35 protein-coding genes are annotated in these 47,027 nt (G+C 41.8%); 16 read left to right on the plus strand and 19 right to left on the minus strand.

What is annotated here, in order from left to right; translation table 11 throughout:
- Positions 1–79 precede the first annotated feature (79 nt).
- Positions 80–571, minus strand: coding sequence for an Hsp20/alpha crystallin family protein (locus V7K53_RS01820; protein ID WP_335195968.1), 492 nt, complete (start codon positions 569–571; stop codon positions 80–82).
- A gap of 794 nt (positions 572–1,365) precedes the next feature.
- Here V7K53_RS01820 and V7K53_RS01825 point away from each other — a divergent pair.
- Positions 1,366–7,092, plus strand: a complete 5,727-nt coding sequence (locus V7K53_RS01825) for a PAS domain S-box protein (RefSeq protein ID WP_335195998.1) — start codon at positions 1,366–1,368, stop codon at positions 7,090–7,092.
- A gap of 213 nt (positions 7,093–7,305) precedes the next feature.
- On the opposite strand, the gene V7K53_RS01830 is transcribed toward V7K53_RS01825, so the two are convergent.
- The 3 genes from V7K53_RS01830 to V7K53_RS01840 form a co-directional block, all read right to left on the minus strand.
- Positions 7,306–8,952: an ABC1 kinase family protein gene (locus V7K53_RS01830; RefSeq protein WP_335195969.1), complete on the minus strand. Its 1,647-nt coding sequence runs from the start codon at positions 8,950–8,952 to the stop codon at positions 7,306–7,308.
- Between the two features lie 31 nt (positions 8,953–8,983).
- Positions 8,984–9,280 (minus strand): membrane protein insertion efficiency factor YidD, encoded by a 297-nt coding sequence (gene yidD / locus V7K53_RS01835; RefSeq protein ID WP_335195970.1) that lies wholly within the window; start codon positions 9,278–9,280, stop codon positions 8,984–8,986.
- Positions 9,281–9,358: 78 nt separating this feature from the next.
- Positions 9,359–10,423 (minus strand): mannose-1-phosphate guanylyltransferase, encoded by a 1,065-nt coding sequence (locus V7K53_RS01840; RefSeq protein WP_335195971.1) that lies wholly within the window; start codon positions 10,421–10,423, stop codon positions 9,359–9,361.
- 115 nt (positions 10,424–10,538) lie between these two features.
- On the opposite strand from V7K53_RS01840, the gene V7K53_RS01845 reads away from it, so the two are divergent.
- From V7K53_RS01845 to V7K53_RS01855, 3 genes are all read left to right on the plus strand, one after another.
- The gene (locus V7K53_RS01845; protein ID WP_335195972.1) at positions 10,539–12,059 is read left to right on the plus strand and encodes an LCP family protein; all 1,521 of its coding nucleotides are present in this window, start codon (positions 10,539–10,541) and stop codon (positions 12,057–12,059) included.
- 133 nt (positions 12,060–12,192) lie between these two features.
- On the plus strand, positions 12,193–12,699 hold the full coding sequence (locus V7K53_RS01850; RefSeq protein ID WP_335059848.1) for a pentapeptide repeat-containing protein: 507 nt from the start codon (positions 12,193–12,195) through the stop codon (positions 12,697–12,699).
- 45 nt (positions 12,700–12,744) lie between these two features.
- Entirely contained in the window at positions 12,745–13,668 is a 924-nt protein-coding gene (locus V7K53_RS01855) for a hypothetical protein (RefSeq protein WP_335195973.1), read from the plus strand.
- A 214-nt stretch (positions 13,669–13,882) separates the two neighbouring features.
- Here V7K53_RS01855 and V7K53_RS01860 read toward each other — a convergent pair whose 3' ends face one another.
- The gene (locus V7K53_RS01860) at positions 13,883–16,900 is read right to left on the minus strand and encodes a GAF domain-containing sensor histidine kinase (protein WP_335195974.1); all 3,018 of its coding nucleotides are present in this window, start codon (positions 16,898–16,900) and stop codon (positions 13,883–13,885) included.
- Positions 16,901–17,661: 761 nt separating this feature from the next.
- Between V7K53_RS01860 and murJ the strand changes: the two genes are divergently transcribed.
- The 3 genes from murJ (at position 17,662) to V7K53_RS01875 (ending at position 20,576) form a co-directional block, all read left to right on the plus strand.
- Positions 17,662–19,266 (plus strand): murein biosynthesis integral membrane protein MurJ, encoded by a 1,605-nt coding sequence (gene murJ / locus V7K53_RS01865; protein ID WP_335195975.1) that lies wholly within the window; start codon positions 17,662–17,664, stop codon positions 19,264–19,266.
- Positions 19,267–19,577: 311 nt separating this feature from the next.
- Positions 19,578–20,090 carry an outer membrane beta-barrel protein gene (locus tag V7K53_RS01870; RefSeq protein ID WP_335195976.1) on the plus strand — a complete coding sequence of 171 codons (513 nt, stop codon included), beginning with the start codon at positions 19,578–19,580 and terminating at the stop codon, positions 20,088–20,090.
- Positions 20,091–20,294: 204 nt separating this feature from the next.
- The gene (locus tag V7K53_RS01875; RefSeq protein ID WP_335195977.1) at positions 20,295–20,576 is read left to right on the plus strand and encodes a hypothetical protein; all 282 of its coding nucleotides are present in this window, start codon (positions 20,295–20,297) and stop codon (positions 20,574–20,576) included.
- 8 nt (positions 20,577–20,584) lie between these two features.
- On the opposite strand, the gene V7K53_RS01880 is transcribed toward V7K53_RS01875, so the two are convergent.
- The 3 genes from V7K53_RS01880 to V7K53_RS01890 form a co-directional block, all read right to left on the minus strand.
- Positions 20,585–23,467: a DUF3769 domain-containing protein gene (locus V7K53_RS01880; protein WP_335195978.1), complete on the minus strand. Its 2,883-nt coding sequence runs from the start codon at positions 23,465–23,467 to the stop codon at positions 20,585–20,587.
- Positions 23,468–23,663: 196 nt separating this feature from the next.
- Entirely contained in the window at positions 23,664–23,780 is a 117-nt protein-coding gene (locus tag V7K53_RS01885) for a photosystem II reaction center protein I (RefSeq protein WP_041566417.1), read from the minus strand.
- A 425-nt stretch (positions 23,781–24,205) separates the two neighbouring features.
- On the minus strand, positions 24,206–24,907 hold the full coding sequence (locus V7K53_RS01890) for an acyltransferase (RefSeq protein WP_335195979.1): 702 nt from the start codon (positions 24,905–24,907) through the stop codon (positions 24,206–24,208).
- A gap of 364 nt (positions 24,908–25,271) precedes the next feature.
- Here V7K53_RS01890 and V7K53_RS01895 point away from each other — a divergent pair, with 364 nt between their 5' ends.
- Positions 25,272–25,427 (plus strand): hypothetical protein, encoded by a 156-nt coding sequence (locus V7K53_RS01895; RefSeq protein WP_335195980.1) that lies wholly within the window; start codon positions 25,272–25,274, stop codon positions 25,425–25,427.
- 142 nt (positions 25,428–25,569) lie between these two features.
- Here V7K53_RS01895 and V7K53_RS01900 read toward each other — a convergent pair whose 3' ends face one another.
- A complete protein-coding gene (locus tag V7K53_RS01900; protein ID WP_179063512.1) occupies positions 25,570–25,734 on the minus strand; it encodes a hypothetical protein in 165 nt (54 codons plus the stop codon).
- A gap of 663 nt (positions 25,735–26,397) precedes the next feature.
- Between V7K53_RS01900 and V7K53_RS01905 the strand changes: the two genes are divergently transcribed.
- Both V7K53_RS01905 and glgP read left to right on the plus strand, forming a co-directional pair.
- Positions 26,398–26,721, plus strand: a complete 324-nt coding sequence (locus tag V7K53_RS01905) for a hypothetical protein (protein WP_335195981.1) — start codon at positions 26,398–26,400, stop codon at positions 26,719–26,721.
- 630 nt (positions 26,722–27,351) lie between these two features.
- On the plus strand, positions 27,352–29,916 hold the full coding sequence (gene glgP, locus V7K53_RS01910) for an alpha-glucan family phosphorylase (protein ID WP_335195982.1): 2,565 nt from the start codon (positions 27,352–27,354) through the stop codon (positions 29,914–29,916).
- Between the two features lie 69 nt (positions 29,917–29,985).
- Here glgP and V7K53_RS01915 read toward each other — a convergent pair whose 3' ends face one another.
- On the minus strand, positions 29,986–30,453 hold the full coding sequence (locus V7K53_RS01915) for a DUF29 domain-containing protein (protein WP_335195983.1): 468 nt from the start codon (positions 30,451–30,453) through the stop codon (positions 29,986–29,988).
- 37 nt (positions 30,454–30,490) lie between these two features.
- On the minus strand, positions 30,491–31,231 hold the full coding sequence (locus tag V7K53_RS01920) for a DUF429 domain-containing protein (RefSeq protein ID WP_335195984.1): 741 nt from the start codon (positions 31,229–31,231) through the stop codon (positions 30,491–30,493).
- Between the two features lie 151 nt (positions 31,232–31,382).
- Between V7K53_RS01920 and V7K53_RS01925 the strand changes: the two genes are divergently transcribed.
- Both V7K53_RS01925 and V7K53_RS01930 read left to right on the plus strand, forming a co-directional pair.
- Positions 31,383–32,642, plus strand: coding sequence for a glycosyltransferase family 4 protein (locus V7K53_RS01925; RefSeq protein ID WP_335195985.1), 1,260 nt, complete (start codon positions 31,383–31,385; stop codon positions 32,640–32,642).
- Between the two features lie 85 nt (positions 32,643–32,727).
- Positions 32,728–33,594: a calcium-binding protein gene (locus tag V7K53_RS01930; protein WP_335195986.1), complete on the plus strand. Its 867-nt coding sequence runs from the start codon at positions 32,728–32,730 to the stop codon at positions 33,592–33,594.
- Between the two features lie 136 nt (positions 33,595–33,730).
- On the opposite strand, the gene V7K53_RS01935 is transcribed toward V7K53_RS01930, so the two are convergent.
- The gene (locus V7K53_RS01935; RefSeq protein WP_335195987.1) at positions 33,731–34,633 is read right to left on the minus strand and encodes an XDD3 family exosortase-dependent surface protein; all 903 of its coding nucleotides are present in this window, start codon (positions 34,631–34,633) and stop codon (positions 33,731–33,733) included.
- 542 nt (positions 34,634–35,175) lie between these two features.
- Positions 35,176–36,756, minus strand: coding sequence for a B12-binding domain-containing radical SAM protein (locus tag V7K53_RS01940; RefSeq protein ID WP_335195988.1), 1,581 nt, complete (start codon positions 36,754–36,756; stop codon positions 35,176–35,178).
- A 1,034-nt stretch (positions 36,757–37,790) separates the two neighbouring features.
- Between V7K53_RS01940 and trpS the strand changes: the two genes are divergently transcribed.
- The 3 genes from trpS to V7K53_RS01955 all read left to right on the plus strand — a co-directional run bounded on the left by trpS (position 37,791) and on the right by V7K53_RS01955 (position 40,744).
- On the plus strand, positions 37,791–38,801 hold the full coding sequence (gene trpS / locus V7K53_RS01945; protein ID WP_335195989.1) for a tryptophan--tRNA ligase: 1,011 nt from the start codon (positions 37,791–37,793) through the stop codon (positions 38,799–38,801).
- A gap of 58 nt (positions 38,802–38,859) precedes the next feature.
- The gene (locus tag V7K53_RS01950; protein WP_335195990.1) at positions 38,860–39,789 is read left to right on the plus strand and encodes a methylenetetrahydrofolate reductase; all 930 of its coding nucleotides are present in this window, start codon (positions 38,860–38,862) and stop codon (positions 39,787–39,789) included.
- Between the two features lie 127 nt (positions 39,790–39,916).
- Positions 39,917–40,744 (plus strand): Rpn family recombination-promoting nuclease/putative transposase, encoded by an 828-nt coding sequence (locus V7K53_RS01955; protein WP_335195991.1) that lies wholly within the window; start codon positions 39,917–39,919, stop codon positions 40,742–40,744.
- A 283-nt stretch (positions 40,745–41,027) separates the two neighbouring features.
- Here the strand turns inward: V7K53_RS01955 and V7K53_RS01960 are convergent, their stop codons facing one another.
- The 3 genes from V7K53_RS01960 to V7K53_RS01970 all read right to left on the minus strand — a co-directional run bounded on the left by V7K53_RS01960 (position 41,028) and on the right by V7K53_RS01970 (position 42,997).
- Complete coding sequence (locus tag V7K53_RS01960) at positions 41,028–41,273, minus strand: hypothetical protein (protein ID WP_335195992.1); 246 nt, start codon at positions 41,271–41,273, stop codon at positions 41,028–41,030.
- A gap of 224 nt (positions 41,274–41,497) precedes the next feature.
- Positions 41,498–42,052 carry a phosphate-starvation-inducible PsiE family protein gene (locus tag V7K53_RS01965; protein WP_190240812.1) on the minus strand — a complete coding sequence of 185 codons (555 nt, stop codon included), beginning with the start codon at positions 42,050–42,052 and terminating at the stop codon, positions 41,498–41,500.
- Positions 42,053–42,133: 81 nt separating this feature from the next.
- The gene (locus V7K53_RS01970; RefSeq protein ID WP_442940462.1) at positions 42,134–42,997 is read right to left on the minus strand and encodes a tetratricopeptide repeat protein; all 864 of its coding nucleotides are present in this window, start codon (positions 42,995–42,997) and stop codon (positions 42,134–42,136) included.
- Between the two features lie 327 nt (positions 42,998–43,324).
- Here V7K53_RS01970 and V7K53_RS01975 point away from each other — a divergent pair, with 327 nt between their 5' ends.
- Positions 43,325–45,373, plus strand: a complete 2,049-nt coding sequence (locus V7K53_RS01975; RefSeq protein ID WP_335195994.1) for an elongation factor G — start codon at positions 43,325–43,327, stop codon at positions 45,371–45,373.
- A 53-nt stretch (positions 45,374–45,426) separates the two neighbouring features.
- Here the strand turns inward: V7K53_RS01975 and V7K53_RS01980 are convergent, their stop codons facing one another.
- The 3 genes from V7K53_RS01980 to V7K53_RS01990 all read right to left on the minus strand — a co-directional run bounded on the left by V7K53_RS01980 (position 45,427) and on the right by V7K53_RS01990 (position 46,799).
- The gene (locus V7K53_RS01980; protein WP_335195995.1) at positions 45,427–45,897 is read right to left on the minus strand and encodes a hypothetical protein; all 471 of its coding nucleotides are present in this window, start codon (positions 45,895–45,897) and stop codon (positions 45,427–45,429) included.
- Between the two features lie 229 nt (positions 45,898–46,126).
- Positions 46,127–46,552 (minus strand): PIN domain-containing protein, encoded by a 426-nt coding sequence (locus tag V7K53_RS01985; protein WP_335195996.1) that lies wholly within the window; start codon positions 46,550–46,552, stop codon positions 46,127–46,129.
- Positions 46,542–46,799: a hypothetical protein gene (locus tag V7K53_RS01990; protein ID WP_335195997.1), complete on the minus strand. Its 258-nt coding sequence runs from the start codon at positions 46,797–46,799 to the stop codon at positions 46,542–46,544. The genes V7K53_RS01985 and V7K53_RS01990 overlap by 11 nt, the downstream gene beginning before the upstream one ends.
- Between the last annotated feature and the right edge of the window lie 228 nt (positions 46,800–47,027).

Genomic DNA, 47,027 nt, shown 5'->3' on the forward strand with positions numbered 1-47,027 from the left:
TTTAGCTAATGCGACTGCCAAGGTTAATCTTTGTTTTATTCGGTTGATGGTTAAGAGGCTTGCTGCACCTTCTTAGATGTCAAATGGGTTCTATAGAAGCTGTGGAACTTTGAGATTGGCCTAAATTCACTTTGAATACCTTGCTCTGCTCTTGCTCCAGTTTGGGTAAAGTCAAAATTAAAATCCCATCTTTCAAGTCTGCCTTAACTTGTTGATTCTGAACTTTGGCTGGCAGAGGAATTACTCTAGCGAACTTGCCATACCGGAATTCCGAATGAACTTTATCCTTAGATTGGGAATGTTTTTCGTAACGATGCTCACCAGCAATCGAAACTGCATCTTGAGTAACTTGAACATCGAGGTCTTTAGCTTCCACGCCTGGAATCTCAACTCTTAATAGCAACTCTGAGCCATTATCATGTAATTCAACCGCAGGAACCCACGCTGTTCTCGGTGATGCAGAAATCTCAGAGTTACCGCGCTCGGCTACTGTCAGCTCAGAGAATAGTTGATCCATTTGACGACGCAGAATCTCCATTTCACGGAATGGTTCCCAACGAATCAGTGCCATATTTGAATCTCTCCTTAACTTTCTAATTCAATCTTGGGTAATCAAACAAAGTTTTAGAGGTATTTTTTAGAGAGGAGCTTTATTTGCTTTGTTTCTTCTCTCTAGTAAGTAATTTAATAAAAGAATAATCTAAAAACAGTTGGGTAAACCGTACAAACATAGGTTGGATTTACCGTATCAAACAAAAAAATGATGAAAAGCTTGAGAATAGTGAATGTCAAAGGAAGTAGGCAATCGTAAATTAAACTATATTATGTAATGTAAATTTAATTAAATTCGCTTGTAGCTAGCTAGAAGCTCTAGCCCGATGCTAAGAGTCAGATTGACAAAGACGTTGCGCGTAGCTTGCCTTATGGCGTCTCCCCAATGCGAAGGACTACGGTGTAGACACAATTGAAAAAAAGCTCAATTATCTCCTTCCCATACAGAGCATGGCAATAGCTGATTAGGTACTGCTGCCTCCAGTCAGACATTGAGTCAGAGACTCAATGAATGCATTCCCAGTCTCCGGCTGGGAACGAGTCAAGCCTCATCAAGCTAGGTTTTTAGGACTTGTATGTACACCGTAGCTTTGGCTGTTTGGAATTCTTCGGATTTAATTAAGTAATGAAGCGGACATGATATAAACAGTTATCCTGCTTTATATGCAACTTTTCTATACACCCAGCGCTGAAGTATGGTTGTAAGCGACGATGATTTTATTTACAATCTGGTGAAAGAGTTTTGCTTTCTGATTTCATGTTCAGTTTTATTCAAGAAATTCTTCCTGATTGAAAATTAACTTAGTAACTGATATGGATGCTCAAAAAATAAAAATTTTATTAGTTGATGACAACTTAGAGAATTTACATTTTTTATCAGACATCCTTCAAAACCAAGGTTATCAGGTAGAAAGTGTCATTTCTGGACAATTGGCAATCAATACGGCAATTGCTTCTTCCCCGGATTTGCTTTTGCTAAATGTTCTCATTATAGAGAGGGATGGGTATGAAGTATGTCAATATTTGAAAGCTAACGATCAAACTCAAGAAATTCCGATAATTCTTTTCGGAATTTTCGATGATTTTTTTGAAAAAATAAATGTCTTGAATTTCGGCGATATTGACTATATTACTCAACCATTCCAAACTAAAGAAGTTTTATTACGCGTCCGAAATCAACTCACTCTCCTAAAACTGAAAAAACAGTTAAAAGAAAAAAATGCCCAACTGCAACAGGAGATTAAAGAGCGTCAACGGATTACAGTTGAGTTAAATATTCGCAACAGACAAATAGAAGATATTTTTAAAGAAATTCCCGTTAGCATTAGCAAAGCCTTTTGTAGAGAAGTTTATCAAAGCGAACGCCTTGTAGTCGAAGCCGCCCTCAAGAAGAGTGAAAGTCAGTATCGCCTCCTAGTGGAGACATCCCAGGACACGATCTGGTCGGTAGACATTGATGGACTAATTACCTTTGTCAATCCAGCAGTCAAGCAGATTTATGGCTACGAACCGGAAGAAATGATCGGGCGCGCCTTAATTGATTTCATCTCACCTACACAAGTTGCTCAAGATAAAGTAGCCTTTGAGCGTGTTCTTCAGGGAAAATCTATCTTCCAGCATGAAACTACCTGTGTGGCTAAAGATGGTACCTTACTTTATCTAATGTTGAATGCGATCGCATTACGCAACGAAGAGGGTCAGGTTATAGGCATGACGGGCACTGCTAGTAATATTACGCAGCGTCGAGGAGTAGAAAAATTACTCCAAGAAAGTGCGATTAAGCTCCGCAATCATAATCTCGTGCTAACACAATTGGCACAAAATCAGACGCTTTATCAGGGTGATTTGAAAGCAGCCTTGAGTATAATCACAGAAACAGCTGTCAACAATATTGGCGTAGAACGAGCTAGTGTCTGGCTGTATGACGAAACGGGCATGAAAATCCAGTGTTTCGATCTATTTGAGGGCAGTAGCAATCAACATAGCGAAGGACTTTTCTTCTCAGCGGCAGACTATCCAGTTTATTTTGCAGCTTTGCAGCAAAACCAATCAATCGCCGCAGATGATGCTCATACCGATCCCAGAATTAAAGAATTTTCTGCCTCTTACTCAAGATTAAACATCACTTCTATACTCGATACACCCATTAGGCTGGAGGGAAAGACCGTAGGAGTTTTATGTCTGGAGGCGGTGGGAGTTACTCATCATTGGACGCTAGAAGACCAAAATTTCGCTCGCTCTCTGGGCAATTTAGTATCCTTGGTATTAGAGGCAAAAGAACGCCAACGCGCAGAAGCCGCGCGACGGGCTTCTGAAGAAAAGTTAGCGTCAGCTTTTCGGTCATCTCCTGACCCAATTGCTTTAATTACTGTTCCCAACAAACGCTACATCGAAGTAAACGACAGCTTTTGTCGGTTTTTTGGTTATTCTCGTTCTCAGGTAATCGATCGCACCGATGAAGAATTGCATATTTGGGTGAATCCAGAAGAATATAATTTTCTCATCAACATCCTGCAACAAGCAAAAGCCATCCGCAACTATGAGATTGATGTCTGCACAGCAACAGGAGAAATCAGGACAACACTGTTGAGTGCAGAAATGATCGAGATTGATGGACAATGGTACGTACTGGGAACCGCAAAAGATATTACTGAACGCAAGCAGGCAGAAAATGAAAGCCGTTTGTTACTGTTGACAACCCAAGCTATCACTCGCGCCAGTGATGTCAACAGCGCCTTAGCAGTGGTCTTGCGCTTAATTTGTCACACTATTGGCTGGGATTTTGGTGAAGCCTGGATACCTAATAAACATGGGACTGTTTTAGAACACAGTCTGGGTTGGTACGGAGAGGAAAGCAACTTAGAAGAATTCTGCCAGCAAAGCCAAACGGTGAAATTTGCTCTGGGAGTGGGATTGCCAGGAAGAGTTTGGCAGAACCAAGAACCAGAATGGATAGAAGATGTTTCTAAAGTTACACAACCAGTTTTCTTGCGATCGCCACAAGCCGCAAAGGTAGGATTCAAAGCTGGGTTCGGTGTTCCCATATTGGCTGGGAACCAAGTATTAGCTGTTTTAGTGTTTTTTAAACGTAGCTCAGTATTGGTAGATCGGCGTTTGCTCTTGCTAGTCAGTGCTGTTGCGGCTCAATTGGGTGGGTTGATTGAGCGCAAAACCTTAGAACAAGAATTAGCACTCAGAGAAGCTCGTCTCAATGCCTTTTTTAGCAGTGCTCCCGTCGGCATGAATATTGTAGATAACCAGCTGCGGTTTGTGCAAATTAACCAACTGTTGGCGGAGATTAATGGACTACCCCAGCAAGATCATATTGGCAAGACCATCCATGAAGTCTTACCCGATATCGCCCCTTTAGTAGAACCAATTTATCAACAAGTTCTGATAACTGGTCAACCTATTATTAATCAAGAATTAAGCAGCCCATCAATCAAACAACCAGATATTATTCGCCACTTCTTAGCTTCTTATTTTCCGATTGTTGGTGAAGGCGATCGCCCCTCTGGTGTTGGCACAGTTTTAGTAGAAATTAGTGAACTACATGCAGCGCTACGCGAACGCAAACACGTCGAACAAGAACTACGTTTAGCCAACGAACGCCTACAATATCTGCTCACCTCTAGCCCTGTAGTCATTTATAGCAGCAAAACATCAGAGGATTTTGGCATTACTTTTATCAGTGAAAACGTTAAAGAAATGGTGGGCTACGAAGCGCGGGAATTTATCGATAACTCCAGTTTTTGGCTCGAGCGCGTCCATCCACAAGATATTGAACCGATCTCGGAAAAATTTTCCCACTTTATTAAGCAGGAGTACATTTCTTACGAATACCGTTGGTTGCACGCTGACGGAACTTATCACTGGTTCTACGAAGAGATGAGGTTAATTCGTGACGAAGCGAATTCCCCGATCGAATGGGTTGGTTATTGGGCAGATATTAACGATCGCAAATTGGCAGAACTAGCTTTGCAGTCAGGTCAGCAACGATATCAACTTCTAGCAGAAGCCTCACCAGCTTGTATATTTCATACTGATGTCGATGGCAATGTTTTATATTTTAATCAACGTTGGAGTGAAATTACTGGATGTAGTTTGGAAAATTCTCTGGGAACAGGTTGGGCAAATGCCGTACATCCAGACGACCGCGAGCAGCTATTGTTGGCATGGAATCAAGCAACAGTCGCTAAGTCAACCTATAAGTACGAACATCGTTTCTTGCATGACGATGATAATACAGTCATCTGGGTAATTTGTCATGCTTTGCCAGAATTTAGAGATGATGGAGAAATTAAAGGCTACATCGGTACAATTACAGATATTACCGAGAGAAAATTGGCAGAAGAAGCCTTGCGTGAAAGTGCAGAGCGAGAAAGAGCGATCGCGCAAGTGATTCAAAGAATGCGCCAAACACTAGATTTAGAGACGATATTTGCGGCGACAACCGAAGAATTACGCCAAGTACTCAACTGCGATCGGGTTGTTGTTTATCGTTTCAATCCCGACTGGAATGGGGAATTTGTTTCTGAATCAGTGGGTAACGATTGGATTTCTCTCATAGAAGAACACAACAATGACCCTTATCTCACAGAGGGGGTATTACAAGATGGGCGTTGTCTAGCGAAAATTTTGGATAATGCGGATAACCAGATGGAATATTCTGACCTGCAAGCAACCCCAGGCGCAAGTTTCCTCTGTGTACCAGACATTTACAACACTGAGTTTCATCCTGCTTATATAAATCTCTTAGAGCGCTTTCAGGCTAAAGCCTACATTATTGTTCCGATCTTACATGGTAGTCAGCTTTGGGGATTACTGGCGAGTTATCAAAATTCCGATCCCCGCCAATGGAAATCGGGAGAAATCAACATCGTAGTTCAAATTGGCAATCAGTTGGGCGTTGCTTTACAGCAGGCACAATTGCTAGCACAAACTCAAAGGCAGTCACAAGCATTGCAAGAAGCTGTGATCGTTGCTGATGCTGCTAACCGTGCCAAAAGCGAATTCCTGGCCAACATGAGTCACGAACTGCGTACCCCACTCAACGCCATCCTTGGTTTTACCCAAGTCATGAGCCACGATCGTGATTTATCAACTGAACATCAGCAAAATCTAGCAATTATCAATCGTGCTGGCGAACATCTCCTGAATTTAATCAACGACATTCTGGAAATGTCTAAAATCGAAGCTGGCAGAATAACCTTAAATCTCAACAGTTTTGACTTAATTCGCCTCTTGGAAAACCTCAAAGAGATGTTGCGTTTCCGCGCCACCTCCAAAGGATTGGAATTGGTCTTTGAATATACATCTCACCTTCCCCAATACATCCAAGTTGACGAAAGTAAACTGCGTCAAGTCTTGCTTAACCTCCTGGGAAATGCAATCAAATTTACCGATACTGGCAGGGTGACGCTGCGGGTGGGGATGGGGAGTGGGGACTGGGGAACAGGGGAGCAGGGGAGTAGAGGAGAAGTAGCAGTAAGTCTTTTCCCTCTGCCCCTCTGCCCCTTTGCACCTCTGCCTCTTCCTATGCCCAATGCCCAATCCCTAACCTTTGAGGTACAAGATACTGGCCGCGGTATTGCCCCACAAGAAATTGACTTGCTATTTGAAGCTTTTGGGCAAACTGAAACCGGAAGAAAATCGCAGCAGGGAACAGGACTAGGTTTAGCAATTAGCCGTAAATATGTGCAACTAATGGGAGGAGATATTAGCGTCACCAGTACTATTGGTGAGGGAAGTAAATTTACTTTTGATATTCAAATTGGTCTAGCCACAGTCAGCGAAATCCAGATCCAACAAATTAGACCCCAAGTTATTAGTTTAGCGCCCACTCAAAGCGAATACCGTATTTTAGTAGTTGATGACTCTACAGATAGCCGTTTAGTGTTAATGAAAATTCTCACATCCATCGGTTTTGTAGTCCAGGAAGCAATAAATGGCATTGAAGCGATCGCACTTTGGCAGACATGGCAACCACATCTAATCTTAATGGATATGCGGATGCCAATTATGGACGGTTACGAAGCCACAAAAGTTATTAAAACTAGAGAAGAAACCTCAATCCAAAATACCGAATCCCAAATCCCCAATTGGAAGACCATTATTATTGCCTTAACTGCTAATGCTTTTGAGGAACAACGAGAGGCAATAATCAAAGCGGGTTGCGATGATTATATTAACAAGCCTTTCCGCGAGGAAGAATTACTAGAAAAGTTGAGCGAATATTTGGGAGTTCAATATATTTATCAAGAAGAAAGCTATCAGTTAACAAACCTAAAGCAACAAAGACCAAAATCAATGTTGACACTCACAGATTTAGTAACTCTATTATCTGAAATGTCGCCTGAATGGGTGAAACAGGTGTACACTGCCGCAGCCCAATGTAGTGATGACCTGATTTTAGAATTGATTGAGCAAATCCCTTCAGAAAATGCTGTCCTGCAAAATTTTATTAAGAATTTAGCTCATGATTTTCAGTTTGAAAAAATTATGGAATTGACGAGTATTACAGGAGTCTTATCCAGCTAATAAAAATCGATGGGCAAGCAAGTTCGTAGTGAGTTAGCGCGGTCTTGGGTGTTTTCCCCATGAGCGACTAACGATAGCGCAGCGTTAGCGAGGTACGAGCGTCACCCGAAGAGTAAGGACTTTAGTCCTTAATTTTCTCAGTACTAAAGTGCTTACTACAAACTTTAATTTTAGATTTTTATGTCAATTCAAAGTCCAAAATTCAAAATGATTTTACCGTAAACGTCCCGATCGCAATGTACTAATAATTAACCACAAACCCAATAAACTAGCGACTGCAAAGAGGGTGGTGCTTAAAAAAGATAGCTGAGTTGTCTGCGCTCTGGTGGAAATAATTGCCGCACCCATAATCAGCGAACCCACTAATATACTAAAAGATAGTCGATTAGCTGCATCATCCATAGTCCGCCGCACACCATCTAACCCCCGCAGCGAGAGATTCCACTGTAAGGTTTCTGAGGTAACTCGGTCTAATAATAGTTCAATTTGGCGAGGAGATTGGAGAGACAGACTTTTAATATCTAAGGCTGTCCGTAATAGCGATCGCACTGGATTATCCCCCAGTAATTGCCGACGAAATAAGTCTGTAATTAATGGTTTGACTTCATCAAAAAAATTAAGCTCTGGGTTGAATGTCCGCGCTACCCCTTCTAAATTCGCTAGGGTTTTGGCATACAAACCCATATTACTAGGCAACCTAATTTTATTGTTGCGGGCAACTTGTAAAACTTCATAAATTATCTGACTGAAGTTTATTTGTGTGAGGCTGACATTGTGATACTTTCGCAACATGCGATCGTAATCATTTTCTAACCGCGACAAAATCACTGGTTGAGCAGAATCTGATAGCTGTAAAGTTAACTGAGCGCACCTTTGAGCATCTAAATCAACGATCGCTAACAACATCTCTGTTAATATCTGCTGTGTCCGGGGATCGAGTCTTCCCACCATGCCACAATCTAAGAGAGCGACACGCCCATCTTTGAGATAAAATAAGTTTCCTGGATGGGGATCGGCGTGAAAAAAGCCATCAATATATAATTGCTGGAAAAATACCCGAAATAACAAAGTAGTTATTTCTTTACGCTTTTCGGCAGGGTCTTTAATGTTGGGGTCACTATCCAAATCCGCCGCTAGGAACGGCACTCCATCGAGCCATTCCATTACCAGCAATTTCTCTGTGGTCAACTCCCAATTAATTTCCGCAACCACTATTTGTGTGGGATCGTACCAGCGGCTTTTAGATAAGTTGCGCCGCAGTTGGTCTGTAAAACCAGCTTCGCGTGTAAAATCCAATTCAGCTTCTAAGGCTTTGGTAAATTCTTCGGCGATGGATTTGATTTCGTAGGTTTGCCCAAAATCAGTTCGCGCCACTAAATCGGCAATACCTTGAATTAAAGCAATATCTTGAGCAATAGTCAGATCGATTCCCGGACGTTGCACTTTGAGAGCGACTTCTCGACCGTCTGCTAGTGTAGCTCGATGTGTCTGAGCAATCGATCCGGCTGCTACGGGGATCGGGTTAACTGTGCTGAAGGTTTCTGCTAATGGACGTTTTAATTCTTTGCGGAGGATTATTTCTATCTCTGACCAAGGAACTGGTGGTACTTCATCTTGTAGAGTTGACAATTCCTCAATATAGGAGGCGCTCAGTAAGTCAGGGCGGGTAGACATTAACTGGCCAAGTTTGACGTAAACTGGGCCCAAATCTACCAGAATATTTTTTAAAACCGCAGGTGTCGGCAGCTGGGGTTCATCAGCTTTGCCACCAGTAAGTAACCTTCGCATATAGTCCCAGCCATTGCGAAGGAAGACTTCAAGGATTTCTCGTTGACGGGGAACAGTTTGGGTGAGGAACATTTTTGTAAAAAACTGCAAAGAGGCAGAGGAGTTAAAGAGGTAGGCAGCAGGGGATGACAATACAACGGGAATCGGCTCTAGTTTTGATGCTTGTTAAAGTTTTGCTAGCTGCGGCACAATCTTGAAATCTTTTTATGGATGATTGTACGGCTTCGTGGAGCTTCTGTTCGTTCAGCATCCGTTTGACGTAGCTAGAACAGGAATCCCCACCGTGTAATAAGCGATGGGAACAAGAAAATCCTTTGGACGGAGAAATATATTTTTGATAGGCAGTAATAGAATCGATTGCCATTGTCTTGGCCAGAGGTTCAAAGCTAATAATGTCCATAACTGTCAGATAAAATAACAGACTGTCAAGTTATAATGGAAAAATAGACTTTTTCGCCTCTGCCAAGGGTTCTAACTTTTATAGCAGGTCAGTAAATCGGGAATCACTTTGGAGAATTTTAAGGATCTGCTTGATTTCCTGGGTACGTTCTTTTTTGACAACGAGGGTGACATTGCGATCGCGCACAATCACCACGTCCTCTAAACCAATAGTAACAACTACATCTTCTGGATTTGAGGCGTAAATAATCGCCCCTTGCGTATCTAAACCTACGTGAGTACCGAGTTCCACGTTTGGAGTATCTTCCGTTTTCAGTAAACGTTCGATCGCATTCCAATCTCCTAAATCATCCCAACCAAAATCAACTGGCAAAACGTATGCTAGAGTTGTCTTTTCCATTAACGCATAGTCTATACTCTTCTTAGGCAACTGGGGATAGATATCAGGGCCATGTTGTTCTAAAGGTTCGATAATTTCTGGAGCATGGGTATGTAGTTCCTTGAGAACAACCCCTGCCCGAAAAACGAACATTCCACTATTCCAGCTAAAACGTCCCGTAGATAAAAAAGTCTCTGCCGTTTCTCGGTCGGGCTTTTCAGTAAAGCGGTTCACGTGATAAGCTGGCAACTCATTAAAGCTACCTATTTTTTCACCTTGTTCAATGTAGCCGTAACCGGTTGATGGAAAAGTAGGCTTGATCCCCAGTGTAACGATCGCTGCTGTGCTTGTTGCCAGTTGCGTAGCTGCATTTAATGTGTGTGCAAACGCCTCTTGGTTAGCAATCCAGTGGTCAGCAGGGAAAAAGCCAATCACAGCGTCTTCACCATAGCGCTGTTTGATTTCTAAACTTGTCCAAGCAACGGCTGCGGCAGTGTCTCTGCCTTCCGACTCAATCAGCAAGTTTTCAACTGGTAGATCGGGTAGTTGTTGTCTTACGCCTTCAGCTATCTGACTAGAAGTTATGACCCACAAGGAATCCCACCCGCCACCGAGTTCAATCAATCGATCGGCGGTTGCTTGTAATAGACTTCTAGAGCTACCATCAAGACTTAAAAATTGCTTGGGTCGGTCTTTGCGGCTTAGAGGCCAAAAACGTTCACCTTTACCACCAGCTAGGATTACGGGGAACAATAAAGTATTCATGTTGTCATACACGCCTACCGAAGAACATTACAAGTTTACAGTGAGCTTTTCCACTGGCAATATTTGTAGCTTGGATTAACATACTTTTAGGGAGTGGTTGAGTGGGGAGATAATTGTGATAAAACAAGTCGAATGGTCGGAAAATCCGGTTACGTCTGGGCAAGTAGTAGAGTTTGAAAGTGACGTGCGATCATCGCAACTTCAATGGACAGAAAATCAAGTAACACCAGCACCAGTAGCTGACTTAGAGGAGGAGCAGGTCGAACTAAACCAGCCAGCGAATCCGAATCGTAGCGTCATCGAATCTGTGGGTGCGTTTCCCAATCAGCTTTCTGAGAGACTGGGCTTAACCATGCCTCGATGGCTGTTATGGTTTATGACGGTTGTCATTGGCATCATCTTATCTGGGCTGCTGGTGTCAACGTTAGCGCTGTGGACTCCTTTATGGAGCAATCTAGATCGAACAGACGAAGATTTAGGAACTACTGCTAAAGACGAAGTAAAAATCCCATTACCAGGGGAATTATGGGGCAAACTTTCCCAGTACAAGCTTTCACGTCCGATGAATATTTTAATCATGGGGATTGAACCAGTCAGCGGTACCGTTGATGGCTCACCAGAAAGCTTTGCAGGGAAAAGCGACTCTATGCTACTGGTACGACTGAACCCTAGCGAAAAATCTGTAAGGGTGCTTTCCATTCCCAGAGATACAATGATCGCCATCCCCGAAAAGGGAGAAAAGGGATTAACCAAGGTATCTGATGCCAATGCCAAAGGCGGCCCAGTCTTAGCAGCACGGGTAGTTAGCCGTACCTTAAACAACGCCCCAATCGATCGTTACATCCGTATTTCTACCAGTGGCTTACGGCAGTTAGTCGATCAGTTAGGCGGAGTAGAAGTCTTTGTTCCCCAATCAATGGAATATAAAGACTCTAGCAGTCGGCTGTCGATTAATTTAGTCAGTGGCTGGCAAACCCTCAACGGCGAACAAGCAGAACAGTTTGTTCGATTCCGCGAACCAGGTTTGGGAGATTTGCCGAGAGTGCAGCGTCAGCAAGCACTAACAGCAGCCCTGCTGCAACGTTTAAATAGTCCTACCGTCTTACCCAGGTTGCCTCAATTAACTCGCCTAATGCGAAAATATTTTGATACCAACCTGAAGATGGAAGAAATGATGGCGTTGGTCAATTTCGGACTCAACCTAGATCGGGATAATTTCCAAATGACTGTGTTGCCTGGTACCTTTAGCCGCTTTAGCAAAGACCCTGATAGCTATTGGCTGAATATGACTGGACAACAGAGCCTGTTGAATGATTATGTTGGGGTAAATGTACCTGGTCTAAAACCAGATACGCGTCAGGTTTCTAACCTCAAAATTGCTATTCAAAATGCTTCAAATCAACCTCAGCTAACTGAAAAAGTTATTGCTTATCTTAAACAGAAAGGCTTTAATAATATTTACAAAGTGCCTGATTGGCCAGATACTCAACGTCAAACTCAGGTTATTGTCCAAAAAGGCAACCGACGAGTTGGGGTTGATTTGCAAAAAGTCTTAGGCTTGGGTCAAATCGAGGTGTCTGCCATTGGTGATTTAGAATCCGATCTGACAATCCGCATTGGGAAAGATTGGAAATAGCTAAGAGTCATGAGTCATTAGTCATTAGTCATTGGTTAAATGACAAAGCGCAAAGTCTGAGCGGAGGTTTCCTCCGCTCAAAACTTTGTAAGATAGAACTAATGACAAAGGACTACTGAGAAATAATAAAGTTATGAAAAAGATTTTACTGCGCTTTTTGGGTTTGATTGTAATTTTGCTACTAGCCTTTGGGTGGATAATACTTAATCCCAAACCGGCTTTTGCTCAGATAAACACAATCAATTACAACAATATAAATTTAGAAAATCGTGACTTTTCTCATGCTGATTTGGCAGGGGTAACTTTTGTCGCAGCAGAAATGCGGGGGACAAATTTTCAAGGAGCAAATTTAACCAACGCAATTCTGACTAAAGGAGTTTTATTAAAGGCAAATTTGGAAGATGCGAACTTGAGCGGCGCTTTAGTCGATCGCGCCACTATGGATGGTGCTAACCTGAAAAATGCCATCTTTACTGAAGCAACTTTAACCCGCAGCCGCTTTTTTGATGCTGATGTCACTGGTGCTGATTTTACCGATGCTTTAATTGACCGTTATCAAGTGTCGCTGCTGTGTGAAAGAGCCGATGGCGTAAATCCAGTTACGGGTGTGTCAACGCGAGATAGTTTGGGTTGTAGGTAAAAATCTCGGTTTTGATCTTAAAAACAGAGACATTTTTGCGAAAAAATGGAAAATACAAATTCTTTATTAAACTATGTATTATTCGCTATCGATTTGATTTTAATTTGGGATTTTGTCAGAGATAAAAAGATACAAATTTATGAGCAAAAACAAAATAAGCTTAAGTTTATTGTTCAACCGAAGTTACTTAGATTTATTGGGTTTTTTATTGGACAAATAGGTATAATTTGTTTATATGCTATTTTTATGTTTATACCTGTCACACAACTTGATTGTAACCGAGTTTTACAAAATATAGATACTTCAAATATTGAGCAAAAGTCATCAAAAATTATATGTCAACTGATAGAATTTGATTTTTTTGGTCATCAAAAAAGCCAAAAACCAATTTCTGGATTAATTGGAAGTCGTTTAGAAAAACAAACTAAAACTGATAAAGAGGGAAAAATAATATATAAATATCAAGTTCAGTTATTAACTAAAACAGAAAGTATTCCGTTTAGACGAACTACTTACAGTGATTATTTTTCCGAAGAAGCGGAGTTTATCTTATTAAAAATCAAGAATTTCTTAGTACAACCTTTAGAAAAAAGTTTAGTAGTTAAGCAAGATGATACTTTAGTTGGCTACGCTGTAATTGGCATAACCATATTTTGCCTATTATTAGGTTTATTAATTATAGCGTCAGGTTCATTTATCGACTGTAATTTTGATAAAGCATCAAATAGCTTAAGTATCAGCCACTATAAATGGTTTGGAATATTGGGAAAATTAGTTTTTTTGTACTCGTTAAACGAAATTGTTGATATTAAAGTTAAAAACTTTTATGGCGAAGATGGTACAGCTCATCAAATTACCTTAATTTTAGAATCTGGTGAAAGAGTACCTTTGATTGGTCGCTATAGTTCTGGGTTTGAAGAAAAACAAGAAATAGTTAAGACGATCAAAAGTTTTATCGCTTCAAATTAACACCTCCCTCAATACCATCAGTTAAATCCCACGAAAATCTAACCCCCAACTCATCGCGGGAAGGGGGAAAATTCAAAGTCTCTCTCCTTGTAGAAGAGAGATTTAGAGAGAGGTTTTCTAGATACCGTGAAAAGTCAGGTACGCCACTACCTATATATTTGTACCAGGTATTTTGTGAAATAGTATTATTAAAATTGTCAAAAATCAGTAACCTCTAATTATCAATGGGAATTTCAATTAAAAACTCTGTTCCTTCTCCTGGTTTAGACGAACATTTCATCTGACCATGATGTTTCTCAACTACTATTTGATGGCTAATAGACAATCCTAACCCCGTACCTTTACCTGGTGCTTTGGTAGTGAAGAAGGGATCGAATATATGCGATCGCACCTCTTCTGGAATCCCAAGACCATTATCAGCTATTCTTATTACAACCTGGTTATAAACGACTTGCGTATTAATCCAGATAGTCAAGGGTATTCTCGGACACGTTTGTAATAATTTCAAATACCTTTGCTGTATAGTGTTAAACTTTTCTTCTAATGCATCAATACTGTTACTCAAAAGATTCATAAACACTTGGTTTAATTGTGCGGGATAGCATTCGAGCAAAGGTAAACTATCATATTGTTTAACAATCTCAATTGCTGGGCGATCGTTATTATTTTTGAGGCGATGCCCTAAAATTAACAAAGTACTATCCAACCCTTCATGAATATCTACTGGCTTTAATTCAGCCTCATCTGTACGAGAGAAGTTTCGTAGTGATAGCACAATATCACAAATCCGCTCTGTTCCTACTTTCATTGACTCAAGGGTTTTGGGTAAATCTTCGATAAGAAAGTCCAAATCACTCTTGTCGATTTGCTCTTGGATAGTTGGCAATATTGAGGAGCTTTGACGGTAAAGTTTCACTACTTTTAGTAGTTCTTGAGTATATTCACTTAAATGGATAAGATTGCCAAAAATAAAACTGATGGGATTGTTGATTTCATGGGCAACTCCGGCAAGTAGTTGTCCTAATCCCGCCATTTTTTCACCCTGAATTAACCTAGTCTGAGTTTGTTTTAATTCTTGCAGAGTTTGAGAAAGTTCCAAGGTTTGACGTTTAGTTTGCTCCAGTAATTCTGCTTGCTGAATCGCAATTCCTAATTGCACCCCAACTTGAGCCAGTAAATTAATTTCTTCCTCTTTCCAATAACGCGGTTGCGAATTTTGATAAGCAACTAATAATCCCCATAATTTTTCACCTTCCCGAATCGGTACAAAGGTTTCGTTACGTGGAAGTTCGTTATCGTCGTCTGTATCCTCAAAAGTTTCTATAATCGTTGGTTGGGTTTGTGCAACTGGTTTCCAACCATCTTTGAAGGAATCTGCCACAAATTTACCGCTCCAATCCGGGTTGAAGCGGTAAATTGCAATTCGCTCGACTTCGAGCAACTCTCGTACAGCTTGAGTAGTGGTTCTAAAAATAGTTTTAATATCGAGTGACTGGCGGATTTTATCAATAGTTGCAGCCAGCAGTTCTTGACGTTCCATTGCTTTCTCCCGTTCAGTGGCTTCTGCTAACTGGACAACCTGCATTTGAACTTGCTTTAAATAAGAATCCTGTTTTAATGCAACTCCCAATTGCTCGGCTATTTGACTGGCAAATTCAATCTCAGAAGGTTGCCAGTAGCGAGGAGCAGTGCATTGGTGAATACACAGCAATCCCCAAAGTTCACCTTTTTTTAATAGAGGTGCGACCATATTTGCTCGCACTTGAAATTTTTCTAGGATTTGGACGTAGCAACTGGGGAACTTTCCTTGATAAATGTCAGCGATCGCATTTACTCGACCTTGGGCGTAAAGGGGTGCAAAGTTTTCACCAAAGCAATAGTCATAAACTTTTTCTGCCATTACCGAATTACACTCAGGCACAAAATCCTCAGAAATAAATTCTCCTTCCCAATCTTTTTGCGGGTCAAAACGAAAGACTGCCACTCGGTCTGCTTGCAGCATTTGCCGGGCCTCGGTGACAGTAGTCTGGAAGATTGTATCTAAATCTAGAGACTCCCGAATTCGAGTGATTACACTAGTTAACGTCTTTTGTTGCTCTGCTTGATACTGAGCGTATGCCAGCAACTTATGGTGTCGAACTGCTACACCAATTTGTGTACCAATTTTGATCAGTGATTCGACTTCATAAGATTCCCACTCTCTGGGTGAGGCATTTTGGTAGGCAGCGATGATTCCCCAAAGTTGATCTCCTTGGAGAATAGGGGCAGTTGCAAAGGCTTTTGCCTGAAATTGCTCCAACAGAGTTATATGGCAGTTTGTTAATCCAGCTTGGTAAATATCATTAACTATAAAAGTCTGGTTGTTAACATAACGCCCGCCTTGCGTCTGTTGTAAATAAGTATCAGCGATCGCAGGCTCAACCCCAACTAAGGGAGTCCAGCCTTGCGTAAATGATTCAGCAACAAAGTTACCACTCCAATCGGGATTGAAGCTAAAGATGGCAACTCGGTCAGCTTGCAACAACTTTCGTATTTCTTGAGTTGTGGTTTTAAAGATAGTTTCAATATCAAGGGGCGAGCGAATTTCATCGACAATTTTAGCTATTACTTGGTCTCGCTGAACTGCTTGAGCCAATTTTGTAGCTTGCAATTTGACTTCATGGAGATGCTTTGCTTGTTGAATCGCAACAACAAGATGGTCAGCAATTTGACGAATAAACTCAATTTCTGATTCTTTCCATTCACGAGTCTCACTGCACTGATGAATGCAAAGCAATCCCCACAGTTCTTGCTTCCGCGATAGAGGGACAACAAGGTTGGCCTGTACCTGAAATTTACTCAAAATTGCCACATGGCAATCACTCAGTCCCGCCTTGTAAATATCTGCTACTGCTTGCACTCGACCTTGTTGATAACTGGCAGCAAATTGTTCTCCAAAGCAGTGGTCATAAACTTTTATTGCCATTGCTGAGTCCCAGCCAATTGCAACATCTTCAGAAACAAATTCTCCCTCCCAGTTTTGTTCGCGGTCGAACTGGAAGACTGCTACTCGGTCAGCATTAAGCAACTGACGCACTTGTATAACAGTCGTTTGAAAAATTTTTTCTAAGTCAAGCGATTCCCGAATTCGGACAATTACACTCGCCAGAGCTTTTTGTTGCTCTAGTTGCTCTTGAAGTTGAGCGCTTGACAAAAGAAGTTGATTTTCTGTGAAATTTGAATTGGGTTCCATTGCTCTGGATTATCTCGTTTTTATACAAGGGTTCCTCACGCCAAAGTTCATGGGGTTAAGAAGTGTCACAAATATGACAAACTGCAAAGTTTTACAGTCTTCAACTGGCCGCGTCCAGGATTCACCAATTTCAGATGGATAGCAACTTGTTGAGGTGGGGACGAATGGGCGCTTTGGGACTGAGTACTGGGTACTAGGGAATAAAATATGAGTAAAATTTGTTTGGGATTCAAATCTCGCCCGATATCCAGTCCCTAATCTCCAATCCCCAATCCCTAGTTCAACTATTTCCCAGAAGATGGTTATTGTTATAGTTCCCCTTTCTCGATCTATCCTTGTAATGGATTAAAAAATAATTTTAGCTTGTATACAACAGAGGAGATAACTAAGTACGCAATTGTGTAAATTCGTCGCCAGTTGAGGGTTTAATTTGAAACATAGAGGAGCGCAAAGTTTATTTGAGTATATTCACTACGAATTTAGGCAAGGCTGTCACTAAGTTAGTATTATCGGGGCAAATCAGAAAAGCGGCCCAATGCCTTTGAAATCACAATCTAACTAACTTGTAATTCGGTGTATTATCGCAATCTTAGGAATTTAATTTTGAGCGTAGGCGTAGCCCGCCGTAGGCATCAATCCGCCTTTGCCCTTAGCGTAGGCATTTAAAATTACTAATTTGTCAAAATTTACCTGACAGACTGCGGAATTTCAGGTTAAATGTTTTAAAGTATGCACTCTGCAAGAGTTGTCGGGTATTATTCGTGACACAACAAGATCAAAAACCCTCTCGTTCTTTCGCTGGAATTGCTGGCATTGTTGCCGCAGCCACATTAATTAGTAAAGTCTTCGGTTTAGTGCGGCAGCAAGCGATCGCTGCCGCATTTGGTGTTGGTGCTGCTGCCACTGCCTATAGTTATGCCTATATTATCCCTGGCTTTCTATTGATCTTACTCGGTGGCGTAAATGGGCCATTACACAGTGCGCTCGTCAGCGTTTTAGCCAAGCGTCGCCGAGAAGAAGCAGCTCCCCTAGTGGAAACTGTGACAACGCTGGTAGCTGGATTGCTGTTGCTGGTGACAGTTGCTCAAGTTCTATTTGCGGATACGATCGTTGATTTAGTCGGTCATGGTTTGGAAGAAACAACCAGAGCGATCGCCATTCAACAACTCCGCATTATGGCCCCGATGGCTTTATTTGCCGGTTTAATTGGCATTGGCTTCGGTACTCTCAATACAGCTAATCAATATTGGTTACTCTCCATTAGCCCTTTATTATCCAGTATTACTGTTGTTGGCGGTCTTGCGATCTTGGCGATGCAACTGGGCAAGGACATTATTAAGCCGGAGTACGCTTTAATCGGGGGAATGGTGTTAGCTTGGGGAACCTTGGCAGGAGCAATTCTCCAGTGGGTAGTGCAGCTAATTGTCCAGTGGCGGTTAGGATTGGGCACATTACGCCTGCGGTTTGATTTTAAATCTCCAGGCGTTCAAGAAGTAATTAAAATCATGACTCCGGCAACAGTTTCCTCTGGAATGATGCCAATTAATGTTGCCACTGACCTTTATTTTGCTAGTCCTATCCCTGGTGCGGCGGCAGGATTTAACTATGCCAATCTATTAGTCCAAACCCCCTTGGGGATTATTTCTAATATCATTTTACTGCCTCTATTACCGATATTTGCCAAACTTGCTGGGCCCGAAAATTGGCAAGACTTAAAATTACGGATTCGCCAAGGACTCCTACTCACTGCTTTTACCATGCTACCGTTAGGGGCATTGATGGTGTCGCTATCTGTACCCATTGTGCAGGTGGTATATGAGCGCGGTGCTTTCAAGCCAGAAGCCACACAGCTAGTTTCATCCTTACTAGTAGCTTATGGAATTGGGATGTTTGTCTATTTGGGGCGTGATGTTTTGGTGCGGGTATTCTATGCTTTAGGCGATGGACAGACACCTTTTCGCATCAGTATTTTTAACATCTTGCTCAACATTTTATTAGATTGGTTTTTCGTTAAACCTTTTGGCGCTCCCGGTTTGGTATTAGCAACGGTGGGTGTAAATTGTAGCTCAATGTTAATGCTGTTATGGTTGCTCGATCGCAAACTCAATGGTTTACCTTGGCGTGAGTGGAGTTTGCCGATTCTGGGTTTGGCTGCTGGTAGCGTAGTTGCTGGGGTAGCAAGCTATGGGACATTGATTGGTTCTCAGCACTTGTTAGGTAAAACGGGTTTACTGATTCTGGTGTTGCAGTTGTGTATATCTGGCTTCGTAGGGATTGTAGTGTTTGCTGCGATCGCTTCATGGCTGAAAATACCAGAGGTGAATATATTTATCTCTCGTCTACGTCAGCGTTTTTTGAAGAAATAACTGTTATTTAAATAGAATTCAGGAGTCAGAATTCAGCATGAACTTGGAGCCAGAGAAAGCGGATAGCGTAGCGTAAAGACAAGAGGGTGGTGGATCTGAATCTTTCACTTTCTTGTTCTGACTCCTAAATTCTGACTCCTAAATTCGGAATCCTGAATTCTTCAATTAAATATTTCAGTTGTTACACCCAGGTGGGTGAGAAATAATTCAGCCACTTGGGTGAACCAGATGCGTGAGGTTACATTTTGTAAAAAAAGAGATTCTAGTACTAGAGAAGATTGATTTTACTTAACTCTAGTGAGAATAATTCTATGAAACTTACAAAATTAGCTGCCTCTTTCCTTGCTGTTGCTTCCATTGTCCTCTCAGCCGGCATTGCATCTGCTCAAACAGCAGGTACTAACGGTAACTACATCGGTGCTGGTGTTGCTGTTGGTGCAACCAGTGGCGGACAAGGAAACGATGAAGCACAAATTGGTGGTAATATTCAAGGACGATACGCCGTACCCAATGCTCCTGTTTCACTGCGGGGTTCTGTGTTGTATGGTGGCGATGCTGCTGCAATTATGCCCATAGTGACTTATGATGCGCCTATCGCCAAAAATACTAACGTTTACTTCGGTGGTGGTTATTCCTTTGTAACTGATGAAGGTCAAAAAACTCCATTGGGCAATCGGAATTCACCTGTAGTCACCCTTGGGATTGAATCAGAAGTTAGCAAAAATGTCATTGCCTACGGCGATACTAAATGGGGTATTGACGCCTACAAAAATAGTGATGCTGATGCTGTCAGCTTCCAAGCTGGATTAGGCTATCGTTTCTAGTGATTACGAGCTAGAAAACGGCTTATTCGGAAGCTAAAGCAATGATGTTTACCAGCCGTAATAGTAATTCATTCTTTCATGCCCAAGTATTAATACTTGGGCATGAATCATTTTTAGTGATTATTTTAATAAAAAATGATATTGGCTGATATTGCTACTTTATCTTAAAGTGAAGCAAATACAGATAGGTATAAGATATTACTCATGAAAAAAATTAATCACATTCCAGAAATAGTTGGTGAAACAACTGACGTGGAATCTTGGCTGATGCGAGCAGGGCTAAGATTTTCCGACTTAGGTAACGATGCTGCAAGTATTGCAATCCGTAGGCAATGGCGAGAGTATCAAGCCGCAGTTCATAGATGCTGTGTAACCCTACACCAACCACCATCAGGCGTTCAACTAAGCGGCGACTATGCCAACCTGAGAATACCTGGCGCGGCATTTACTCATTGTGAGATCGATCGCCTGTCGAGTCGTCCCTAGTCCTTAAACTAATTATCCTGTTGCACGCCGTTCACTACTGGCTTAATTTCCGAAAATGGATCGGTGCCGCCACCCCAGTTAAAATCACTAATTCGGATGCTGAAACCGCCTAACTCCAGCACCGGATTGTAACGTAAGGTAATGCCATAGGTGCGACGGCTATATTCCAAAATGTAGTCGGTGCTACTTTCTTTACCAGTATCCAAGTTAACAGATGTTTGAAAGCCTAAGCGAAAAGGTCCGTAGATTTGCTGTGATATCCCAGCGGTCAACACTTTGTTATCAACGGAGCGGTCAAACAAAAAGGGTGATAATCCGTTATTTAAGCCTTGAGATAAACTGACATTAAAGGCGGTATAGTCGAAAAAAGGTCGGGAAAAATGACCAATTTGCCCTTGTAAGCCAATTGTACCAATTAGAGTGCTTTGGTTATCACCATTGCTGTAATAACTGGTAGTGCCTGTAAGGCTAGCGATCGCTTGCAAGTAAGGAACTACAGGGGTAGCGGTGTATCGTAATCCCTCAGTGGCAGTGGGTGGTAATGGTTTTCCCTGCCACAGCAACAGCCCTCTACTGAGGGTAGCACTGGCTTGGAAACGACCAAGTGAAATGCGATTGTTTTCCCGCACTGGTTCTAGCAAGTCTAGGCGATCGGTGTTGGCATCAATATACTGGGCACTTGCCTGGTAGTTGAGGTTGATGCCACTTTTTCCTAAAGGAATCACAGGAGAGGTAATAATGCCGCCAAAACTGCTCTGGACAGTTTGAAAACCCAGAGTACCGTTGTAGAGACGATCGCGGTAGTTATATTGCACATTCAATGTGTGGGGAAGAGAAGTGCCTAATGTCTGGCGCAATCCTAAATTCACTCGCAAATTTTCTTCTACGTCATTCAAGTTAAAACTAGTTAACTCCGCAGTTCCCTGAATTATCCTCCGTGGACTCAAAACAGAATTTATCTTGGTCTTCACACCAAACAGTGCGCCTAAGTCACTCGTGCCTTCTTGCACAGCTCTCTGTAATAATAACTGGGGCGTGATTGTCCAGCGTGTTTGCTCTGTATCGATTACTGGAAAACCACGCTCAATATACAAACCACCCCGATCTTCTCCATCGTAGCCAGGAGAAACTATTGCAGGTGTAACATCCCGCTCTCGACGGTCAATAGTACGCTCATTCAACGGAATTGGTAAGGAGACTGTTTGATCCAATACCAAACGCTGCCCCTGTGTCCTGATGCGGTCTACCAAGGGTGATTCTCGCGTCAAAGTTACTGTATTTGCGCGTAATTCTAATTCTGGAGGCGAAAACGGATCGTTGGTGATGCGGACATCCCTTGCCTGCCAGCCTTGCGGATAAAAGTCAATTTGTTCAGCTTCAAACCTGAGCCGATTGACTGCACCCCCTGTTTTCGGTGGCGGGATATTGCTTGCATCTGCCCGACCACCAATTGTCACATCAATTCCTCCAGGGCTGCTGACACCGGAAACGGGTTGATTGGCTCTAATGCGATCGCTGGGCGGACGTTTTGAAACTCCACCAGCACTTACAGCCGTGGGTGAAAAAGCAAAATCTGTTTGTGCTGAAGGTACGTAAATTTCTCCTCTACCATTTTCCAGTTCCCCACGATCTTGAACGAAGTTATAGGTAAAGCGTTGTCCACGCAGTATCTGATCGCCCCGTGTTAAGGTGACGTTGCCTTCCCCCGCAGCTATCAAATTGTCCAAATTTACTTGTAAGCGATCGGCATCCACCACCGCCCCATCAAATCGCACAATTACATTACCTACAGCTGTAATAATTCGCTGTTTCTCGTCATACTCTTGCCGATCTGAAGTGACTTCTACAATTCTTGGCCCGGCTGGCGGTGTGGTAGCTGGCGCAGTTGTACCAGATGGTTGAGCTTGTGGCTGAGTGGTATTTACTTGTGGTGTAGGCGTTGGTACTTGGCTTTGTTGCTGGACTTGAGACTTAAATTCTACAGCGATCGGTACTGAGACTTGGTTTGTCGGCTTACGAGACCTGAATGTTATAAAATTTTGTACTGATTGAGAACTCGGTGCTAGATCGGCAGCAGAGACAGAAATATTGTCTTTTTTTAGAGACTGTTGTGCAGTAATAGCGCGTTGCTGTTTTTGTTGGGTTAACTTCTCAGCTAAAATTTCTGCCTTGGAATTGCCTAACTTGTTACTGTTGGTGACAGTTGGGGTAATTTGAAGAGGGCGCGGAGATTGGGCTACCACTGGGCTTGGAGAAACTCTATAGGTAAAGCTAGAAGAATCCAAAAAGGTTGATTTTGCTTCACCATTAGAGTTTGGATTTAGCGATCGCTGACTAAGTTTTTGAGCAGGTTCATCTTTTGCATTTTGATCTGAAGCCTCCGCTCCGATTTTTCTTTGCAAGACAGCGGCTTCTTTTTGCATCTCCCGTTTACGCAGTGCCGACATCAGAAGAAGTTCCGAGGGGCGGGGTTCGACGCTCGGACTTGTCTTTGTGTATTCTTTAACTTGGCCATTAGAGGTTTTAACCTCCTGCGTGGGATAACCAACAACCAGCGGCTGTCCCAAAAGCCCAGCAGTTGTAGAATCGGGGAGTGGGGAAGTTTCTGGTGGAAAGGTTTCTGGTGAATGAGGTACAGAAGAAGTTTTCGCAACTACCAAGTCATTTTGAGTTGAGTCGATCGGAGTTGACAATAAAGGATCGCTTTTAGTGTGACCCGAAATTGCCAACTGAGCCAAATTCTTGGGCTGCTTGGATTTGTCTGTCTTTTCGTGTATTCCAGTATCTACACCTGAAAGAAACTTTGTATTACTAGCAGATGAGGCGGGATTTACAGGTTGTAAAGATTCAACGATAGGAGGCGGATTAGGTGGCAGAACTGGATGAAGCATAAGTGAGCAAAATCGGGCTAACAAACAGCCAAATGACAAAGGGAAGGATAAACATACATTTTGCCTTCCGACTGTCGCCTTCTGCTACCTACAGCAAGCTACTTGGAGGAAGAAACTTACTAAATTTTCGCTTAGTAAGTTTCCGTGGCGCTTAGTATTTTCCGCCTTCCAAAGTCGCGGATGATTTATCGCCCTTTTACTCTAAGTCCCGACGGCCGGGGTTACGAGCTGGATCGTTCGACAAAAATCCGAAGATGAAGATAGTTACGAAGAAGGCAACAACAATATAAACAGCGATTTTTAAAGTCAGCATAGAAATATCTCCAACGGGTAAAACAAAGAAAGCTTTTCTTTCAGTATCTGCAATGCAGAAAAGATAGCTACTTTATATTACCCAAATCTCGTCCCTTTTTTAGAGGACTCTGGGGACTCAGGACTAGCAATGTCTACCCTACAGTTCTTGATAATGTACAAGATGTCAGTTGTCTGACTTGTAGATGCCCTTAAGAAAGTAACTCAGAGACTGTTTACCCTTGTGACGTTGACTGATGGCAAAGGTTTCCCAAAAAAGGCAACAGGTTACAGGGGATAGTTACTATTCCCCATACCCTTCAGGAGTGCTGTTCGCGGATAGCTAAAGTTCAACCCGTGCTGAGTTAGGAGTTATTATTTCTCCTCTGCTCCCCTGCCCCTCTGCTCCCCTGCTCCCCTGCCCCTCTGCCTCTTATACCCAATGCCCTATTTCTCAACTTGAAGCTTTGCTATATCTTTGCCAATTCGGTTTTTGATTACTCGTGCCGGTATGCCAACAGCAACGGAAAAAGGAGGAATATCTCTATTAACAACTGCTCCCGCACCAATAACACTGCCTTTGCCGATAGTAACGCCATCTAATACTGTTACTCCATGTCCTAGCCAACAATCATCCTCAATCACAATTCCCTTGCGAGTAACACCTTGGTATTTAATCAGCTCCATCGGATCGGCAAAATTATGATTATTGGCATATATCCCTGAATGGGCAGCAATCAAGCAGTGTTTACCAATTTTAATGTCTCCTGGTCCCTCAATAGACACATTGGGGGCAATGAAGGTGTCTTCATCAATATGTATACACGTATCTTCCAAAGATCCGATATCAACGTTACGCTCAATCGCGACTCTATTTCCTACATGAATTCTATTATTTTTATGTCCTCTCGCATCTATTCGCACACCCTTGAAAATATAGACTCTTGCGCCGATCTCAATACAAGAAGTACCGTTAAATTCAACACCATTTTGAATATACACGGGGCTGCCTATCTGAGCAAAAATACTACGATATCCTAAATTTCGTAACTTTGGACCGAGAAGAAGTGTTGGAATATCTGCTAACACTGTAGTTACTAAAAGTTCTTGCACGCGCTGCAATTTGGAAAAATATTGCTCGTTCTGCATGGCTACATATCTCTTTAATCAATTATTGTTGACAGTGTTTTAAGTTGTTTTGGCTGTATCCTAATCTTTTGCCAATACCAATAGGCTCCGTGTGTATTAATACATGAGCTAAGGTAGCAGTATCACCAAAATTCCCCAAGATTTTTAGATGGTTTTCCAACATTTGAAAAACCAGAGTCTGGCTTTGAGTATGCAAGCAATTCTTGAGGTTAGGTGTGTATAATTACTCAAGTATTATGCACAATTACGTTAAGTCGCTATTAGATTTTGTACTATATGCACGTAAAACTTTGGCTTATTTTTCACAAAATCAATTAACAAAACAATTTCAGTGCATTGCCGGATCAAAACTCAGACTTTTAAAGTGTCTGATGGAAAATTTGCTGATTTAGATAGACTACTGTTTTGGTTCTCTGGCAAATTTGAAAAGCTTGCTACTGCTAACAGCACTCCTAAAGTAAATAGAGATAGTGTTGTTTGTCTTGAGGCTATTTCCTCTCAAGCGGTTTTAGTCTTTTGAAACAACTCAGCTTCACAAGCTTTTTTGCAACAAAAAATACATTTAACTAGACTATATTCAAAGTTTAGATAAAATTTATGCCTAGCATGACAATGTAATTATTGTTGGATTTTCTGGGTATTTGTGCCCAAATAAAATCCAATTAGGGTGGATTATCTCCTACATCAGCCATCACATTGAAGTTAACCATCGGTGCAAACAAGTAAGCGCTTCCCCGACTGCTATGACGGCTTTCTTGCAACGAATTTCTAGAGTATGCTGCTCCAATCATGTTGCACACGGATGATTTACAGACTAGCCAATTCACGTTTGTAATGACATGAATGGTTTTTAATAACAATTGTTTTTAACGATAACACATTTTATTTTTAGTGGAACACTCTCATGAAATAAGTTGATTTCCAGATTTATTGTTGATGATAATGCTGGAAATAAGTTAACTTTTTTACTAGAGCGATGCCTACAATAGTCACTGAGCGGCTGGTGAGCGGAGTCGAACCATATTGTACCACTTGCCTACGGCACGCTGGGCGAACGTAGAAGCAAGCTACGCCTACGACGCTACTCTGAAATATTTTTATACATTTAGATAGCATCCATTAAGGAGGGAGATTTAAAAATGCTGTAAGTAGTTATTGGCATTTTGGTCTATATTTCTATCGATTACTATTTTATAATTGGGAGTTCAACTCAGAATGATATCTACTATACTTGTGACACCCTCTTTCTTAAAAAGCCAAAGTAGCTAAAATTTTTTCTCTTCCCTATTACTTGTATCTAATAAGTATCTAAAAATTTATAAATCACCCATTCGGGTGAGCCAAGCGGGTGATGCGTGCTTGGTATTACTCATTATAAATTTTATTAAAAGAAAGCTAAAAGTAGCTTAGTTTCGAGGATAAATCTACAAAAAAACATCTAATTTCTCAAATTGAGGTATCGGTTTTAACTCACATACTTGGTTCAAATTATGGCTTTAATTAAAGAAATCGTACAAGAAGCTCTAACTATCGGCTATCTGAGTGTTGTAGCCGAAGATCAACTGCGATCGCAGCTTCAAGGTAATTATGACTCAGAAGACCTAGATGCCTGGATCATTTTACAGCGAGCTATTGCAGCAGGTGATGTTAAACAAGAGTCGCGCCGAAAAAAAGCTTCCCCCTCTCCTAAAGCCAAGGACACTTCATCAAGTATCAAACTAGCTTATCAAATGGCAGCAGAACTCGCTTATGCAGCAGCTGTAGCTCTGACAATGACAAAAAACACTAAAGATCAGCCTTCACTAGGTGCATAATAACAACACATTTATAACTTATTTCCCCGGTTTAGTGCAAATATTTAATACCAAGTAGTTAGCGTAGGCTAGCAAAAACCGCACGCATCGCTTTTCCTGGTTAATTGCTTGGTAGGGTTTTCATCCGATTAATTATTTATAGGGTTTCCTTTCTGCCTCCTGGCTTGAGAGTACATGAATAGAAATCCCAGTCTTTAGAAGATTTTCATGTTTGGCTTTTGAAACTCGTTTTATCGCGACAGCCTTCTTTGACAGCGCAATTTCATTAAAAAATAATTAAAAAATTTCACTTTACTGGACACAGCTATGGGGAATTTTCACCCTCAGCCAAGAATTTCAAATCGATCCCCGGAAGCAATACTAAAATAAATATAAATTATTTATTCAAAACTAAATTTTTTTAAGTGATACATACCAGTCAATGATTAAATTTTAATATACCAAGTACATGGCTCAGAGTAAGGCATAGAATTAGAAACACCTTGGTGTAAACTTTAGCAACGAGGTTAAAAATAATTCTCAATGCTTAACAAAGTCATCGCTTTTTCACAAACTACTGTATAAAGAATTGGCAACATTGGTAAAGAGAGTAAACAATAACCATAGCTAAACTTGGAGTTTTGCCAACCTATGCAGCCAATTCGCACATTTAATGTATCTCCTTCACTACCGCCGCGACTCGAACCACTACGGCGGCTGGCATATAACTTACACTGGGATTGGAACGTTGAAAGTAAAGACTTGTTCCGTCGCTTAGACTCTGACCTGTGGGAGTCTAGCCATCATAACCCGGTGTTAATGCTGGGTACGATCTCTCAATCGCGGCTTCTGGAAGTTGTCGAAGACGAAGGCTTTTTAGCGCAAATGGATCGAGCTGACCGTCAGTTAGACGATTATTTGCAAGAGCGCACCTGGTATCAGAAACAACGGGAGCAGAAACCCAAAGAATGCTACGCCTATTTTTCGGCGGAATTTGGACTTGTAGATTGTTTGCCCGTTTATTCTGGAGGCTTGGGCGTTCTGGCGGGGGATCACCTCAAATCTGCCAGTGACTTAGGTTTACCGCTTGTCGGTGTAGGTTTGCTCTATCAGCAAGGCTACTTTGCCCAGTATCTCAATGCTGATGGCTGGCAACAAGAACGCTACCTGCTCAACGATTTCTACAATATGCCCTTGCATCTAGAGCGCAATGCCGATGGTTCTGAACTGCGGATTGCGGTAGATTATCCAGGACGCAAGGTATATGCCAGAGTTTGGCGCGTACAGGTAGGAACAGTACCTCTGTATCTGCTGGACACCAACATTGAACCAAACAACACTTACGACCACGACATCACAGATCAGCTGTACGGTGGCGACATCGATATGCGTATCCACCAGGAAATCATGCTGGGGATCGGTGGTGTGCAAATGCTCAAAGCTTTGGGGCTGAAAGTTACCGCTTACCACATGAATGAAGGCCACGCTGCCTTCTCTGCCCTAGAACGCATCCGCTTGCTGATTCAGGAAGAGGGACTGAATTATGTCCAAGCTAGACAGGTGGTTGCTTCCAGTAATATCTTTACCACCCACACACCAGTACCGGCAGGAATTGACTTGTTCGCTCCTGAGAAAATGCTGCACTACTTGGGATATTACGCAGAGATATTTGGGTTGCCCAAAGAGCAATTTTTAGGACTGGGGCGCGAGAATACAGGTGATTTATCTGGGCCTTTCAGTATGGCGGTGCTGGCGCTGAAAATGGCAACATTTTCTAACGGTGTCGCACAACTCCACGGTGTGGTATCGCGGCAAATGTTCCAGGGCTTGTGGCAGAAAGTGCCAGTGGAAGAAGTACCGATCGCCGCAATTACCAATGGTGTTCATGCTCGGAGTTGTGTTGCCAAATCGACTCAAGAATTGTACGATCGCTACCTCGGCCCAAATTGGTCATCAGCACCACCAGATAGCCCATTATGGGAGCGGATGGACGCCATACCTGATGAGGAATTGTGGCGCAATCACGAACGCTGCCGCTTGGATATGATTTTGTATGTGCGGGAGCATTTAGTTAAGCATTTGACCGATCGCGGCGCTTCCGCCTCCGAAATTGTCCAAGCCCAAGAAGTTTTAGATCCTTACGCTTTCACCATTGGCTTTGCTCGTCGCTTTGCCACGTACAAACGCGCCACCCTCTGGATGCGCGATTTGGATCGGATTAAGCGGCTTCTGCTGGCTAACAAAGACCGGAAAGTGCAATTTGTGATTGCTGGTAAGGCACATCCTAAAGATATCCCCGGTAAAGAACTTATCCGCGAGATCAATCACTTTATCCGCGAACAGCATTTAGAAAAACAGGTAGTGTTTGTTCCCAATTACGACATTCACATCTCCCGGTTGATGGTTGCAGGTTGCGATATTTGGTTGAACACACCGCGTCGTCCACGGGAAGCCTCTGGTACTAGTGGCATGAAAGCCGCAATGAATGGCTTGCCAAATTTAAGTGTGCTAGATGGCTGGTGGGATGAAGCTGATTACGTCCGCACAGGCTGGGCGATTGGACATGGAGAGAATTACGACGATCCTAACTACCAAGATGAAGTAGAAGCAAATGCTCTCTACGAGTTGTTAGAGAAGGAAGTTGTACCGCTATTTTATGAACATCGGGATACTGATGGTTTACCCCGTCCGTGGGTTGCCAAAATGAAGGATGCAATTCGGTTGAATTGTCCCTTCTTTAATACAGCGCGGATGGTAGGAGAATATGCTGGGAGAGCTTATTTTCCGGCTAGCGATCGCTATCATACCCTGACTGTTGATAACTATGGCCCAGCGAAAGAACTAGCCGCTTGGAAAGAAAAACTGAGCGAACACTGGTTCAACATCAGAATCAAAGATGTTGATGTATCGGCAGCTTCAGACATTGAGGTTAACCAAACCGTTGCTGTCAAAGCCAAGGTTGACTTAGCAACTTTGACGAATGATGATGTGCAGGTGGAGTTATATCAAGGTGCGATCGATGCCAATGGTGAGATTGTCAACGCTGTGCCAGTAGTGATGGATTACCAAGGTGAAGATGGACAGCAATTGAGTATTTACACTGGTAATATCATCTATACCGCTTCTGGTTTACAAGGTTTGTCTTTGCGTGTATTGCCGAAAAATCCACACCTGGCTAATCCTTATGAACCAAGGTTGATTGCTTGGGCAGAATAAGAGTGCTGATTAATTTTTGAATAATCAAGATTAGGCGTTGCTGATTTAAGTTTAGCAACGCCTTTTGTTTTACACGTTTTCAGGTAGATAATTAATATCTAATAGCTGTTCTAAGGTATAAATACAATACTGAGGTAAGTTATCTAGTTTACCTTCAGTTTTCTCAATTACATACCCTAAAGTATCATCATAAATTGATGCTAATTCATTGTCTAAGTATTGATATAAATTCATTGTCAAGTTACGTTTAAATTGATTCCTAAAGCTTCTAATTTCTGCTTTCCAATGTCCCGAATTATATTGAGATTCTTGTGTCCAGAATTGTAGGAGTAAAAGATGTCTAATAATTTGTTCTAATAAACTAGCAACCTTGGCTTTGTCTCTACGACCCAAATTTTCTAGCTCCTCAATTAAATTTTCTAAATCTAATTCTTCTAAATGGTTAGCTTTCAATAGCTTGATTGTTTCCTCTAACCAGAGATGATCGTCAATTTCATAAAGCTCTTTTAAACTCAAGTTAGAACTAACTCCTTGCATAAAACTTCCTCGACTTAAATCTTAGGATATTACAATTTTAGGATAATATTCTCTGGGGAATGATAATGTAGCCAGTGGTGCGATCGCCAAGTACCAAATTACGTTGTTCTCCCCAATACCACCAGTATGCAGCAACGTAAGCGCAAACTAGGCTATCTAGTTTATCTTCAGCTGCTTTGAGGGCTGCGCCTGTGGTAGGAATTTCAAGAGGAAACGAACCGCAGAGGCGCAGAGAACGCAGAGGAGGAGAAAGAGAGGGGAGGATATCAAGAAGATAATTTTGGAGTTTGATTAGTTCTAGGCGGCGCTCAGTGAGTCTTCCTTTTTTGTATTTGAGGATGCGTTCTAAGTTGAATAGGTTAACTATTGCTGGATGGGGAAAGACTTCTATTTGATATCTGCTGAGTTTTTGCGGTTCTATGGTGGGGGCGTGGGCAAAGCCGCGTGATTCTAATTCTAAGCCAAAGTTGATGGTGCGCTCTGCGAAGGGTAGGTTTTGATTAGCTGGGTAGCATCCCGCATGATATTTGCCAAAGTGCTTGTGGCTAAGTTTGTCGGGTAGGCGACTCCCGTTAGCGTTGGGTATGAGGGTAGGTGCATCTACAGCGATGATGGCTGGTTCGTCTGCTTGGACGCTTTTATCGATCCAGGTGAGGATGTCTGCAATGGCATCTTTGCGGTCTAGATCGAGTAATTGTAGTTGTCCATCTATCCATTCTAAACAGCACAATCCACTTGGTTGAGATTTCCACCCTAAATCAATGCCAAGAAATTTCATGGTAATAACACGAATTTGCGATTATTTTCGCATTTTCGGGCAACCATTTACCTAAATTTACTTGCTAAAAATTTTGATAAATAATCTTATAATCTTAAGCAGCTTGTCTTAATTTATTTTATCTGGCAATAAGTTAATCAAGATTATTCCAATGAAAGTTTTATTTTTACATCCCAATTTTCCCTCACAATTTCGCAACCTAGCGACAGTTTTAGGCAAAGATCCTAATTGCCAAGTCGTCTTTGGGACAAATCGTCGGGAAGGGGAAATACCTGGCGTTTTTAAAGCTATTTATACTCCTTCTCGTGAAGCTGCGGCTCAAACTCACCACTACGTTCGCAACCTGGAAAATGCTGTTCTCACCGCTCAGGCTGTCTATCGCGTGGCAGAAAAATTAAAGGCTGAGGGTTTCTTTCCAGATATAGTTTATGGTCATTCTGGTTGGGGGCCGACTTTATTTATGAAAGATGTTTTCCCCAAAGCAGAATTATTATGTTATTTCGAGTGGTTTTATCACGCTCACGGTTCCGATGCAGATTTCGATCCCAACGATCCATTGAATGCTGATGATGAATGCCGCATCCGCGTGAAAAATGCACCGATTTTAACTGATTTATATAGCTGCGATCGCGGTCTTTCTCCAACTAATTGGCAGCGTCAGCAGTTTCCCAAAGAATATCATAGCAAACTCACTGTAATTCATGATGGTGTCGATACCAATTATTTTGTCCCCAAACCAGGTGCAAAGTTAGTTTTACCAAGAATAAATCTGGATCTTTCTCATGTGGAAGAGTTGGTAACTTATGTGGGACGAGGGATGGAACCTTATAGAGGTTTTCCGCAATTTATGGAAACGGTGGCGCTACTTCAGCAGCGAAGACCTAAGTGCCATGTAGTAGTTGTGGGAGAAGATAGGGTGGCTTATGGGAAGAATCTTCCTGATGGGCAGACTTATAAACAATTAATGTTAGAAAAATTATCTTTGGATTTATCGAGGCTGCACTTTACAGATAGGCTTCCTTACAATGAGTATCTTCAGGTTTTGCAAGCTTCTTCTGCTCATGTTTATTTAACTCGTCCTTTTGTTTTATCCTGGTCAATGTTAGAAGTAATGGCAGCAGGATGTTTACTAGTAGCTTCTAAGACTGCGCCAGTATTGGAAGTCGTACAGGATGGGGTAAATGGACTACTGGTAGATTTCTTTTCTCCTCAGAATATTGCTAATAGGGTTGAAGAGGCGCTGAATAATCCTCAAGAAATGCAAGCAATTCGTGCGAATGCGCGAGAGACAATTATCAAGCGTTATGATTTCGCGAAACTGTTACCACAGCATTTGCAATGGATGTTCGCTGGTAAAAGTTCTGATAGTTTGAAAAAGCGCTCAGTTTCTAAAGGATTTGGCAAAAATTAGTCATTAGTCATTAGTCATTGGTCATTAGTTACAACCATCAAAGGACAAAGGACAAAAGACAGAGAAATAAAAAGCGATATTTAAAATGCGAATTCTTTTTACCATTGCCCATTTTTTCAAACCTAGCGGTGAGGGTCGTCACGCTTCCCAACGCAAAGACCCGCAACCCCGGTTGCAGGCGTTAACTAATAGCTTGGCTGCTTTACACCAATTATTTGGTAAATCTCAAAGTATCATTAACATTGCTCAACGAATAGCTTTTCCCGCTAACCAGCCGCAGTCTCACGAACTAGATATTGTTATTTGTACAACCAAAGATAATCATCTTTTGAATCAGCTTCCTTTACCATCCCATTTATATAAGCATCATTCTACTGATGTAGAACCTCTGCTTTTGGGATTTGAGTGCCAAGCTGTTCTACAAAGTTGTCTCGGTCAATATGATTACTACTGTTTCTTGGAAGATGACTTAATTATCCATGATCCTTGGTTTTTTATAAAATTAAATTGGTTTACTCAACAAGCGGGTGATTTAAATTTGCTCCAGCCAAATCGTTATGAAATCTCCCCTTATGCGTTGGTTCACAAAGCTTACATTGATGGGGATTTGGCTTTGCGAGTAACTGCTCCCTTTCAAAATGTGCAGGAGCAACCGGAACTTAAGGGTACAATTATGAATGCACCAATTATCTTTCGTCGTGCCCTCAATCCTCATGCAGGCTGCTATTTTTTGAATGCAAATCAGATGACTCATTGGGCGAATCAAAATTATTTCCTTGACCGGGATATCAGTTTTGTTGGGCCTTTAGAAAGTGCTGCCACCTTAGGAATTATAAAGACATTTCGGATTTACAAAACCTCACCGGAGCAAGCAAGTTTTTTGGAGATTCAGCACTCTGGAACTGGATTTATAGGGTTAATTGGCGGACAAGTAGGTTTGGTAGAAAGGTAGATTTAATTTAAGAGTTTGACCATCTTTGTAAGTAAAAAGTTAAATATCTTTTTACTTATTATTTTATAGTTTTATATGAATAAACACAATAGGGTGAGCATTGCAATGCCCACCCAACTAATAGCTACAAACTTATTTAAGCGTGTTGTTTTTTCTTGCGAAGCTGTGGAAGTTGGCTGGCTATAAAACTCAAACCTGTTAAGAGTAAACCAATTGTTCCGGCTGATTCTGGTACGGACTTGAGATCGCCCTTGAGAGCTACTCCATCATTACCACACTCCAAGAAGATATTACTAACATAATTACCCTGGCCCATTAAAGCCTTATCAAAGGAAAAGCCAATAGTGTATTGCCCATTGGCAGAAAAGTTACCAAAATTTAGTCCAGCACTATTAAGTTGCTGATCGTTGAGCATGGAGATATTTCCAACTTTCGTACCTGACCCAATAGCGTTGAGAATCGGTGTATTATCCCAAGTAGGATTCTGAGCGACATTAGAGCCGTAGTAATAGTTGTAAACGTCTTGTGTAGTCGCTAAGTCTGTGCCTTGAGTATTATTCTGACCCCAGCCCCAGTCGTAATACCACTTCAAGTTACTGTAGCCACCATGTTGTATAGTGGTACTTTTTGCTTGGACTCCTTGGTAAACTCCTGTTGCCAAGCTATTGTTATAGTCGGCAAACCTCACACCAAATAGCTGACCACTTTGACTAGCTGTTTGGAAGTCTTTGCCTGAGAAATTGAAGAATAAGTCGCTCCAACCAATATGGACTGAATGACCTGGATTCCAGTAGTCATTGGAATCGGTTGTGCCACTCAGAGGCATCCCGCCTGTAAGAGCAACATAGATTTTATCACCGGAGTCTTTGACTGCCATACCTTTGATATCAAAAACTGAACCTCCAGAACCATCCTGGAAGGAATCAATACTATAGTTCCATCCATTGACGAGTTGGCCGGCACTTGCTTGTTGATTAGATAGACTCAGGAGGCTTACGCTGATGGCTGTAGTGGCAAGAAGAACTTTTAGAGTTTTCATATTTATGAGAATATCTTCGATTAGGCAATGATTTTTATCTGTCAAAAGCCTAACCAAACTTATGTAAATTCTGTAATATTCAAGATGATTTGTTTTGAAAAAATCTCGTAAATTATTTTGCTTATTTATATCTAAAAACTCAGTATTGTACTTAGCTACTCAGATTGTAGTAATGGATTATTTTATATCTGAAAGATAATTTAATATCCGGTTAATAACGTGGAAATATGTAAGGTTATGATATAAAAATATATGTTTTTAATAAACCATTAATTATTTTATTGTTATATCCTTGATTTCAATTAGGTTGATATGTTTTATTAAATAGGGTCTTTTGGGTTTCTACGTAGAAGCAACTGCCGCCTGGAAGGTTAGGACGTAGAGAGAACGTAAGTTCGATGAGTTATGTAGCATCCATCTAATTAGCCGTGAAAACAGACATTAAGATATTTGACTATACAAGACCTTCCCTCTCCGGGTCTGAGAGGGAAAGACTTGAACTAAAATTTAAGGCAGGGCGATCGCTCAATAATCAACTAATCTTAAATTCTCACTAATGGTTTTTCAACAGGGGTAGGCGTAGTCAACGGATCAAATCCTAACTGCTCAGTAATGCGCTCTCTAGCTAAAAGGCGGTATTCCCAAAAATGCTCGCCAGCAGCACATAAACCCAAATACATATTCACAAATTGGGGCTTGGTGCGAATAATAGCCCAAAGCTGTTGCCAAAATTGACCCCGAATTTCCCGCCGTTGCGAACCTTGTCGCCAGAGTAAATGTACAAGTAGTCGCAGTCCTTTGCCAGGAGGAAAATACATCGTCTGCTGTAGTTGAGGATTAGGTGTAATCTTCAGGCACTGTTCAAAACAACGTCGGAGATAGTTTTTGGGTTCGTACATTCTCCAAATTGCCTCTAAATATTCTTTAGCAACTTCAGCCATCGGACGCGTAGGAACAAAATTCATTAAGGAATTCTGATCCCCCACCTCTAAACCTCCAAATCCTTCTAATAATCGCTCCTCTCGTTTTAGTCTTTCCCAGAGGGCAGTATTGGGAAGGGCTTGCAGTATACCTAGCATTGGTTGAGGAATGCTGGTTTCTTCAATAAAAGCTTCAATTCGCTTTCCAGCGCCAGCTTTTTCTCCATCAAAACCAATGATAAACCCTGCATAGATTAACAATCCAGCTTCATTGATGGTACGACAAGCTTCTAACAGGGGATTGCGGGTATTTTGAAACTTACGAGTCACTTGCAGGCTATCTTGGTCTGGTGTTTCAATACCCAAAAAGACTGCGTAGAAACCCGCTTTAGCCATTAATTCTAATAGCTCAGTGTCTTCTGCTAGGTTGACGGAAGCTTCTGTCAGGAAAGTGAAGGGATAATTGCGTTCCTGCATCCACGGAATTAACTCTTGTAAAAGACGTTTTACATTGCGCTTATTGCCAATGAAGTTATCATCCACAACGAACAGAGATCCGCGCCAGCCTAAATCATAGAGGGTTTGGAGTTCTGCTAGGGTTTGACTGGGTTCTTTGGTGCGTGGTTTGCGACCGTATAAATTGATGATGTCACAGAATTCGCATTCAAAAGGACAACCGCGAGAAAACTGGATTGCCATCATTAAGTAATCATCTCGCTTGAGTAAATCAAAGCGAGGGATGGGGCTTTGGGTTACATCTGGTTTTTCCAGGGCGCGAAAGGTTCCTTGTTCTTCACCTTTAGCGATCGCATCTAAAAATTGCGGAACTGTAATCTCTCCTTCATCTAAAATCAAATAGTTAGCTCCCGCTTTTTGGGCTGGTTCTGGTACTGAGGTTGGATAAGGGCCACCCACAGCAACTTTTTTCCCCAGTTGCGCTGCTTTGTGAATTTGGGCAAGAAAATCTTCTTTCTGTGCAAGCATGGCAGAAAGAATCACGATGTCGCACCATTGCCAATCTTCATCTGTTTCTTGGTTAACATTGCGGTCATAAAACCGAACTTCCCAGTCTGTTGGTAGCATAGCGGCAACAGTCAGAATCCCTAGTGGTGGGATAAATGCTTTAAGTCCCGCCATTTTCATGAATTCGTCGTAAGACCAAAAGGTTTTAGGAAAGCGGGGGTAAAGTAAGAGTACTTTCATTGCTGTAGTCCTCTAATTAAATTTTGGTTGAAAAATTTTTTACTTTTGACAAATCCGGGTTTTGGATGGTAATTGCAGAGATGATGCTACGATCCCACTAGCTTTATTTTTGCTCTATCTATTTTTAGATAGACATTTGCATCGGCAAAGATAATTTTGTAGTCAGCTAGCAGAATTACCGCCGTTGTCATGAAATCTAATGGCGGATTTATGCAAATAAAAACTGCCAGACCAATCGTCTGCTAGTAAATCCAGAAGTAATTGAGCATTTTTATAGACCAGAGTAGTAAAGCTTTCATCAGCAGGCTCTCCTGAGTGAAAAAATTAACTCATAATGTTGAGATTACTGCTACTCTCTCTGAAAAAAATTTAAATTTTGTCTATTTTTGTAAATCAAAAGTACATAAACTGCTTTGATGAGGAGAAAAAGCTTTCATTACGGCGTTTTACAGTTTGGTATTTCTATTGCCGTGTTATGTAAATGCAACCTTTTGCAATGCTATTGCATCGACTTTTTATTTACAACAGATTACAGTCAAGCTTTACAACGCCCACTCTATAAGTCGAAAGTAGGGGCGCAAGTCCTTCATGGGTGTCAATTTAAGCTGAAACCCTTTTCAAGTCTCGTTTCCAGCCTCTGGGCTGGAAATGCAACTCAAAAGCGGCTCTGCCGCCAGCAAGGGAGGCGGAGCCTCTAGGATAGCATTCCCAGTCTCCAACTGGGAACGAGACAATATGTAAAAGCTGGTTCTAGGTTGGCTTTCACGTTAAGTTGACACCAATGCAAGGCCTTGCGCCCCTACAAATCTAGAAATAATTTGGGATAATTTATTTTTTGCAAGTCCCTAAGTTGTCGTTTTCCTTTGTGAACAGTTTCTATAGCAATCGGAGTTGAGTTAAAATCTCTCATTCCACAACGGCGAGTTGACCTGGAAAATGTCAAAATTAAATGAGTTTTGCGTAGGCGCAAGCAACTTGTCGCCAGACATCGCCACTTGACATAGCGCGGATTTGAGATAACTAAGTTGGAATTTATGGGCAAGCAACGTGTTCTTTCTGGAGTTCAACCAACCGGCAATTACCATCTAGGTAACTACTTGGGAGCCATTCGCAACTGGGTAGAAGGTCAGAGCGAATACGAAAATTACCTTTTTGTGGCTGATTTACACGCGATTACAGTGCCACACGACCCAAAACAGTTGGCGGCTGATACCTACACTCTTGCTGCTCTCTATTTAGCTTGTGGTCTTGATTTAAATCACTCCACTATCTTTGTACAATCTCACGTTTCGGCCCACAGTGAACTCACTTGGTTGCTCAACTGCATTACACCTCTAAACTGGCTGCAAGATATGATTCAGTTTAAGGAAAAGGCTGTTAAACAAGGAGAAAATGTGAGTGCAGGCTTATTGGATTATCCTGTGCTGATGGCAGCGGATATTTTGCTTTACCAAGCGGATAAAGTGCCAGTGGGTGAAGACCAAAAGCAACACTTGGAATTGACACGCGATATTGCAGCTCGGTTAAATCACCAATTTGGTAAACCAGATAAACCAGTTCTGAAGTTACCAGACCCTTTGATTCGTAAGGAAGGGGCTAGGGTGATGAGTTTAGCAGACGGTACACGCAAAATGTCGAAGTCCGATCCTTCGGAGTTAAGCCGGATCAGTTTGCTAGATTCACCGGAACAGATTCAATACAAGATTAAGCGTTGTAAAACCGATCCGATTCGGGGTCTGACTTTTGACGATCCAGCGCGTCCAGAGTGTAATAATTTGTTAACGCTCTATACATTGCTTGCTGGGAAGAAAAAGGAAGATGTGGCCGTTGAGTGTCAGGATATGGGCTGGGGACAATTCAAGCCATTGTTGACAGACACGATAATTGAGTCTCTAAAACCAATCCAAGAAAAATATCACTCGATAACGGCGGATAAAAGCTATTTGGAGTCTGTGTTGCGGGATGGAGGGGAAAAAGCTAGAGCGATCGCAAATCAAACTTTATCACAAGTCAAAACTGCTTTAGGCTACTCTCTTCCTCTATAAGTTTTCCCCTTTAGGTGTGATTTGTTATACCATTTAAGAAATTGAAAAGCTTAATGTTATGCATCACACCCACAGCCCCACAGGTTTAAATGACTTTCGCAGAGCTGTACAAGCAGGTGAATTTCTAGTTACCGCCGAGGTAGCGCCGCCAAAGGGGGGAGATCCAGCGCACATGATTCAAATGGCGGCGACTCTTAAGGGGAGAGTTCATGCCGTCAATGTTACTGATGGTAGCCGCGCCGTGTTAAGGATGTCTTCGTTAATGGCGTCGGTGATTTTGTCACAGAATGGCATAGAGCCGATTTGTCAAATTGCTTGCCGCGATCGCAACCGCATCGGTTTACAAGCTGATTTGATGGGCGCTCATGCTTTAGGTATTCGTAATATTTTAGCTTTGACTGGCGACCCAGTAAAAGCAGGCGATCATCCAGATGCCAAAGCAGTATTTGACTTAGAAGCTGTGCGACTGCTGCAACTGATTCGGAAGATGAATCAAGGTGTTGATTGTAATGAAAAACCCTTGACTGATGGAGCGTTAGATTTATTTGTTGGTGCAGCAGTAGATCCGCAATGTAAAAGTTGGTCGGGTTTACAAAGTCGATTTGAACGCAAAATCGAAGCTGGAGCGCAGTTTTTTCAAAGTCAATTGATTACAGATTTTGAGCGACTAGAAAAGTTTATGGATACGATTGCTGCTGGTTATAAAAAACCAATTTTGGCAGGAATATTTCTGTTGAAATCAGCAAAAAATGCCCAATTTATTAATAGATGTGTTCCGGGTGTAGATATTCCCCAACATATTATTGATAGATTGGCAAAAGCCAAAGACCCTTTTGAGGAAGGGATAAAAATTGCCGCCGAGCAAGTGCAGATAGCGCGGCAATTATGCCAAGGAGTTCACATGATGGCGGTGAAGCGTGAAGATGCGATCGCGCCAATTTTAGATTTGGCTGGGATTGCTCCAGTGAATCAATTGGTATCTATGTAAATTAGAGAATGAATCTTTTTTTAAAGCAGATGGAAATAACCATCTGCTTTTTTTTCTACTGAAACAGACGCGTTTACACTATTTTTGATAGACTTTCAATATCCAATGTTCGCTTGACTAGATCTAGGTGCAAACTGATAAAATATTTTATAGCTTATTTCAAGCTTTTCCTAGCATATTTTTTGCCATAATTGGCGACACGAATGTCAATGTCAACGCATATCAATTTGTTTCAGTCGAGCTAAAAGAAACTGCTTTTAGGATTGATGGGGTATTCATCCCCACAAGTGAAACTACAAACCAACCACTTTACTTTGTTGAAGTTCAGTTTCAATTAGACGCAACTTTTTATAGACGCTTCTTTGCTGAAATCTTCCTTTACTTGCGTCAAAACGAATCAGTCAATTTTTGGCGTGCTGTTGTCATCTATCCACAACGAAGTTTAGATCCAAACGATCGGCTACCATATCAATTGCTGCTAGATAGTTCACAAGTGCAACGCATTTATCTAGATGAATTAGATACGAGGGAGAACTTACTTCAAGTTGCGATCGTTAAATTAATTATCGAAAGAGAAGAGACAGCCGTTGACAAAGGTAGAGAATTGATTTTACAAGCAAGGCAACAACTGGCAGATGAATCTACCAGCAAGCAAATTGTAGAATTGATAGAGACTATTCTGTTGTACAAATTTACCCGGTTAAGCCGAGAGGAGTTAGCAGAAATGTTGGGTATAGACGACGAATTCAAAAAAACACGGATGTATCAATCAATCAAGGAAGACGGCTTAGAAGAAGGTCGCCAGGAAGGTCGCCAAGAAGGTCGCCAAGAAGGTCGCCAGGAAGCTAAGTTAGAAGCTATTCCCCGATTGTTGGCATTGGGATTGAGTGTAGAGCAAGTGGCGGTGGCTCTAGATTTAACGGTGGCGCAAGTACAGCAAGCAGCCCAAAATTAGCCATCTGATAGTGGGCAGTGCTTGCCTCTAATTTAATAAGCAACTGCGAAGCCGATAGCGTACTCCTTTCCTGCGGAACGCTACGCGAACGGAGAAGCAAGCTACGCGCAGCGTCTCGTAGAGAAGCGTTAGCGAGTCCGCGTACTCTTTCAGAGAAGCAAGCTACGCTTTTAGCGTCTCATAGAGAGCGTCATAGCCTATTTTAGACATCGCCTCTTTTTGTTTTAGCTAAACCAGAAGCGATGTCTACGACGGGCTTACGCCTACGAACTTAAAACCTGGGTTACATCTTACCGTGTTGCAGCACTTGTTGTAGATGTTGGCGAATCTCTTGTGCGTGTTCAATATCAGATTGCCGCAATTTTTGGAACAACTCTACACAAGGTTGAGAACCTACTTGTTCTGCATCTTTGATGTAAGTATCGTAAGCTTTAACAGCTTCAGCCTTGTTGTGCAAAATAGTGACAAAATCATACTCCAAGTCGCTAATCGCTGTTTGAGATTGTCCGTGACCTGTATTTGTAGCCATTGCTTGAACCTCTTTTAGAATTTCTAATTAACGTTATATTCACCCTGAAAGAGCGATTCATCTTCCAAAAAGAGTATATTTCAATACGTCGGAAGTACCTTGCAAAAATAATTTCCTGATACAGCCTCACACAAAGGAGTGGGGAGTGGGGAAAAGTATTTTCCCCACTCCCCAGTACAGACGCGATTAATCACGTCTCTCCCACTCCCCATTTTCATAACAATTTATCCAAGGGGTTGATTCTCATCACATTGACGTGAATACTGTAATTCCAACTCGTTTTGCCGTTCCCTACCTCCCCTATACACAACCGGACAAAACTTAGTGTTAGCGCTCATACAATCCATGTGTGGCGTTTTAGCGCATACCACGAGTAGTCCACCCAGAACAAACAACAAACCACAAATTGCAAGCGTATTAACCCAAGAAATTTCCAGCGCTCCGTGAACTACTACCTCTCGCAGCAAAGATACTATTGTTACCTCAACTGCCACTCCTACAGAGATACTATGTTCTTGCAAATAGACCATTAATAGTCGAAATAACTCGACTAGAATCAACACAAATAGTATTTTTGCAGTCACATGTTTATAGTCTAGTGGCTGCGTGAGGGCGATCGCTATCCCCCACAATTGGATTAGCATGACGGCAAACAAACCCAAACACAAAACAATCACAATTAAGTCTTGAAAGGCTTCCATGTTGCGAACAATTGATTGCCGATCGAGCCAGCGATCGCTAAATAAAAATCGACTTTTCTGGCGCTTTTGCATGTACATTTTTCCAATCGGGACAAGTTCAGACAACACCAGCGAGTCAACCCAATAGTTTTATGTTATGCAATATTAAGTTTTTTCGCCTCAGCGAGGTTGGTAATTTAAATTTTGTGCTTGTTGCAACAATTGCTCGGCATTTTTCGCCCACTGCGGATTTTTTTGAGCATTGTATAAATCTCTAGCAAATTGCAATACTTGTACTGCATCGCTATATTGCTGTAACTGCATAAAAACTAACCCAGCACCATAATAAGCGTTGGGATAGTTAGAGTTAGCTTCGGCTGATTTTCTAAAAGCCTCTAATGCTTCTTGTAATTTACTTTGTTGAAAAAAAATTGAGCCGAGATTGTAGAAAGCTTCTGAATACTTGGGATTAATTTTTAATGCCTGATAAAATGCACTTCTTGCTTGATCGAGTTTACCTTCTTGGAGATAACACATCCCTATATGGTAAGGAGGTTCTGGTGCATTTTTGCTATATTGTACAGCTTTTTTAAAAGATGCGATCGCTCGTTCGCAATCTCCTTGCTGTTCTCGTACTAACCCCAAGTTATAGTGCGCAAATCCGAGTTTGGGATCGAGTTCTAAGGCGCGCTGCAAATAATCGTTAGCTAACTTGAAATTATTGCCTTCTAACAACGCTCCGCCTAAATTAGCAAAAGCTGGAGCAAATTTTGGATCGGCTTGCGTTGCTCGATAAAATGCATCCGCAGAGGGTTGTAATTGCCCCATTTGTCGGTAAGCTAGCCCCAGATTATAGTGTGCTGGTGCTAATGCCGGATCTAATTTAGCCGCTTGTTTAAAAGCAGCGATCGCATCTTGTACCTTTCCCGCCTGAATTGCCTGTAATCCTTGGTTTAACCAGTCAACAGCAGTTTTAGGATTAGATTGTGCTAGCTTTGAGGCGACAGGAGGAGATATAGCAAGAGAGGGAGAGGAAATACTCATAATCAGCAAAGTTAAACTTACTAACCCTGCTATGCGATATTTAAAGAATGATAATCTCATTGATTTTCTGACTCGCAACACTTTCAGTTAAATTTACTTGATAAAAAGTTTTTTACAAAAGTTTTTGATTCAGCATAAAAATTTTTGATGCTTAACTTTTCTTAAGCTAAATCTTACGACAGGCTACAATTTTTTTAACTTTCGATTAAAAGGAGCATAATAACAAATTAAAGAAGGGGTAATTTTGACTCCAGAGAACCATTTTTTTATCCCTTGATATATACAGAATCATGCGGTTATGAATGAATTACCGCAAGGGAGGTTTTTATGAACGAAAAAGTAAAATCGGGTTCGCGGAACGTTGCAATTGTCGGGCCTTATTTAAGTGGAAAAACCACTTTACTAGAAAGCTTGTTATTTGTCACAGGGGCAATTTCCCGCAAAGGCAATATTAAGGACAGCAATACAGTGGGAGATAGTGCTGCCGAGTCGCGCGATCGCCACATGAGTGTAGAAGTCAGCGCCGCTAGCACTGAGTATAACGGCATTCGCTTCACTTTTCTTGACTGTCCGGGAAGCGTAGAATTTGCCCAAGAGACGTACAATGCTTTAATCGGAGTCGATGCAGCAATTGTAGTTTGCGAACCCATCCGCGATCGCGTCCTCACCCTCGCCCCTCTATTTAAATTCCTAGACGATTGGGAAATTCCCCACCTCGTCTTTGTCAACAAAATGGATCGGGCAAATATTCACGTTTTAGAAACGTTGCACGCCCTAAAAGCAGTATCTAGCCGTCCCCTGGTAGCGCATCAATATCCGATCATGAATGGGGAACAACTCACCGGCTTTATCGATATGGTGAGCGAACAGGCATATCAATATCATCCAGGCGCACCTGCTGACCCCATTCCCTTCCCCGAAAGTTTAAAAGAAGAAGAACATATAGCACGGGCAGAAATGCTCGAAGCCCTTGCAAATTTTGACGACCATTTACTCGAAGAACTTTTAGAAGACATCGAACCACCCCAAGAAGAAATCCTCAAAGATTTAAAAATGGAATTAGGGGCAGATTTAGTAGTGCCCGTTTTCTTTGGTGTGGCAGAACAAGATTATGGTGTTAGACCTCTATTAGAAGCCTTGTTACGAGAAGCCCCCGAACCAGAAACCACAGCAGAACGTCGTTTAAAAAACATAAAAGGTGATACAGCTTTAGCGCAGGTATTAAAAACTTACTACACTCCCCAAGGTGGCAAACTTTCTCTCGTGCGTGTTTGGCGGGGCAAATTAACTGATGGCATCGTTCTCAATGGCATTCGCACTGGTGGAATTTACCGCCTCATGGGACAACAACAGCAGTCAGTTAACCAAGTTAGTGCTGGTGAAATTGTTGCATTGAGCCGTTTAGAAGGAATCAAGACAGGCGATACAATCTCTATAGAACAGCAGTCGGCAATAAAATTACCCAAAGCTGTAGAGTTGGAACCAGTTTATGCTCTCGCCATTACACCAGAAAAGCGCAACGATGAAGTTAAACTCAGCAGTGCAATCACCAAGTTATTAGAAGAAGACTGCTCACTTGCTTGGGAACAACACGGCGATACCCACGAAGTTATTCTTTGGGGTCAAGGCGAGATTCATTTACAAGTCGCCTTAGACAGACTGCGCCGTAAATATAACTTGCCGATGACAACCCACTTGCCGCAAGTGCCTTACAAAGAAACCATCCGCAAAACAGTGGCTTCAGTTCATGGGCGCTACAAACACCAAAGCGGTGGTCACGGACAGTTTGGTGATGTTTTTCTCGAAATCAAGCCTTTACCACGCGGTACAGGTTTCAACTTTAATGAAACCATTGTCGGCGGCGTGGTTCCGAAACAGTACATTCCTGGCGTAGAAATGGGCGTGCGGGAATTTCTCACACATGGGCCTTTGGGTTTCCCAATAGTGGATTTGGCGGTAACTCTGACTAATGGTTCGTATCACAACGTTGACAGTTCCGAACAAGCCTTTAAACAAGCTGCCCGATTGGCAATGCAAACGGGGATACCCCAAGCGGAACCTACCCTGTTAGAACCAATTCTGCGGGTGGAAGTGACAACACCAAGTGAATTTACTTCCAAAGTGCTGCAACTGTTGAGTGGTAGACGGGGGCAAATTTTAGGCTATGAGGGGAAAAACGATTGGCAAGGCTGGGATAATGTCTCTGCATACTTGCCACAAGCTGAGATGCAAAACTTTATTGTAGAGCTGCGATCGCTCACCTTGGGCGTTGGTTCCTTCCACTGGGAATACGACCATCTCCAAGAAGTGCCGGAAAAGCTTGCCGAACGTGTCATTCATAGCAATGGCAATGGTGGTAACGGCAACGGCAAGTAATTTTAGATTTTTTTAAAATCGAAGCCCTGCATTTAAAAGTGCAGGGCTTTTTGTTAATAAATATTTAATACACTCTGGACGTGCTGTTGAAATGCTAATCCTTCTTTACCCCAACGGGTTTGGAACTTTTGTAGATTTTCCAATTTTATTGCTTTTCCAAATCGAGGAAAAGAAATGGAACAATCAAATACTTTGTTGTTTTCTGGAGGATGCTCCCAATTATCCGTCATCCAAATCACCTGGACAAGACGATAAATATTAAATTCCTCTCCAGCATTTCCATCAGGATAAAGCTGCTTATTCACCATTTTAACAACGTGCGTTACTTTGCTACGTTGTCTTAAAATTATCAGTTCATCTTCTTGTGGAGTCTTGGCATTTATTTCGTCTCTATTTTCTAAATTTCTCCAATGTAAAGCAAAAATCTTTAATTCTGGATGTATAGTAAATATGCTTTGATAAGCCCAATCTTCACCATTTAAAGGTTTTACGTTTTTAGTCCAAATTAATCCATTTAAATCCATAACTATTTTTCAATCTTGTTTTAAAAGAGAAGCTACAGTAATAGTTTTCCCAAAAATATTGCTAAAATAACAAAACTTTGTTTTTGTAAATAAGCTAATCGTCATTCATTTTTCCAGAATGATTCGCTTGTAGTAAGGGCTTCAGCCCTGCTTTTATGCAACTTAAATACCGATTAGCTTATCACCAAGGCTGAGATTCCCAACTCATTCAATAAGTCGGGAATCTTTTTCAATCTATAAAAGGATTCGTAAACCGCACGCCCTCAATCGTCGCACCTGATGTGAAGTCCTCAGTGTAAACTTCTTCAATTTGGTTAAGTCGCGCCGTTGCCCAAATTTGCGCGTCCCAAAACCCGAAGTGATGAGTTTCTACACCGCGAATTGCTTCTAACGAAATGAGCCGTGTAATATCAACGACATGGCAAGCAGCTAAATAGTTACGCATTCGCACCAGGGCTTCAGCCGGAGTTAACAACAATCGCCGAGTCCGGGTTGTGGCCATAAAAAACTCTCCCAACACTTGGGTACTAATTACCGCCTTACGAGAACGAATCAATTGGTCAGTAAGTGCGATCGCGCGTTCCTGTTTTGCGGTATCTAGTGGATCGTAGATGTAAACGAGAATGTTGGTATCAAGTAGAATCCTACCGTTCATAGAGGTCTTCACGCTGCCAGTCCCGACCTCCAAGTTGAGCAGGTCGAGTTTTGATTTGATCGATAAATTCTCTTTCGGCTTCCCACATTGCAAGATTGGTTTGGGGTGCAATTATTTCACCAAGATGAAGGTCAATAGCTTGGCGAATAATCTCTGCTTCACTTACACCCGCTTGTTGGGCGATCGCTTTTAGCAGATGTTCTTGATGCGGTTCAATATAAATCTGCTTACGAATTTTACTCGACACAATTTAAATTATATATAATGTATACATTACATTATACATTATACATTATACATTATATCATGTCCGCTTGATTACTTACTAAACCCCAAGAACCCCACCCCGCCAAAGCTACGCTTCGTCTCCCCTCCCCGCCTGCGGGGAGCAGGGTGGTTTCATACAAAGAAAGAAAAAACTCTATCGAGTTGGTTGGAGAGTGCGCGTTGTGCTTGAGGAATAGTTCGGAAACCG

The organism is Nostoc sp. (assembly GCF_036917355.1).
Taxonomy (GTDB): domain Bacteria; phylum Cyanobacteriota; class Cyanobacteriia; order Cyanobacteriales; family Nostocaceae; genus Nostoc.

What these genes read in the sequence shown, in the direction of transcription:
- V7K53_RS01980 (WP_335195995.1), bottom strand. Translation starts at nt 45,897, where the DNA reads ATGGATTTAAATGGATTAATTTGGACTAAAAACGTAAAACCTTTAAAT.
- V7K53_RS01860 (WP_335195974.1), bottom strand. Translation starts at nt 16,900, where the DNA reads ATGGAACCCAATTCAAATTTCACAGAAAATCAACTTCTTTTGTCAAGC.
- V7K53_RS01830 (WP_335195969.1), bottom strand. Translation starts at nt 8,952, where the DNA reads ATGTTCCTCACCCAAACTGTTCCCCGTCAACGAGAAATCCTTGAAGTC.
- V7K53_RS01885 (WP_041566417.1), bottom strand. Translation starts at nt 23,780, where the DNA reads ATGCTGACTTTAAAAATCGCTGTTTATATTGTTGTTGCCTTCTTCGTA.
- V7K53_RS01875 (WP_335195977.1), top strand. Translation starts at nt 20,295, where the DNA reads ATGAAAAAAATTAATCACATTCCAGAAATAGTTGGTGAAACAACTGAC.
- V7K53_RS01825 (WP_335195998.1), top strand. Translation starts at nt 1,366, where the DNA reads ATGGATGCTCAAAAAATAAAAATTTTATTAGTTGATGACAACTTAGAG.
- V7K53_RS01920 (WP_335195984.1), bottom strand. Translation starts at nt 31,231, where the DNA reads ATGAAATTTCTTGGCATTGATTTAGGGTGGAAATCTCAACCAAGTGGA.
- V7K53_RS01820 (WP_335195968.1), bottom strand. Translation starts at nt 571, where the DNA reads ATGGCACTGATTCGTTGGGAACCATTCCGTGAAATGGAGATTCTGCGT.
- V7K53_RS01985 (WP_335195996.1), bottom strand. Translation starts at nt 46,552, where the DNA reads ATGAACGGTAGGATTCTACTTGATACCAACATTCTCGTTTACATCTAC.
- V7K53_RS01970 (WP_442940462.1), bottom strand. Translation starts at nt 42,997, where the DNA reads ATGAGTATTTCCTCTCCCTCTCTTGCTATATCTCCTCCTGTCGCCTCA.
- V7K53_RS01855 (WP_335195973.1), top strand. Translation starts at nt 12,745, where the DNA reads ATGGAAAATACAAATTCTTTATTAAACTATGTATTATTCGCTATCGAT.
- V7K53_RS01880 (WP_335195978.1), bottom strand. Translation starts at nt 23,467, where the DNA reads ATGCTTCATCCAGTTCTGCCACCTAATCCGCCTCCTATCGTTGAATCT.
- V7K53_RS01965 (WP_190240812.1), bottom strand. Translation starts at nt 42,052, where the DNA reads ATGTACATGCAAAAGCGCCAGAAAAGTCGATTTTTATTTAGCGATCGC.
- V7K53_RS01960 (WP_335195992.1), bottom strand. Translation starts at nt 41,273, where the DNA reads ATGGCTACAAATACAGGTCACGGACAATCTCAAACAGCGATTAGCGAC.
- V7K53_RS01915 (WP_335195983.1), bottom strand. Translation starts at nt 30,453, where the DNA reads ATGCAAGGAGTTAGTTCTAACTTGAGTTTAAAAGAGCTTTATGAAATT.
- V7K53_RS01890 (WP_335195979.1), bottom strand. Translation starts at nt 24,907, where the DNA reads ATGCAGAACGAGCAATATTTTTCCAAATTGCAGCGCGTGCAAGAACTT.
- V7K53_RS01905 (WP_335195981.1), top strand. Translation starts at nt 26,398, where the DNA reads ATGGCTTTAATTAAAGAAATCGTACAAGAAGCTCTAACTATCGGCTAT.
- V7K53_RS01840 (WP_335195971.1), bottom strand. Translation starts at nt 10,423, where the DNA reads ATGAATACTTTATTGTTCCCCGTAATCCTAGCTGGTGGTAAAGGTGAA.
- trpS (WP_335195989.1), top strand. Translation starts at nt 37,791, where the DNA reads ATGGGCAAGCAACGTGTTCTTTCTGGAGTTCAACCAACCGGCAATTAC.
- V7K53_RS01940 (WP_335195988.1), bottom strand. Translation starts at nt 36,756, where the DNA reads ATGAAAGTACTCTTACTTTACCCCCGCTTTCCTAAAACCTTTTGGTCT.
- V7K53_RS01975 (WP_335195994.1), top strand. Translation starts at nt 43,325, where the DNA reads ATGAACGAAAAAGTAAAATCGGGTTCGCGGAACGTTGCAATTGTCGGG.
- V7K53_RS01870 (WP_335195976.1), top strand. Translation starts at nt 19,578, where the DNA reads ATGAAACTTACAAAATTAGCTGCCTCTTTCCTTGCTGTTGCTTCCATT.
- yidD (WP_335195970.1), bottom strand. Translation starts at nt 9,280, where the DNA reads ATGGACATTATTAGCTTTGAACCTCTGGCCAAGACAATGGCAATCGAT.
- V7K53_RS01850 (WP_335059848.1), top strand. Translation starts at nt 12,193, where the DNA reads ATGAAAAAGATTTTACTGCGCTTTTTGGGTTTGATTGTAATTTTGCTA.
- V7K53_RS01925 (WP_335195985.1), top strand. Translation starts at nt 31,383, where the DNA reads ATGAAAGTTTTATTTTTACATCCCAATTTTCCCTCACAATTTCGCAAC.
- V7K53_RS01930 (WP_335195986.1), top strand. Translation starts at nt 32,728, where the DNA reads ATGCGAATTCTTTTTACCATTGCCCATTTTTTCAAACCTAGCGGTGAG.
- glgP (WP_335195982.1), top strand. Translation starts at nt 27,352, where the DNA reads ATGCAGCCAATTCGCACATTTAATGTATCTCCTTCACTACCGCCGCGA.
- V7K53_RS01935 (WP_335195987.1), bottom strand. Translation starts at nt 34,633, where the DNA reads ATGAAAACTCTAAAAGTTCTTCTTGCCACTACAGCCATCAGCGTAAGC.
- V7K53_RS01950 (WP_335195990.1), top strand. Translation starts at nt 38,860, where the DNA reads ATGCATCACACCCACAGCCCCACAGGTTTAAATGACTTTCGCAGAGCT.